The sequence below is a fragment of the Pseudomonas sp. CAU 1711 genome (genome assembly GCF_039888625.1).
GTDB lineage: Bacteria > Pseudomonadota > Gammaproteobacteria > Pseudomonadales > Pseudomonadaceae > Aquipseudomonas.
This window is the reverse complement of record NZ_JBDQQT010000003.1, coordinates 230687-286525: the sequence shown is the minus strand read 5'-3', so window position 1 is coordinate 286525 and position 55839 is coordinate 230687. Positions and strand designations below refer to the sequence as shown.

Annotated in this window: 55 protein-coding genes and 1 other RNA gene (2 of these 56 only partly in view); 10 read left to right on the top strand and 46 right to left on the bottom strand. The window is 66.3% G+C overall.

The window, feature by feature from the left end; translation table 11 throughout:
* The 14 genes from AAFN46_RS04970 to AAFN46_RS04905 all read right to left on the bottom strand — a co-directional run.
* On the bottom strand, positions 1–461 hold the start of the coding sequence (locus AAFN46_RS04970) for an aspartate aminotransferase family protein (RefSeq protein ID WP_347807583.1). The gene continues 760 nt to the left of window position 1, outside the view; the window shows 461 of its 1221 coding nt (coding positions 1–461); its start codon is at positions 459–461; its stop codon lies off the left edge, out of view.
* A gap of 218 nt (positions 462–679) precedes the next feature.
* A complete protein-coding gene (locus AAFN46_RS04965) occupies positions 680–1462 on the bottom strand; it encodes a TatD family hydrolase (RefSeq protein WP_347807582.1) in 783 nt (260 codons plus the stop codon).
* 87 nt (positions 1463–1549) lie between these two features.
* The gene (locus AAFN46_RS04960) at positions 1550–1906 is read right to left on the bottom strand and encodes a PilZ domain-containing protein (RefSeq protein ID WP_043310025.1); all 357 of its coding nucleotides are present in this window, start codon (positions 1904–1906) and stop codon (positions 1550–1552) included.
* A gap of 35 nt (positions 1907–1941) precedes the next feature.
* Positions 1942–2928, bottom strand: coding sequence for a DNA polymerase III subunit delta' (locus tag AAFN46_RS04955; RefSeq protein ID WP_347807581.1), 987 nt, complete (start codon positions 2926–2928; stop codon positions 1942–1944).
* A complete protein-coding gene (gene tmk / locus AAFN46_RS04950) occupies positions 2921–3553 on the bottom strand; it encodes a dTMP kinase (RefSeq protein WP_347807580.1) in 633 nt (210 codons plus the stop codon). The genes AAFN46_RS04955 and tmk overlap by 8 nt, the downstream gene beginning before the upstream one ends.
* Before the next feature lie 9 nt (positions 3554–3562).
* Complete coding sequence (gene mltG / locus AAFN46_RS04945) at positions 3563–4600, bottom strand: endolytic transglycosylase MltG (RefSeq protein ID WP_347807579.1); 1038 nt, start codon at positions 4598–4600, stop codon at positions 3563–3565.
* 3 nt (positions 4601–4603) lie between these two features.
* Positions 4604–5419 carry an aminodeoxychorismate lyase gene (pabC, locus tag AAFN46_RS04940; protein ID WP_347807578.1) on the bottom strand — a complete coding sequence of 272 codons (816 nt, stop codon included), beginning with the start codon at positions 5417–5419 and terminating at the stop codon, positions 4604–4606.
* Positions 5419–6663 carry a beta-ketoacyl-ACP synthase II gene (gene fabF / locus AAFN46_RS04935; RefSeq protein WP_347807577.1) on the bottom strand — a complete coding sequence of 415 codons (1245 nt, stop codon included), beginning with the start codon at positions 6661–6663 and terminating at the stop codon, positions 5419–5421. Before fabF ends, pabC begins: the two co-directional genes overlap by 1 nt.
* A 103-nt stretch (positions 6664–6766) precedes the next feature.
* Positions 6767–7000 carry an acyl carrier protein gene (acpP, locus tag AAFN46_RS04930; protein ID WP_043310031.1) on the bottom strand — a complete coding sequence of 78 codons (234 nt, stop codon included), beginning with the start codon at positions 6998–7000 and terminating at the stop codon, positions 6767–6769.
* Between the two features lie 179 nt (positions 7001–7179).
* Entirely contained in the window at positions 7180–7920 is a 741-nt protein-coding gene (gene fabG, locus AAFN46_RS04925) for a 3-oxoacyl-ACP reductase FabG (protein WP_347807576.1), read from the bottom strand.
* 18 nt (positions 7921–7938) lie between these two features.
* Entirely contained in the window at positions 7939–8877 is a 939-nt protein-coding gene (gene fabD, locus AAFN46_RS04920) for an ACP S-malonyltransferase (protein WP_347807575.1), read from the bottom strand.
* A 129-nt stretch (positions 8878–9006) separates the two neighbouring features.
* Positions 9007–10017, bottom strand: a complete 1011-nt coding sequence (plsX, locus tag AAFN46_RS04915; protein ID WP_347807574.1) for a phosphate acyltransferase PlsX — start codon at positions 10015–10017, stop codon at positions 9007–9009.
* A gap of 3 nt (positions 10018–10020) precedes the next feature.
* A complete protein-coding gene (rpmF, locus tag AAFN46_RS04910) occupies positions 10021–10203 on the bottom strand; it encodes a 50S ribosomal protein L32 (RefSeq protein WP_037043129.1) in 183 nt (60 codons plus the stop codon).
* Between the two features lie 13 nt (positions 10204–10216).
* Positions 10217–10744, bottom strand: a complete 528-nt coding sequence (locus AAFN46_RS04905; RefSeq protein WP_347807573.1) for a YceD family protein — start codon at positions 10742–10744, stop codon at positions 10217–10219.
* 105 nt (positions 10745–10849) lie between these two features.
* Between AAFN46_RS04905 and AAFN46_RS04900 the strand changes: the two genes are divergently transcribed.
* Complete coding sequence (locus AAFN46_RS04900; RefSeq protein WP_347807572.1) at positions 10850–11428, top strand: nucleoside triphosphate pyrophosphatase; 579 nt, start codon at positions 10850–10852, stop codon at positions 11426–11428.
* 18 nt (positions 11429–11446) lie between these two features.
* On the opposite strand, the gene sppA is transcribed toward AAFN46_RS04900, so the two are convergent.
* Genes sppA through rluC form a run of 3 tightly spaced genes read right to left on the bottom strand, consistent with a single transcriptional unit; the run spans position 11447 to position 14046 of the window.
* The gene (gene sppA, locus AAFN46_RS04895; RefSeq protein ID WP_347807571.1) at positions 11447–12415 is read right to left on the bottom strand and encodes a signal peptide peptidase SppA; all 969 of its coding nucleotides are present in this window, start codon (positions 12413–12415) and stop codon (positions 11447–11449) included.
* Positions 12405–13100, bottom strand: a complete 696-nt coding sequence (locus AAFN46_RS04890; protein ID WP_347807570.1) for an HAD-IA family hydrolase — start codon at positions 13098–13100, stop codon at positions 12405–12407. The genes sppA and AAFN46_RS04890 overlap by 11 nt, the downstream gene beginning before the upstream one ends.
* Positions 13093–14046, bottom strand: a complete 954-nt coding sequence (rluC, locus tag AAFN46_RS04885; protein ID WP_347807569.1) for a 23S rRNA pseudouridine(955/2504/2580) synthase RluC — start codon at positions 14044–14046, stop codon at positions 13093–13095. Before rluC ends, AAFN46_RS04890 begins: the two co-directional genes overlap by 8 nt.
* A 590-nt stretch (positions 14047–14636) precedes the next feature.
* On the opposite strand from rluC, the gene rne reads away from it, so the two are divergent.
* Positions 14637–17633 (top strand): ribonuclease E, encoded by a 2997-nt coding sequence (gene rne, locus AAFN46_RS04880; RefSeq protein WP_347807568.1) that lies wholly within the window; start codon positions 14637–14639, stop codon positions 17631–17633.
* Positions 17634–17726: 93 nt separating this feature from the next.
* Here the strand turns inward: rne and murB are convergent, their stop codons facing one another.
* The 8 genes from murB to AAFN46_RS04840 form a co-directional block, all read right to left on the bottom strand.
* The gene (gene murB / locus AAFN46_RS04875; RefSeq protein ID WP_347807567.1) at positions 17727–18746 is read right to left on the bottom strand and encodes a UDP-N-acetylmuramate dehydrogenase; all 1020 of its coding nucleotides are present in this window, start codon (positions 18744–18746) and stop codon (positions 17727–17729) included.
* Positions 18743–19207, bottom strand: a complete 465-nt coding sequence (locus tag AAFN46_RS04870) for a low molecular weight protein-tyrosine-phosphatase (protein WP_347807566.1) — start codon at positions 19205–19207, stop codon at positions 18743–18745. The genes murB and AAFN46_RS04870 overlap by 4 nt, the downstream gene beginning before the upstream one ends.
* Entirely contained in the window at positions 19207–19971 is a 765-nt protein-coding gene (gene kdsB / locus AAFN46_RS04865) for a 3-deoxy-manno-octulosonate cytidylyltransferase (protein ID WP_347807565.1), read from the bottom strand. Before kdsB ends, AAFN46_RS04870 begins: the two co-directional genes overlap by 1 nt.
* Positions 19972–20157 carry a Trm112 family protein gene (locus tag AAFN46_RS04860; protein ID WP_252271536.1) on the bottom strand — a complete coding sequence of 62 codons (186 nt, stop codon included), beginning with the start codon at positions 20155–20157 and terminating at the stop codon, positions 19972–19974.
* A 28-nt stretch (positions 20158–20185) separates the two neighbouring features.
* Positions 20186–21181 (bottom strand): tetraacyldisaccharide 4'-kinase, encoded by a 996-nt coding sequence (lpxK, locus tag AAFN46_RS04855; RefSeq protein ID WP_347807564.1) that lies wholly within the window; start codon positions 21179–21181, stop codon positions 20186–20188.
* Positions 21178–21606: a biopolymer transporter ExbD gene (locus AAFN46_RS04850; protein ID WP_347807563.1), complete on the bottom strand. Its 429-nt coding sequence runs from the start codon at positions 21604–21606 to the stop codon at positions 21178–21180. The genes lpxK and AAFN46_RS04850 overlap by 4 nt, the downstream gene beginning before the upstream one ends.
* Entirely contained in the window at positions 21603–22274 is a 672-nt protein-coding gene (locus tag AAFN46_RS04845; protein ID WP_347807562.1) for a MotA/TolQ/ExbB proton channel family protein, read from the bottom strand. Before AAFN46_RS04845 ends, AAFN46_RS04850 begins: the two co-directional genes overlap by 4 nt.
* A 72-nt stretch (positions 22275–22346) precedes the next feature.
* Entirely contained in the window at positions 22347–24569 is a 2223-nt protein-coding gene (locus AAFN46_RS04840) for a DNA internalization-related competence protein ComEC/Rec2 (protein WP_347807561.1), read from the bottom strand.
* 98 nt (positions 24570–24667) lie between these two features.
* Here AAFN46_RS04840 and AAFN46_RS04835 point away from each other — a divergent pair, with 98 nt between their 5' ends.
* Positions 24668–25204 (top strand): DUF2062 domain-containing protein, encoded by a 537-nt coding sequence (locus AAFN46_RS04835; protein ID WP_347807560.1) that lies wholly within the window; start codon positions 24668–24670, stop codon positions 25202–25204.
* 76 nt (positions 25205–25280) lie between these two features.
* Here the strand turns inward: AAFN46_RS04835 and AAFN46_RS04830 are convergent, their stop codons facing one another.
* The 3 genes from AAFN46_RS04830 to AAFN46_RS04820 are packed head-to-tail and all read right to left on the bottom strand — an operon-like array spanning position 25281 to position 28459.
* Positions 25281–26525 carry a lipoprotein-releasing ABC transporter permease subunit gene (locus AAFN46_RS04830; protein ID WP_347807559.1) on the bottom strand — a complete coding sequence of 415 codons (1245 nt, stop codon included), beginning with the start codon at positions 26523–26525 and terminating at the stop codon, positions 25281–25283.
* A gap of 1 nt (position 26526) precedes the next feature.
* On the bottom strand, positions 26527–27210 hold the full coding sequence (gene lolD, locus AAFN46_RS04825) for a lipoprotein-releasing ABC transporter ATP-binding protein LolD (protein WP_347807558.1): 684 nt from the start codon (positions 27208–27210) through the stop codon (positions 26527–26529).
* The gene (locus tag AAFN46_RS04820; protein ID WP_347807557.1) at positions 27203–28459 is read right to left on the bottom strand and encodes a lipoprotein-releasing ABC transporter permease subunit; all 1257 of its coding nucleotides are present in this window, start codon (positions 28457–28459) and stop codon (positions 27203–27205) included. Before AAFN46_RS04820 ends, lolD begins: the two co-directional genes overlap by 8 nt.
* A gap of 98 nt (positions 28460–28557) precedes the next feature.
* On the opposite strand from AAFN46_RS04820, the gene AAFN46_RS04815 reads away from it, so the two are divergent.
* Genes AAFN46_RS04815 through AAFN46_RS04805 form a run of 3 tightly spaced genes read left to right on the top strand, consistent with a single transcriptional unit; the run spans position 28558 to position 30145 of the window.
* A complete protein-coding gene (locus tag AAFN46_RS04815) occupies positions 28558–29133 on the top strand; it encodes a PilZ domain-containing protein (RefSeq protein ID WP_347807556.1) in 576 nt (191 codons plus the stop codon).
* Positions 29130–29429: a phosphodiesterase gene (locus AAFN46_RS04810; RefSeq protein WP_347807555.1), complete on the top strand. Its 300-nt coding sequence runs from the start codon at positions 29130–29132 to the stop codon at positions 29427–29429. The genes AAFN46_RS04815 and AAFN46_RS04810 overlap by 4 nt, the downstream gene beginning before the upstream one ends.
* The gene (locus AAFN46_RS04805) at positions 29426–30145 is read left to right on the top strand and encodes a glycerophosphodiester phosphodiesterase (RefSeq protein WP_347807554.1); all 720 of its coding nucleotides are present in this window, start codon (positions 29426–29428) and stop codon (positions 30143–30145) included. Before AAFN46_RS04810 ends, AAFN46_RS04805 begins: the two co-directional genes overlap by 4 nt.
* Before the next feature lie 257 nt (positions 30146–30402).
* Here the strand turns inward: AAFN46_RS04805 and sthA are convergent, their stop codons facing one another.
* The 10 genes from sthA to AAFN46_RS04755 form a co-directional block, all read right to left on the bottom strand.
* Complete coding sequence (sthA, locus tag AAFN46_RS04800; protein WP_347807553.1) at positions 30403–31797, bottom strand: Si-specific NAD(P)(+) transhydrogenase; 1395 nt, start codon at positions 31795–31797, stop codon at positions 30403–30405.
* Positions 31798–31892: 95 nt separating this feature from the next.
* Complete coding sequence (gene nqrM / locus AAFN46_RS04795; protein ID WP_347807552.1) at positions 31893–32126, bottom strand: (Na+)-NQR maturation NqrM; 234 nt, start codon at positions 32124–32126, stop codon at positions 31893–31895.
* Positions 32123–33046 carry an FAD:protein FMN transferase gene (locus AAFN46_RS04790; protein ID WP_347807551.1) on the bottom strand — a complete coding sequence of 308 codons (924 nt, stop codon included), beginning with the start codon at positions 33044–33046 and terminating at the stop codon, positions 32123–32125. Before AAFN46_RS04790 ends, nqrM begins: the two co-directional genes overlap by 4 nt.
* Positions 33047–33122: 76 nt before the next feature.
* Positions 33123–33208: non-coding RNA, sX9 sRNA (locus AAFN46_RS04785), on the bottom strand.
* Positions 33209–33269: 61 nt separating this feature from the next.
* Positions 33270–34496, bottom strand: coding sequence for an NADH:ubiquinone reductase (Na(+)-transporting) subunit F (nqrF, locus tag AAFN46_RS04780; RefSeq protein ID WP_347807624.1), 1227 nt, complete (start codon positions 34494–34496; stop codon positions 33270–33272).
* Positions 34497–34503: 7 nt separating this feature from the next.
* A complete protein-coding gene (nqrE, locus tag AAFN46_RS04775) occupies positions 34504–35112 on the bottom strand; it encodes an NADH:ubiquinone reductase (Na(+)-transporting) subunit E (RefSeq protein ID WP_347807550.1) in 609 nt (202 codons plus the stop codon).
* Positions 35112–35780: an NADH:ubiquinone reductase (Na(+)-transporting) subunit D gene (locus AAFN46_RS04770; RefSeq protein ID WP_347807549.1), complete on the bottom strand. Its 669-nt coding sequence runs from the start codon at positions 35778–35780 to the stop codon at positions 35112–35114. The genes nqrE and AAFN46_RS04770 overlap by 1 nt, the downstream gene beginning before the upstream one ends.
* Before the next feature lie 3 nt (positions 35781–35783).
* On the bottom strand, positions 35784–36569 hold the full coding sequence (locus AAFN46_RS04765; RefSeq protein ID WP_347807548.1) for a Na(+)-translocating NADH-quinone reductase subunit C: 786 nt from the start codon (positions 36567–36569) through the stop codon (positions 35784–35786).
* A complete protein-coding gene (locus AAFN46_RS04760; RefSeq protein WP_347807547.1) occupies positions 36562–37770 on the bottom strand; it encodes an NADH:ubiquinone reductase (Na(+)-transporting) subunit B in 1209 nt (402 codons plus the stop codon). The genes AAFN46_RS04765 and AAFN46_RS04760 overlap by 8 nt, the downstream gene beginning before the upstream one ends.
* A gap of 3 nt (positions 37771–37773) precedes the next feature.
* On the bottom strand, positions 37774–39111 hold the full coding sequence (locus AAFN46_RS04755; protein ID WP_347807546.1) for a Na(+)-translocating NADH-quinone reductase subunit A: 1338 nt from the start codon (positions 39109–39111) through the stop codon (positions 37774–37776).
* A 245-nt stretch (positions 39112–39356) separates the two neighbouring features.
* Here AAFN46_RS04755 and AAFN46_RS04750 point away from each other — a divergent pair, with 245 nt between their 5' ends.
* On the top strand, positions 39357–39911 hold the full coding sequence (locus tag AAFN46_RS04750) for a chalcone isomerase family protein (RefSeq protein ID WP_347807545.1): 555 nt from the start codon (positions 39357–39359) through the stop codon (positions 39909–39911).
* A 47-nt stretch (positions 39912–39958) separates the two neighbouring features.
* On the opposite strand, the gene AAFN46_RS04745 is transcribed toward AAFN46_RS04750, so the two are convergent.
* From AAFN46_RS04745 to AAFN46_RS04710, 8 genes are all read right to left on the bottom strand, one after another.
* A complete protein-coding gene (locus AAFN46_RS04745; RefSeq protein WP_347807544.1) occupies positions 39959–41425 on the bottom strand; it encodes a glyceraldehyde-3-phosphate dehydrogenase in 1467 nt (488 codons plus the stop codon).
* Positions 41426–41686: 261 nt separating this feature from the next.
* Entirely contained in the window at positions 41687–42772 is a 1086-nt protein-coding gene (locus AAFN46_RS04740) for an endonuclease NucS domain-containing protein (RefSeq protein ID WP_347807543.1), read from the bottom strand.
* Between the two features lie 17 nt (positions 42773–42789).
* The gene (locus tag AAFN46_RS04735) at positions 42790–44433 is read right to left on the bottom strand and encodes a restriction endonuclease subunit S (protein WP_347807542.1); all 1644 of its coding nucleotides are present in this window, start codon (positions 44431–44433) and stop codon (positions 42790–42792) included.
* On the bottom strand, positions 44430–45227 hold the full coding sequence (locus tag AAFN46_RS04730; protein WP_347807541.1) for an endonuclease domain-containing protein: 798 nt from the start codon (positions 45225–45227) through the stop codon (positions 44430–44432). The genes AAFN46_RS04735 and AAFN46_RS04730 overlap by 4 nt, the downstream gene beginning before the upstream one ends.
* A gap of 111 nt (positions 45228–45338) precedes the next feature.
* Positions 45339–46805 (bottom strand): class I SAM-dependent DNA methyltransferase, encoded by a 1467-nt coding sequence (locus tag AAFN46_RS04725; RefSeq protein WP_347807540.1) that lies wholly within the window; start codon positions 46803–46805, stop codon positions 45339–45341.
* A gap of 11 nt (positions 46806–46816) precedes the next feature.
* On the bottom strand, positions 46817–47542 hold the full coding sequence (locus AAFN46_RS04720) for a nucleotidyl transferase AbiEii/AbiGii toxin family protein (protein WP_347807539.1): 726 nt from the start codon (positions 47540–47542) through the stop codon (positions 46817–46819).
* Positions 47532–48092, bottom strand: a complete 561-nt coding sequence (locus AAFN46_RS04715; RefSeq protein ID WP_347807538.1) for a helix-turn-helix domain-containing protein — start codon at positions 48090–48092, stop codon at positions 47532–47534. The genes AAFN46_RS04720 and AAFN46_RS04715 overlap by 11 nt, the downstream gene beginning before the upstream one ends.
* Before the next feature lie 153 nt (positions 48093–48245).
* Positions 48246–50609 (bottom strand): DEAD/DEAH box helicase family protein, encoded by a 2364-nt coding sequence (locus AAFN46_RS04710; RefSeq protein WP_347807537.1) that lies wholly within the window; start codon positions 50607–50609, stop codon positions 48246–48248.
* A 254-nt stretch (positions 50610–50863) separates the two neighbouring features.
* Between AAFN46_RS04710 and mfd the strand changes: the two genes are divergently transcribed.
* The 3 genes in view from mfd to AAFN46_RS04695 are tightly spaced (at most 19 nt apart) and all read left to right on the top strand, a layout consistent with a single transcriptional unit that may run on beyond the window.
* Complete coding sequence (gene mfd / locus AAFN46_RS04705) at positions 50864–54295, top strand: transcription-repair coupling factor (protein ID WP_347807536.1); 3432 nt, start codon at positions 50864–50866, stop codon at positions 54293–54295.
* Positions 54296–54314: 19 nt separating this feature from the next.
* The gene (locus tag AAFN46_RS04700) at positions 54315–54839 is read left to right on the top strand and encodes a CsiV family protein (RefSeq protein ID WP_347807535.1); all 525 of its coding nucleotides are present in this window, start codon (positions 54315–54317) and stop codon (positions 54837–54839) included.
* A 1-nt stretch (position 54840) separates the two neighbouring features.
* On the top strand, positions 54841–55839 hold the start of the coding sequence (locus AAFN46_RS04695) for a DEAD/DEAH box helicase (RefSeq protein ID WP_347807534.1). Its footprint extends 2289 nt past the window's final position; the window shows 999 of its 3288 coding nt (coding positions 1–999); its start codon is at positions 54841–54843; its stop codon lies beyond the right edge, outside the window.

Below are 55839 nucleotides of genomic sequence, written 5' to 3'. Positions count from 1 at the left end.
TGACCGCCGACGCTGACGGTGAACAGGGTACGGCCGTGGAAACTGTTGATCGCGGCGATGATCTCGCACTTCTCGGGACCGAAACGGTCATGGGCGACGCGACGCGCCAGCTTGAACGCGGCCTCGTTGGCCTCGGCGCCGGAGTTGCAGAAGAACACGCGCTCGGCGAAGGTGGCGTCCACCAGCTTGTGGGCCAGACGCAGGGTCGGCTCGTTGGTGAACACGTTGGAGATGTGCCACAGGGTGTTGGCCTGCTCGGTCAGCGCCTTGACCAGCGCCGGATGGCAGTGACCGAGGGCGTTCACCGCAATGCCGCCGGCGAAGTCGATCAGCTCGCGACCACTCTGATCCCAGACTCGGGAGCCCTGGCCACGCACCGGAACGAAGGCGGCGGGAGCATAGTTGGGTACCAGATACTGGTCGAAATCGGCGCGTTGCACCGGCTCGTGCTGAACGGACATCGGGGCTCTCCTGAACAAGGAACACCGCACTAGATGTGCAGGTGATGGAAGGATTGTAGGGGCTGCCCACGGGCCCGCATTGTCGCCATGCGACAACTTCTTACAGCGGCAACCCGCGGTTTTCCTGGGCTTTCGCCAATGCGACAGAAAGCTCTGGAATTGCGCAGTTTAAACGCTGCGAGGGCAGCGCTACCCCATTTCCTTTTGTCCAGATCGCCTCAAGCAACCCGCGCCAGCGGAAACAGCCGCTTGAAATTGGCCGTGGTCTGCGCGGCCAGCGCCTCGAAGGACTCGCCACGGACCATGGCCAGGAACTCGGCCACCTCGCGCACGTATTGCGGCAGGTTGGGCTTGCCACGATGGGGGATGGGCGCGAGGTAGGGGGAATCGGTCTCCACCAGCAGGCGCTCGGCCGGCACCTTGCGCGCAACTTCGCGCAGGGCGTCGGCATTGCGGAAAGTCACGATGCCGGACAGCGAGATGTAGAAGCCGATATCCAGCGCCGCCTTGGCCATGTCCCAGTCCTCGGTGAAGCAGTGCAGCACGCCGGCCTGGGGCAAGGCGGCCTCGCGCAGCAGGGCCAGGGTATCGGCGCGCGCCTCGCGGGTATGCACGATGACCGGCTTGCCGGTGATCCGCGCGGCCTCCAGGTGCAGGCGGAAGGACTGCTGCTGCAGCTCGGCGGCCTCGGGCTCGTAGTGGTAGTCCAGGCCGGTCTCGCCGATGGCCACCACATGGGGGTGGTTGAGCTCGCCGAGCAGCCAGTCCAGCGCCGGCGCCTCGCCCTTCTCCAGGTCCAGCGGGTGCACGCCCACCGAGCAGTCGACATCGGCATAGCGTTCGGCCAGGGCCTTGACCGCGCCGGCGTTGGCGGCGCTGACACCGATGCACAGGAAATGCTGTACGCCGCGTTCGCGGGCGGCTTGCAGCGCGGCATCCAGGGAGCCGCCGTGCGCCTTGAGGTCGAGGCGATCGAGGTGGCAGTGGGAATCGACGAGCATGACTAAAGCCTCAAGCGGCAAGCCTCGGGTTAAAGCGAGCAGGCCAGCGCTTTCTTGTCGCTTGTGGCTTGCAGCTTGCCGCTGCTGTTACATGGTGTGGGTCGGCCGATCCGACTTCAGCGCGCCGGCCAGGTAGGTTTCGATCTTGTTGCGCGCGGTGTTGTCGCCATCGTTGAACTGCACGCCGACACCGGCCGCGCGGTTGCCCTGGGCGCCCTTGGGAGTGATCCACACCACCTTGCCGGCCACCGGGATCTTCTCCGGCTCGTCCATCAGGTTGAGCAGCATGAACACCTCGTCGCCGAGCTTGTAGCTCTTGGCGGTGGGGATGAACAGGCCGCCGTTCCTGATGAAGGGCATATAGGCGGCATACAGCACGGACTTGTCCTTGATGGTCAGGGACAGAATGCCGTTACGCGGCCCAAGGTTCGGTGGCAGACTCATGCGCTAATCCTGGCAACTTAATCCAATTTCCGATTCTAGCCCGGTCCGGTGAGGCTTGCCCACTGCACCAGCAAGGCTTCGAGAAGCAACGCACCGTTGAGGTTGGCCTTGCCCAGCACCTTCTGCCGCTGTTGCAGCAGCCAGTCCTGCATGGCCAGCAGCCTGGGCTGCGGCGTCTTGTCGGCCAGGTACTGCACCACCTTGCGCATATCGGCCAGGCCCAGGCCTTCCTCGTCGCGGCTCAGCTGGTAGCGCAGCATCAGCTGCGCCCAGTCGCAGAACCAGTCGAACAGCATCAGCGGCGGCAGGCTCTTCCAGGCCTCGGCCAGCTGGCTGGCGCTGGCCTGCTGCTTGAGCAGCTTCTTCACTCCCTCGACCACCAGGACGCGCTGCTCCAGCACGCCCTGGCCGTGCAGACGGCGCGCCGTCAGCGGCGAGCCGCCGGCCAGCGCCAGCAGCTCCTCGCGCTGCGCGGCCTCGCACTCGGGCAGCGCCTGGGCCAGCCAGGCCAGGCTCTGCTCGCGGGTCGGCTGCGGGCAGGCCTGCTGCACGCAGCGACTCTTCACGGTCGGCAGCAGACGGCTGGGCTGATGGCTGACCAGCAGCAGCACGGTGTTGCCGGAGGGCTCTTCGAGGCTCTTGAGCAGGGCGTTGGCGGCATTCAGGTTCATCGCCTCCACCGGTTCCAGCAGCACCACCTTGCGTCCGCCGAGCTGGGCGGTCTGCACCACGAAGCTCACCAGTTCGCGCACCTGGTCGACCTTGATCGCCTTGCCCTCCTCCTCCGGCTCCAGCACGAAGAGGTCCGGGTGGGTGCCGGCGGCCAGCAAATGACAGGCCTTGCACTGGCCACAGGCCTCCAGCCCGACCGGGGCCTGGCACAACAGGCGGGCGAGCAGGCGCTCGGCCAGCTCGCGCTTGCCGATGCCGGCTGGGCCGTGCAGCAGGTAGGCATGGGCATGCTGCGGGCGGCCGGCCAGCTGCGCCCAGAGCGTCGCCTGCCAGGGGTACAGATCAGCCACGGCAGCGCTCCAGGATGTCCGGCAGCAGCGCGGCGATGTCGCGCTGCACCGCCTCCAGCGGCTGCGCCGCGTCCAGCACGCGGTAACGCTCGGGGCTGGCGACGGCACGGCGCAGGTAGGTCTGGCGCACCGCCTCGAAGAAGGCCGAGCCTTCCTGCTCGAAGCGGTCCAGGCGACCGCGGGCGGCCGCGCGCGCCAGGCCGACCTCGATCGGCAGATCGAAGACCAGGCACAGATCCGGACGCAGCGGGCCCTGCACGAAGTCTTCCAGAATGGCGATGCGCACCTCGCCGAGGCCGCGACCGCCGCCCTGGTAAGCATAGGTGGCATCGGTGAAGCGGTCGCAGAGCACCACCGCGCCGCGTGCCAGTGCCGGGCGAATCACCCCGGTCAGATGCTGGGCGCGCGCGGCGAACATCAGCAGCAGTTCGGTGTCGCTGGCCATGCTCTCGTCGCTCGGGGTCAGCAGCAGCTCGCGGATGCGCTCGGCCAGCGGCGTGCCGCCCGGCTCGCGACTGAGCACCACCTCGATGCCCTGCTCGCGCAGGCGCGCGGCGAGGTATTCGCGATTGGTGCTCTTGCCGGCCCCTTCCGGGCCTTCCAGGGTGATGAACAGACCGCTCACGGGGTTTCCTTATCTGGGCGCGGGGCTGGAACGATAGTCGGCGCGGCGCTTGAGCTGATACTCGCGCACGGCCCGGTTGTGCTGTTCCAGGGTTTCCGAGAATACATGGCTGCCGTCGCCACGGGCGACGAAGTACAGGCTGCGCGCCGCCACCGGGTTGAGGGCGGCGTGGATCGCCTCGCGTCCGGCCAGGGCGATGGGCGTCGGCGGCATGCCGTCGATCACGTAGGTGTTGTAGGGCGTCGGCTCCTGCAGGTGGGCGCGGGTCAGGTTGCCGTTGTAGCGCTCGCCCAGGCCGAAGATCACCGTCGGGTCGGTCTGCAGGCGCATGCCGAGGCGCAGGCGGCGCACGAACACGCCGGCAATCTGCCCGCGCTCCTCGGCCACGCCGGTCTCCTTCTCCACCATGGAGGCCATGATCAGGGCGTCATAGGGCTTGCGATAGGGCAGCCCCTCGGCGCGCCGGACCCACTCCTCGTCCAGCACCTGATCCAGGCGCTGGCGGGCCAGCTTGAGCAGGTCGAAATCGCTCATGCCGCGCACATAGCGATAGGTATCGGGGAAGAAGCGCCCCTCGGGACTGACGCCGGGCAGGCCGAGGCGCTCCATCAGCGCCTTGTCGTCGAGCTCGCCCAGGGTCTGTGCCAGCGCCTCCTGGCGCGCCAGTGCGGCACGCACCTGACGGAAGCTCCAGCCCTCGACCAGGGTCAGGCTGTACTGCACCACCTCGCCGCGGCGCCACATATCGAGCAGATCGCGGGCGGTCTGCGTCGGCACCAGTCGATATTCACCGCTGTGCAACGGCTGGCTGGCGAAGTTGAAGCGCCAGTACAGGCGCAGCCACAAGGCGCCCTGCAGCACGCCCTCGCCCTGCAGGCGGTTGAGCAGGCCGCCGGGCGTGTCGCCGGGCACCACTTCGACCAGGCGCTCGGTCTGCAGCTGCAGCGGCTGGTCGAGGGCCGTCTGCAGGCGCCAGCCGGCCACGGCCAGCGCCAGCACGAGTGCCGCCAGACCCAGGGTCAGCAGCAGCAATAACTTGCGAATCACGAATCAGGAATCCAGAAGACTGCGAACAAGGGCCTGCAGTTTACGGGTCAGCGCTCCAGCCGGCCAGTCGCGGCCTTGCAACTGGCGTACCGGCCAGATGCCATAGAGGCCGTTGCACAGGAACACTTCGTCGGCGGCCAGCAGCTCGTCGTAGGCGATATCGCGCACCTGCAGCGCGATGCCCTCGCGCACGGCCAGTTCGAGGATCTGCGCGCGCATCACCCCGGCCACGCCACAGCGCGACAGCTCGGCGGTCAGCAGCACGCCGTCCTTGACCAGGAACAGGTTGCTGAATACCCCCTCGATCACCCGCCCCGACACATCGAGCATCAGGCCTTCGGCAAAAGCGCTGTCGCGCCACTCAGCGCGCGCCAGCACCTGTTCCAAGCGATTGAGGTGCTTGAGCCCGGCCAGCAGCGGCTGCTCGGCCAGGCGCGTGGTGCAGGGAAACAGGCGTATGCCATGTTCGGCGTTGTCGGCGGGATAGGCGGGCGCGGGACCACCCAGCAGGATACGCCGGGGGCTGGCCGACTCGGGCGGCGCATAGCCACGCAGGCCGTCGCCGCGGGTGACGATCAGCTTGGCCACACCCTCACCCAGCTCGGCGCAGAAGGCCTGCAGCTCGCCCTCCAGCGAGCCGAGATCGAGGGGCAACTGCAGGCGCCGGGCACCCTCGCCCAGCCTGGCCAGGTGCCGCGGCAGCAGCACGGCGCGCCCGCGGCGCACGGCGATGGTCTCGAACAGGCCGTCGCCGTAGGCCAGGCCACGGTCGCCCAGGGGCAGCTCCGTGGCCGGGCGACCGTCGATCCAGCTCGGCATCAGCCGTTGAAGCGGCGGAACACCAGCGAACCGTTGGTGCCGCCGAAGCCGAAGGAGTTGGACAGCACGGTGTCAATCGCCAGCGCCTTGGCCTGGTGCGGCACGAAGTCGAGGTCGCAGCCCTCGTCCGGCTCGTCCAGGTTAATGGTCGGCGGCGCTACCCGATCGCGCAGGGCCAGCACGCTGAAGATCGCCTCCACCGCGCCGGCGGCGCCGAGCAGGTGGCCGGTCATGGACTTGGTCGAACTGACGGCCAGCTTGTAGGCATGTTCGCCGAACACCTGCTTCACCGCGCTGGCCTCGGCCTTGTCACCGGCCGGGGTCGAGGTGCCGTGGGCATTGATGTAGTCGACCTGATCCGGGTTCAGGCCGGCGTCGCGCAGGGCATTGGCCATGCAGCGGGCGGCGCCGTCGCCGTCTTCCGGCGGCGAGGTCATGTGGAAGGCATCGCCGCTCATGCCGAAGCCGACCAGCTCGGCATGGATGATCGCGCCACGCGCCTTGGCGTGCTCCAGCTCTTCCAGCACCAGGGCGCCGGCGCCATCGGACAGCACGAAGCCGTCGCGACCCTTGTCCCAGGGCCGGCTGGCCTTCTCTGGCTCGTCATTGCGGGTGGACATGGCCCGAGCCGCGCCGAAACCGCCCATGCCCAGGCCGCAGGTGGCCATCTCGGCGCCGCCGGCGATCATCACGTCCGCCTCGCCATAGGCGATGTTGCGCGCGGCCATGCCGATGCAGTGGGTGCCGGTGGTGCAGGCGGTGGCGATGGCGTAGTTCGGCCCCTGCAGACCCAGGTGGATCGACAGGAAACCGGAAATCATGTTGATGATCGAGCCCGGCACGAAGAACGGCGAGATGCGCCGCGGGCCTTGCTCGAACAGGGTCTTGCAGGTGGCCTCGATGTTGGTCAGGCCGCCGATGCCGGAGCCCATGGCCACGCCGATGCGCTCGCGATTGGCGTCGGTGACTTCGAGGCCGGCATCGCGCATGGCCTGGAAGCTGGCCGCCAGGCCGTATTGGATGAACAGGTCGAGCTTGCGCGCTTCCTTGACCGACAGGTAGGGCTCGACGTCGAAACCCTTCACCGAACCGCCGATGCGGGTGGAGAAGGCCGACAGGTCCAGATGCTCGATCGGGCCGATGCCACTGCGACCAGCCAGGATGCCCTGCCAACTGCTGGCCACATCGACGCCCAAGGGCGACAGCATGCCCATACCGGTAACCACGACGCGTCTACGCGACACTGTTCAATCCTCTTGCTTGTTACTGACAGGCCCGATAAAGAAAAACCGCACGCCTTGAGGGCAGTGCGGCTTTTCTGGGCCGAAAACCGGCGATTACGAACGCTTAGGAATGCGCGTTGATGTAATCGATGGCTTCCTGAACGGTGGTGATCTTCTCAGCCTGCTCGTCCGGGATCTCGGTCTCGAATTCCTCTTCCAGAGCCATCACCAGCTCGACGGTGTCAAGGGAGTCGGCACCGAGGTCTTCGACGAAGGAGGCGCTGTTGGTCACTTCGTCTTCTTTGACGCCCAGTTGCTCGGCGACGATTTTCTTGACGCGTTCTTCGATGGTGCTCATGTCTTGTTTTCACTCCTGATGGAAAGATTCCGTGCAGCTGGGCTGCAGTGTATAGAAAGGGTTTTCAAACTTTCAAGCCGGTCGCCCGGGCCCTTCCGTACTGCCGTCTACCGCCGGTTGCACTTTTGTAACGGACTTTAGACGGCTTTTATGACATTTTCCCGAAGGGCCGAGTCACATCACATGTACATGCCGCCGTTGACCGGCACGGTAGCACCGGTGACGTAGGCCGCGCCGTCGGAGGCGAGGAAGCCGACCACCTTGGCGATCTCCTCGGCCTGGCCGAGGCGGCCCAGCGGAATCTGGGTCAGCATAGCCTCGCGCTGGGCGTCCGACAGTTCGCGAGTCATGTCGGTATCGATGAAGCCCGGCGCCACCGAGTTGACGGTGATGGAGCGCGAGCCCACTTCGCGCGCCAGGGCGCGGCTGAAACCTTCCAGGCCGGCCTTGGCCGCCGCGTAGTTGGTTTGCCCGGCGTTGCCCATGGCACCGACCACCGAGCCGATGCTGATGATGCGGCCCCAGCGCGCCTTGGTCATGCCACGCAGCACGGCCTTGGACAGACGGAACAGGCTGTTGAGGTTGGTGTTGATGACGTCGAACCACTCCTCGTCCTTCATCCGCAGCATCAGGTTGTCGCGGGTGATGCCGGCGTTGTTGACCAGGATGGCGACGGCGCCGAAATCCTTCTGGATCTGCTCCAGGACGGCGTTGACCGACTCGTCGCTGGCCACGTCGAGCATCAGGCCGGCGCCCTGGATGCCCTGCTCCTTGAGTGCCTCGCCGATGCGCGCGGCGCCCGCCTCGCTGGTGGCGGTGCCGATGACGACCGCGCCCTGGCGGCCCAGCTCGAACGCGATGGCCTGACCTATGCCACGGCTGGCGCCGGTGACCAGTGCGACCTTGCCTTGCAGACTCATGATGCTCTCCTTAACGAATCAGGCCAGCGCCGCGCGCACGGCGGCGAAGGCGTCCGGGGTTTCCAGATTGTGGGTGTTGATGCCCTTGGCACAGCGCTTGTTGAGACCGGCCAGGACCTTGCCGGGACCGCATTCGACCAGTTCGGTGACGCCCTGGGCGGCCAGGTAGGTCACGCTCTCCACCCAGCGCACCGGGCTGTACAGCTGGGCCAGCAGGTCGCGCTTGAGGCTGTCCAGGTCGGCCGGCACCGCGGCGCTGACATTCTGCACCAGGGCGATCTGCGGCGCCTGCCAGGCCAGGGCATTGACCGCCTCGGCGAACTTCTCGGCCGCCGGGCGCATCAGCGCGCAGTGCGACGGCACGCTGACCGGCAGCGGCATGGCGCGCTTGGCGCCACGCGCCTTGCACGCCTCGATGGCGCGGGCGACGGCGGCGGCACCACCGGCGATCACCACCTGGCCGGGTGCGTTGAAATTCACCGCGCTGACCACCTCGCCATTGGCGGCCTCTGCACAGGCGGCCAGCACGTCGGCATCTTCCAGGCCGAGGATGGCGGCCATGCCGCCCTGCCCGGCCGGCACCGCCTGCTGCATCAGTTGGCCACGCAGTTCGACCAGCTTGACCGCATCACGAAACTCGAGGGCACCGGCGGCCACCAGCGCGGAGTATTCGCCCAGGCTGTGGCCGGCGACGAAGACCGGACGCGCGTCGCCCTCGGCCAGCCACAGACGCCACAGGGCGATGGAAGCGGTGAGGATGGCCGGCTGGGTCTTGTCGGTCTCGTTCAGGCGCTCTTCCGGCCCCTGCTGGGTCAGGGCCCAGAGGTCATAACCGAGCGCGTCGGAGGCCTCGCCGAAGGTATCGCGGATCGAACCCTGCTGGGCGCCGATCTCGGCGAGCATGCCGAGCGACTGCGAGCCTTGGCCGGGGAAGACAAATGCGAGGGAGGCAGACATCGAAACTTTCCCTTATCTGGTCGGAGAAACGGCCTGGCGAAACAAGCCGGAAATTGCAGATTGGATGGAGCCGGAGCGGCTGCGGTCACAGCCGCAGCCAGCGCAGAGGGGAAAAGGAGCCGGCAGACGCTAGAGCAGCAGGTCCCCGAGGCGGCCATGCAGGCGCTGCGGCAGATTCTCGCGCACTTCGACCACAGCCCGACGAATGGCACTCTGAAAGGCCTCGACGCTGGCGCCGCCGTGGCTCTTCACCACGATCTCCTGCAAGCCGAGGAAGCTGGCGCCGTTGTGCTGGGCCGGTGCCAGCTCGTCCCGCAGACGCTTGAGCAGAGGCAGCGCCACTGCACCGGCGATCTTGGACACCAGGTTTTCGCTGAACAGCGCCTCGATACGCGCCGAGATCATCGACACCAGGCCCTCGCTGGACTTGAGCAGGATGTTGCCGACGAAACCGTCGCACACCACCACGTCGGCCTCGCCTCGGTACAGGCCATCGCCCTCGACGAAACCTATGTAGTTGAGCCCCGGCGCCTGTTGCAGCAGGCTGGCGGCCAACTTGACCTGCTGGTTGCCCTTGATGTTCTCGGTACCGACATTGAGCAGCGCCACCCGCGGCTCGCGCACGCCCTGCGCCTCTGCCGCCACCGCGCCCATCAGGGCGAACTGGTAGAGCTGCTCGGCGCTGCAATCGACATTGGCGCCCAGATCGAGCAGATGACAGACGCCCTTGGCAGTGGGCACGGCCGTGACCATCGCCGGCCGATCGATGCCGGGCAGTGTCTTGAGGATATACAGCGACAACGCCATCAGCGCGCCGGTGTTGCCGGCACTGACGCAGGCCTGGGCGCGACCGCTGCGCACCTGCTCCAGCATCACGCGCATGGAAGCATCGGGCTTGCCGCGCAGGGCATGGGTGGGCCGCTCATCCATGCCGATCACTTCGCTGGCATGCTCGACGAGCAGGCGCGAACGATCGACACCCGGATGTCGGGCGATCAACTCTTCGAGGAGGGGGGCTTGGCCGACTAGGACCAGGTGAAGCGAGGGGAACTCGGCCAGACTGGCGATGCAGGCCGGAACAATGCAGTGGGGACCGTAGTCCCCACCCATTGCATCAATCGCGATCAGCGGAGCGGACAAGGATTACTCGTCGGCGCCCTTGTCGACCACTTTGCGACCACGGTAGAAGCCGTCCGGAGACACGTGGTGACGCAGGTGAACTTCACCGGTGCTCTTCTCGACGGACAGGGCGTTGGCCTCGAGCGCGTCGTGGGAACGGCGCATGTCGCGGGCAGAGCGGGATTTTTTGTTCTGCTGAACAGCCATAACTCAATAACTCCTAAACGTTTGGGTCACGCTTTAACTGCGCCAAAACACTGAACGGGTTGGACCGCGATACCTCGTCCTGACTCGGCTCGGGCTCGTCGCCACCGGCCGGTTGCTGGCATTCCTCGGGTGCATGGGCCGGAACGATGGGCAGAGCGAGCAGCAGCTCATCTTCGACCAGCGTCAGCAGATCCAGAGGATCCTCACCCATTTCCAGCACGTCATAGCCCTTGGGCAGCGACTGGGTATCCGCTCCTTCCTTCACCACCGCGTAATGACATTCGCTGCGGATCGGCAGGGCGACCAGTTCCAGACAACGCTGGCAAATCATCTTGACCTCAACCTCGAGCTCACTGTGAATATTCACAGCACGACGCTCGTCACGCTCGAAGACCAGCTTCGCGCGCACCTTGCCGGAATTGTCTTCCAGCGAGTCGCACAGCCGCTCGAAACTGGCCAGCGGCATCTCTCCTTCGAGAGTGGCACCGCGATCGGCGAGTTTGCGCGGATCAACGTGAGGTGGAATCGGCCCATTCGACATAGGCGCGGCATTTTAGGGATGCACCCCGCCGCTGTCAAAGCATTTCCACCCTGTCCGTCTCCCGCCACGCCCGCTAGAATCGCGCGCCTCAACAGGAGATCGATCATGCCGCCTCTAGTCCTAGCCTCAAGCTCGCCCTACCGCCGCGAGCTGCTGACCCGCCTGCGTATTCCCTTCGCCTGGGCAGCGCCGGCCGTAGACGAAACGCCGCACCCCGAAGAGAGCGCCACCGCCCTGGCACGCCGCCTGGCCGAGAGCAAGGCTCGCGCCCTGCGCCAGCAATACCCCACCCACCTGATCATCGGCTCGGACCAGGTCGCCGTGCTGGGCGAGCAGATACTCGGCAAGCCCCATGACTTCGACCGCGCCCGTCAGCAGCTGCTGGCCGCCAGCGGCAGCAGTGTGACCTTTCTTACCGGCCTGGCTCTGCTCGACAGCGCCAGCGGCCGCTGCCAGGTGGATGCGGTGCCCTTCACCGTGCACTTCCGCGCACTCAGCGAGGAGCAGATCGACCGCTACCTGCGGGCCGAACAGCCCTACGACTGCGCCGGCAGCTTCAAGGCCGAGGGCCTCGGCGTAAGCCTGTTTCGCGCCACCGAAGGCGAGGACGGCACCAGCCTGATCGGCCTACCACTGATCCGCCTGGTGCAGATGCTGGACAGGGAAGGTATCGCCATTCCCTGACCCCTATATAAGGAGGGCTCAGCGCAGCGCCGGCCCCTGGAAGCCCATCCACAGCGCCAGGCGCTCGGCGACGCTGGCACCCAGCTTCTTGGTGAAGCGATCCAGCGGGCTCTCTTCCTTGGTGAAGTCGACTATGGTCTTGGCACCTATCACCTCGCGCGCCACATAGCTGCTGCTACCCAGGGCATCCACCAAGCCCAGTTGCAGCGCCTGCTCGCCGGACCAGATCAGGCCGGAGAACAGCTCGGGGTGTTCGTCGGCCTTGAGCCTGTCGCCACGCCCCTGCCGCACGCTGTCGATGAACTGCTGATGGGTGGTCTCCAGCACGCTCTTCCAGAACCGCGTCTCCTCCTCCTTCGGCGGCTGGAAGGGGTCGAGGAAGGCCTTGTGCTCGCCGGAGGTGTAGACCCGCCGATCCACGCCCAGCTTCTCCATGGCACCGACGAAGCCGAAGGTCGCCGCGGTCACACCAATGGAACCCACCAGACTGGCCTTGTCGGCATAGATATGATCGGCGGCACTGGCGATGTAGTAGGCGCCGGAAGCCCCCAGGTCACTGATCACCGCATAGACCTTGATATCCGGATACTCGCCGCGCAGGCGCTTGATCTCGTCGTAGATGTAACCGGACTGCACCGGGCTGCCACCGGGACTATTGACGCGCAGGATGATGCCCTTGGTCTTCTTGTTCTCGAAGGCCGCGCGCAGGCTGCTGACGATATTGTCGGCACTGGCCTGTTCGTCGGCCATGATCATGCCGCGCACCTCGATCAGCGCGGTATGGCTCTCCGCCACCGAGGCACCCTTGCCCAGCTTCAGCAGCGGAGAGAACAGCAGCAGGGTGCCGAACAGGTAAACGAACACCAGCAGCTTGAAGAAAATACCCCAGCGCCGCGCCCGCCGCTGCTCGATGACCGAGGCCTGCAGGGTCTTCTCCAGCAGCTGCCAGGCCCTTTCGTCGCCCGCGACCTTCAATTCATCCGACATATTCACCCACCTCATCAGTCCTAACGGCCGCGCCCTGCGCCAACCAGGCACGCAGCTCGGAAAAATCCTCTATCGCCAGGCGCGGCCCGAAGGCGCGCAAGGCCTCCAGCGGCTGCGCGCCGAAACCGACCGCCACCGCATCCACCCCGGCATTGTTCGCCATCTGCAGATCGAACGCCGAGTCGCCGACCATCAGCGCCCGCTCGGGCGCCACGCCACAATGCGCCAGGATCTCCTGCAGCATGCGCGGATGCGGCTTGCTCGCCGTCTCGTCGGCGCAACGCGTCACGTCGAAGTAATCCAGCCAGCCACGCCCCTGCAGCACCTTGTGCAGGCCGCGACGACTCTTGCCGGTGGCCACGGCCAGGCGATAGCCCTGCGCACGAAAGACCTCCAGCGACTCGGCGACCCCGGGAAACAGCGGCGACGGCTGATTCTCCAGCGCCAGGTAATGCTCACCATAGCCGAGCCGAAAACGCTCGATCAGGGCCGCCTCGCGCACCTGCGGATACAGGGCCTGGATCGCCTCGGGCAGACCGAGGCCGATGATGCCCTTGATCGCCTCGTCGCTGAGCCGCGGCAGTTCGCAGAATTCGGCGGCACGGTGCATGGACTCGACGATACGACCTATGGAGTCGACCAGCGTGCCGTCCCAGTCGAAGATCAGCAGCTGATAGTCAGTCACCGAGGCGCTCCAGGGTCTGCACCCACACGTCGTCGACCTCGGCCTGCAGCTCCAGGTGCTGGCCGTCCGGCAGCTCGATCTTCAGCCGGTAGGCGTGCAGGAACAGGCGCTTGCCACCCAGCTCGCGAATCTCGCGGGTGAACTCCTCGTCGCCATACTTGGCGTCGCCGGCAATCGAATGCCCGGCATGCTTGGCATGTACACGAATCTGGTGGGTACGCCCGGTGATCGGGCTGGCCTCGACCAGGGTGGCGAACTCGCCGAAGCGGCGCAGCACGCGGAACTCGGTGAGCGCCTCCTTGCCCTCGGGGTCGACCTCGACCATGCGCTCGCCGGAGCGCAGGTTGTTCTTCAGCAGCGGCGCGGCGACCTTCTTCTTCGAGGTCGGCCAGCTGCCACGCACCAGCGCCATGTAGCGCTTGTCCACGCCGTCGCCGCGCAGCGCCTCGTGCAAGTGGCGCAGCATGCTGCGCTTCTTGGCGATCATCAGCAGGCCGGAGGTGTCGCGATCCAGGCGGTGCACCAGCTCCAGATCCTTGGCGTCGGGACGCAGCTGGCGGAACGCCTCGATCACCCCGTAACTCAGGCCGCTGCCGCCATGCACGGCGATGCCGGCCGGCTTGTTGATCACCAGCAGCGCCTTGTCCTCGTAGACGATGGCCGCCTCCAGGCGCTCGAGCAGGCCCTGGGCCAGCGGCGCCGGCTCGTCGCGCTCGGCCAGGCGCAGCGGCGGCACACGCACCACATCGCCGGCCTGCAGCTTGTATTCGGGCTTGATCCGCCCCTTGTTCACCCGCACCTCGCCCTTGCGCAGGATGCGGTAGATAAGCGTCTTCGGCACGCCCTTGAGCTGGGTGCGGAGGAAATTGTCGATGCGCTGGCCGGCAAGCTCAGGCGCGACCTCGAGCAGCTGGACGCCGGAGGTCGGGGAGGCGGGAGTAGTCATTCGCGGATCATAACAATTTTTATGGAATTGAAGCACTTAATCATTGCTGATATAGTCGCGAACGCCGCCAAAAGCGGCCCGGTCAGCGGATGATCGACAACCTTGCCATCCCTGCCGAACGCAACCCTTTCAGGACGTGAGGCCGTCCGACGGTGTTCTCGCCGCACAGAGCGCGACGAATGCCGGAAACAACGCCTTGAGCCAAAGAGCCTGGAGCGCGGAATCGCGGCCAGTCTCCACAGACGCGCAGGCCCAGCCTGCGATAATGCAAACCCGCTGCGGATACAGCGCGCGGCACCCGATTTCAGCGATACGTGTAGGGTGGAGATGCACAACCGTCGGACAGCGTAGCTACAGGCATTACCCAGACGCTTCACCATCGTCCGCACCGACCGGTTGATTCCTCCCCTGACTGAGTGCTTCTGTCACCACAGCAAGCAGGAGCGTAGTCGCGGCACCGGCCCCCACTGGCCCGAGCCGCTGGACACTGGAGTGATTTACGACCACTCCCGAGCGCGCCCTGACACCGACCCTGAGAGTCGTGTGTGCCAACCGCCGTTTCCGGCAGCCCCGGAAACCATTGGTACAACATGAAAAGAATGCTGATCAACGCAACTCAACCCGAAGAGTTGCGTGTCGCCCTGGTAGACGGCCAGAAGCTCTACGACCTGGACATCGAGTCCGGCGCCCGCGAGCAGAAGAAGGCCAACATCTACAAGGGCCGCATCACCCGCGTCGAGCCCAGCCTCGAGGCGGCCTTCGTCGACTTCGGCGCCGAGCGCCACGGCTTCCTGCCGCTCAAGGAAATCTCCCGCGAATACTTCAGCAAGTCGCCCGAAGGCGGCCGCGTCAACATCAAGGAAGTACTGAAGGAAGGCCAGGAAGTCATCGTCCAGGTCGAGAAGGAAGAGCGCGGCAACAAGGGCGCCGCCCTCACCACCTTCATCAGCCTGGCCGGCCGCTACCTGGTGCTGATGCCCAATAACCCGCGCGCCGGCGGCATCTCCCGGCGCATCGAGGGCGACGAGCGCGCCGAACTGCGCGAGGCGCTGAACGGCCTCAACGCCCCCGCCGACATGGGCCTGATCGTGCGCACCGCCGGCCTGGGCCGCTCCAGCGAGGAGCTGCAGCTCGACCTGGACTACCTGATCCAGCTGTGGACCGCGATCAAGGACGCCTCCCAGGACCGCGCCGCGCCCTTCCTGATCTACCAGGAATCCAACGTCATCATCCGCGCCATTCGCGACTACCTGCGCCAGGACATCGGCGAGGTGCTGGTGGACAGCGTCGAAGCCCAGGAAGAAGCCCTGGCCTTCATCCAGCAGGTCATGCCGCAGTACGCCAGCAAGATCAAGCTGTACGAAGACAGCGTGCCGCTGTTCAACCGCTTCCAGATCGAAAGCCAGATCGAAACCGCCTTCCAGCGCGAAGTGAAGTTGCCGTCCGGCGGCTCCATCGTCATCGACCCGACCGAGGCCCTGGTATCCATCGACATCAACTCGGCGCGCGCCACCAAGGGCGGCGACATCGAGGAAACCGCCCTGCAGACCAACCTGGAAGCGGCCGAGGAAATCGCCCGCCAGCTGCGCCTGCGCGATATCGGCGGCCTGATCGTCATCGACTTCATCGACATGACCCCGGCGAAGAACCAGCGCGCCGTGGAAGAGAAGGTCCGCGAGGCCCTGGAGGCCGACCGCGCCCGCGTGCAGGTCGGCCGCATCTCGCGCTTCGGCCTGCTGGAGATGTCCCGCCAGCGCCTGCGTCCGTCGCTGGGCGAGACCAGCGGCATCGTCTGCCCGCGCTGCAACGGCCAGGGCATCATCCGTGACGTCGAGTCGCTGTCGCTGGCCATCCTGCGCCTGATCGAGGAAGAAGCCCTGAAGGACCGTACCGCCGAGGTTCGCGCCCAGGTGCCGATCCCGGTTGCCGCCTTCCTGCTCAACGAGAAGCGCAACAGCATCACCAAGATCGAGCTGCGCACCCGCGCACGCATCATCATCCTGCCGAACGACCATCTGGAAACCCCGCACTTCGAAGTCCAGCGCCTGCGCGACGACAGCCCGGAAGTGCTCAGCGGCCAGTCCAGCTACGAGATGGCCAAGGCCGAGACCGAGGAAGAGCCGGCCAGCGCCACCCGCACCCTGGTCCGCCAGGAAGCTGCGCTGAAGGCCACCCCGCCGCGCCCCGCCGCGCCGACCCCGGCCGCCCCGCTGACCCCGGCCGCGCCGACGCCGCAGCCGAGCCTGTTCAAGGGCCTGGTCAAGTCGCTGGTGAGCCTGTTCGCCGGCAAGGAAGAAGAGCAGCAGCCGGTCGCCGAAACCAAGCCCGCCGAGCGCAAGCCGCGTGGCGACGAGCGCCGCGGCGGCCGCCAGCAGAACCGTCGCGACGGTCGCGGCAACCGCGACCGCGGCGAACGTGGCGAACGTGGCGAACGTGGCGAGCGCGAAGAGCGCAAACCGCGTGAGGAGCGTCAACCGCGCGAAGCCCGCGAGGACCGCCAGCCCCGTGAAGAGCGCCAGGAGCGTCAGCCGCGCGAGGCCCGCGAGCCGCGTGAGCCGCGCGAAGGCCAGGAGAACCGTCGCGAGCGTGGCGAGCGCCCGCCGCGCGAAGGCCGCGAGCCGCGCGAAGAGCGCCGCCGCGAACTGCGCGAGCCGCTGGATGCCGCTACTGGCGAAGGCCAGGAGCAGCGTGCCGAGCGCAAGCCGCGCGAAGAGCGTCAGCCGCGCCCGCCGCGTGAGGAGCGTCAACCGCGCGCCGAGCAACTGACTGCCGAAGTCGCCGAAGAGGAAGTGCTGGACGGCGCCGAGCAGTTGGAAGATGGCCAGGAAGCCGGCGAAGGCGGCGAGCGTCCGCGTCGCCGCTCGCGTGGCCAGCGTCGCCGCAGCAACCGCCGCGAGCGCCTGCGCGATGCCGACGGCAACCCGATCGTCGAAGAAGGCGAAGAGGCCGCCGAGGGCGCCGATAGCAACGCAGTAGCCAGCACCGTCGAGGGCGCTGCCGTGGCCGCGACCAGCGTCGCCGCCACTGTGGCCAGCGAGGAGGCTCCGACCCAGGCGGAACCGGCCCCGGTCGCCGAGCAGCAGCCGCAGCCGAGCGAAGGCGAAGCCGTGGCCGAGGAACCCGCAGCTCCGGCCGCCGCCAGCGAGCCGGTCGAAGCGGTCGAGCCGGTCAGCGCGCCTGTCGAGCAGGCCCCCGCCGAGCCGGTGATCGAGGTCGAGGCTCCGGCCCCGGCTGCCAGCCCCGAGCCGGTCAGCGGCGGCCGCGCCGCCAACGACCCGCGCGAAGTGCGTCGCCGCCAACAGGAGGCCGCCCGCCGTGCCGCCGAGGCAGCCGCAGCCGCCGCAGCGCCTGCCGAAGAGCCCAGCGCGCCGGAGCAGAGCGTTGCCGCTCAGGTAGAGGGCCCGGCGGAATCGGCACCGAGCGAGGCCAGCGTCGAGGCGGCTGCCGAACCGGCTGTCGAGTCTGCGCCCGAGGCCGAGCAGGCTCAGCAACCCGCCGCGAGCGAGTCGGCTGGCGAGCAGCAGAGCGAAGCGCCTGCCGAGGACGCCCCCAAGGCGGCCGAGGAAGAGGCCAAGCCGCAGGTCTAAGAGCCGCGGTCAAGAAAAAGGGGATGCCTAGGCATCCCCTTTTTCGTTCTGGTCGATTGCTTTACCCGTCCCGCGAACAGCCGGGGAGCCGCTTCAGAGCACGTTGGGCTCTATCTCCAGCTCCACGGCGAAACGCTGGTGGATATCGGCCTGGATGCGCCGCGCCAGCTCCAGCAGCTGCGCCCCGGTCGCCGCGCCGTAGTTGACCAGCACCAGCGCCTGCAGGCGATGCACGCCGGCATCGCCCTGGCGATAGCCCTTCCACCCCGCCCGCTCGATCAGCCAGCCGGCCGCCAGCTTGACCTGGCCCTCGCCCGCCGGATAGCTGACCAGGTCGGCGTGCTCGGCGCGGATGCGCTCGGCCAGCGCGGCCGGCACCAGCGGATTCTTGAAGAAGCTGCCGGCATTGCCCAGCTCGGCCGGGTCCGGCAGCTTCTCGCTGCGGATGGCGCAGATGGCGCGGCTGACGTCTTGCGCCGTCGGCGCCTCGATGCCGTCCTGCTGCAGGCGCTGGCGTACCGGACCGTAGTCCAGATGCAGCGCGGCCTGGCGACTCAGGGCGAAACGCACGCGCAGGATCAGCCAGCGCCCCGGCTGGCGCTTGAACAGACTGTCGCGGTAGGCGAAGGCGCAGTCGTCCAGGGCGAACTCGTGCAGCTCGCCGCTGCGGCGATCCAGCGCGGTCAGGCCGACGAACAGATCCTTGATCTCGACGCCGTAGGCGCCGATGTTCTGCATGGGCGCGGCGCCGACGGTACCGGGAATCAGGCTGAGGTTCTCCAGCCCGGACAGCCCCTGCTCCAAACTCCAGAGCACGAAGGGATGCCAGGGCTCGCCGGCCTCGGCCTCCACCACCACCCGCTCGCCGTCGTCTTCGAGGATGTGCAGGCCGCGGCTGGCCATGCGCAGGACCAGGGCCTCGACATCGCCGGTCAGCAGCAGGTTGCTGCCGCCGCCGATCGGCAGCAACGACAGGCCGCGGCGCTCGGCCTCGACCAGCGCCAGCCGCACGTCTTCGTCGGTGCGCGCCTCGGCAAACAGCCGAGCGTGCACATCGACGCCGAAGGTATTGAAGGGCTTGAGGGAAACCGCCTCTCGCAGTTGCAGGCTCACAGGCGCCCCTTGATCTCGGCCAGCAGCGCGTCGCTGGCCTGCTCGATCAGATCCAGCACCTGTTCGAAGCCGTCGGCGCCGCCGTAATAGGGATCGGGCACCTCGTCCAGGGCCAGGTCGTAGCGCCGCAGGAACAGGTCCAGCTCGGCGCCGCCGCTAGCCGGGCGCAGCGCCTGCAGGCGGGCCAGGTTGTCCTGGTCCATGGCCAGGATCAGGTCGAAGTGCTGGAAGTCCTCGCGCTGCACCTGACGGGCGCGCAGGCTCGCCAGGTCATAGCCGCGCGCGGCGGCGGCGCGGATCGTACGGCCGTCCGGCGCCTTGCCCACGTGCCAGTCGCCGGTGCCGGCGGAATCCACCGTCACCCTGGCCTGCAGGCCTGCGGCGCTCAGGCGCTGGCGGAACACGCCCTCGGCCGTGGGCGAGCGGCAGATATTGCCCATGCAGACGAACAGGACGCGCATCAGGCCCCCAGCAGGCGGCGCACCCGCTCCAGGTCTTCCGGGGTATCCACGCCGGCCGGCGGCGCCTCCAGGGCATCGGCCACGTGGATACGCACGCCGTGCCACAGCGCACGCAGCTGCTCCAGGCACTCGGTGTCTTCCAGCCAGCACGGGCCCCAGGCGACGAAGTCATGCAGGAAGCCGGCGCGGTAGGCATAGATGCCGATATGGCGGCGATAGGGCACGCCTTCCGGCAGCACGTCGCGGCTCTTGGCGAAGGCGTCGCGCGCCCAGGCCAGCGGCGCCCGGCTGAAGGTCAGGGCCAGGCCGCTCTTGTCGGCGACCACCTTGACCACATTGGGGTTGAACAGCGCCTCTACCTCGCTGATCGGCTCGGCCAGGGTAGCGATACCGGCCTGCGCATGGGCGGCCAGGTTGGCGGCCACCTGATCGATGATGGCCGGAGGAATCAGCGGCTCGTCGCCCTGCACGTTGACCACGATCGCATCGTTCTCCAGGCCCAGCTGCGTGGCCACTTCGGCCAGGCGGTCGGTGCCGGAGTTGTGGTCGACGCGGGTCATCAGCACCTCGGCGCCGAAGCCGCGGCAGGCCGCCTCGATGCGCACATCGTCGGTGGCCACCACCACGCGGCTGGCGCCGCTCTTCTTCGCCTGCTCCCAGACATGCTGGACCATGGGCTTGCCGGCGATGTCCTGCAGCGGCTTGCCGGGCAGACGGCTGGAGGCGTAGCGGGCGGGAATCACAACGGTAAAGGCTTGGCTCATTTACTTGTCCAGACGCTCGTCGACGGTCAGGGTGCGCGCCTCGCTCTCCAGCATCACCGGGATGCCGTCGCGAATCGGGTAGGCCAGGCCGGCGCCCTTGCTGATCAGCTCGGTCTTGTCTTCGGAAAGCTGCAGCGGGCCCTTGCATACCGGGCAGGCCAGGATGTCGAGCAGTTTGGGATCCATGGGAGGAGCCTCCAGAGAGGTGGGAAAATCAGGGAAACAGGCGATCCAGCTCGCCATCCAGCCAGGCGACGAAGGCCGACGACGGCACCGCGTCCACCGTCAGGTACCACCAGTGCTCGGCGGCGAAGGGCCGGCATTTCACCGCATCCTTCTCGGTCATCAGCAGCGGCAGCTCGGGGGAGAAGTTCAGTGCCTCCGCAGAGAAGCTGGCATGGTCGGCGAAAGGATGCGCGACAGGCCGCCAGTTTAGCGCCTCGAGGGTATTGAAGAAACGCTGCGGATTGCCGATGCCGGCCACCGCGTGAACCTGCTGACCGGGCGCAAAGTGATCCAGGCCGACGCGCTCGCCGCTACGCAGATTGACCAGCGCGCTCGGGCGCAGCTGCAGACCGTAGCCCTGCGCGTCGTCCTCGGCGGCGCCGTTGCGCAGCACCGCATCCACCTCGGCCAGACGCTCGGCCGGCTCGCGCAGGGGGCCGGCCGGCAGGCAGCGGCCATTGCCCAGGCCGCGGGCGGCATCCACCAGCACCAGCTCGATATCGCGGGCCAGGCGGTAGTGCTGCAGACCGTCGTCGCAGAGGATCAGGTCGAGCTCCTCCTGCGCCAGCAGGGCCTGCACCGCGCGGCCGCGCTGCGGGTCGATCACCAGCGGCACGCCGCTGCGCTGGACGATCAGCAGCGGCTCGTCGCCGGCCTGCTGCGCCGGGTCGCTGGCACTCACCCGCCAGGGCAGCTGCGGCGGCGTGGCGCCATAGCCGCGACTGACCACGCCGACGCGCAGGCCGCGCGCGCGGCAGTGCTCGATCAGCCAGAGAATCGTGGGGGTCTTGCCGGTGCCGCCGACCGTGACATTGCCGACCACCAGCACCGGCACCGGGGCGCGGTAGATCTCGCCCTCGCCGGCCAGGAAGGCGCGCCGCCGACCCTGCACCACTCGCCGGTACAGCCACTCCAGCGGACGCAGCAGGACCAGGGCCGGATGGCCCTGGTACCAGGCGGCGGTGAGCCGGTCGGCCAGGCTCAAGGCTGGGCCTCGACCTCGACCGTGGTGATGCGCAGGTGGGCGAAGCCCAGCTTGCCGGCCGCATCCATGGCGGTGATCACCGCCTGATGGGGGGTCTTGGCGTCGGCGCTGATGATCAGCGGCAGGCTGTTGTCGCCGCCGGACTCCTTGCCCAGGGCGGCCATCAGGCCTTCCAGGTCGCTCTTCAGCAGCGCCTGGCCGTTCAGCGAGTAGCTGCCGTCGACGCCGATCAGCACCTCCAGCTGCTTGAGCTCGCTGGCTTCCGGCGGCGTACCGCTGGCGGCCTCGGGCAGGTCGACCTTGAGCTGGGTCTCGCGGGTGAAGGTGGTGGTGACCACGAAGAACAGCAGCAGGATGAAAACCACGTCGATCAGCGACGCCAGGTTGATCTCGACGTTCTCCCGCGGTTTGCGCCGGAACTTCACGCCTTCTTGCCCTCTTTGCGGGATGCCTTGGGCGCCGGCTCGGCGGCGCTGCCCAGGTCGACGTCGCGGTCGCCCTGCACCACTTCCACCAGTTTGATCGCCTCCTGTTCCATGCCCACTACCAGCTCGTCGACGCGGCGTTGCAGGAAGCGATGGAAGAACAGCGCCGGGATGGCCACCATCAGGCCGGCGGCGGTGGTGATCAGGGCCTTGGAGATACCACTGGCCAGCTGCGCGGCATTGGCCATGTTGGCGCCCATGAAGGCGCTGAAGATATCGATCATGCCCAGCACGGTACCGAGCAGGCCGAGCAGCGGCGCGATGCCGGCGATGGTGCCGAGGGCGTTGAGGTAGCGTTCCAGCTCATGGATGACGCGGGCGGCGGCCTCCTCGATGCACTCCTTCATGATCTCGCGACCATGCTTGGAGTTGGCCAGGCCGGCGGCCAGAATCTGCCCCAGCGGCGAGTGGGCGCGCAGCTCCTTGAGCCGCTCGTTGGTCAGTTTCTTGTCCTTGATCCACAGCCACACCTGCCCCAGCAGGTGGGACGGCGTGACCCTGGCGGGCCGCAGCGTCCACAGGCGCTCGGCGATGATGCCGGCGGCGGCGATGGAACACAGAATGATCGGCAGCATGATCCAGCCGCCCGCTTTGACCAGTTCCCACACGGTAGTGCATCCCCCTCGGAAAAGTGGCGCCACTCTAGCATAGGGTCGCGCGCCGGCAGACCATCTGGGTTCTCATTTTTCCCGCCAGAAGCGCGGCAACGAACGCCAGCCGCGCGCCTGCCCCTGGTCACCCAGCAGCAGGCGCACGGCGCCCTGCTCCGCGCTGTCGTACAGGGCGATACCGCGCCGCCGATAGCGCTCGACCACCCGCGGGTGAGGATGACCGAAGGGGTTGTGCCAGCCACGCGAGAGCAACGCCGCACGCGGCGCCACCGCATCGAGGAAGGCCGCGCTGGATGAACTGCGGCTGCCGTGATGCGGCACCTGCAGCCAGTCCGCGCGCAGGTCGCGCCCCTGCCCGAGCAACGCCCGCTCGGCAGGCTCGTCGATATCGCCGGTGAGCAGCAGACTCTCGCCCGCGGCCTCCACCTTGAGCAGGCAGGACGACGGGTTGCCCGCCTGCGCACCGGACCAGCGCCAGGTGCGGAAGCGCACGCCGTCCCACAGCCAGCTGGCGCCATCGCGGCACGGCTCGGCGCCCAGCCCGGCCAGCACCGGCGCCTCGCCACTGAGCACGCGTCGAACCGGCATGCCGCGCACCACCGCTTCGGCGCCACCGGCATGGTCGCTGTCGGCGTGGCTGAGCAGCAGCAGATCGAGGCGCGCCACGCCCAGCTGGCGCAGCGAGGGCAACACCACCCGCTCGCCCAGGTCGAAATCGCCGAAGCGCGGCCCGGCGTCGTACAGCAGCGCATGCTCGCGGGTGCGTACCAGCACGGCCAGGCCCTGGCCGACATCCAGCTGCCAGACCTGTGCCTGGCCTCGCGCGAGCCTCTCGCCCGGCGGCAGAAACAGCGCCAGCAACAGCACCGGCCCCAGGCCGCGCAACGGCACCCCGGCCGGCAACAGGCACAGCAGCACGCCCAGGCTGCCGAGCGCCCAGGCCCAGAATGGCAGCGCCGTCGGCAGCCAGGCCGGCAACCCGGCGGCGAGCCAGGCCAGCAGCTGGAACAACAGCTCCAGCAGGCCGCCGGCCAGCCACAGCAGCGCCTCGCCCAGCCAGGGTATGGGCAGCAACAGGGTGCCGAGCAGCGCCAGCGGCACCACCAGCAGGCTGACCCAGGGCACCGCCAGCAGGTTGGCCAGCGGCCCGCTGAGGCTGAGCGGCAGGCCCAGGGCGAAGAACAGCGGCAGCAGGCCGAGGGCGATGGTCCATTGCGCGCGCCACCAGACCCGCCACCAGGACCAGGCACCGAGCCGCCCGCCGAACACCCAGAGCAGCACCGCCACCGCGCCGAAGGACAACCAGAAGCCGGCCTGCAGCGAGGCCAGCGGCTCGACCAGCAGAACCACGACGAAGGCCAGCAGCAGCGGCCACCCGGGAGCGACATGGCGAAAGCGCAAGCGCCACAACAGCGCCAGGGCGACCATCGCGCAGGCGCGCCGCACCGGTACCTCGAAGCCGGCCAGCAGGCCATAGCCCAGGGCCCCGGCGAAGGCCAGCGCGCAGGCCCAGGGCAACCAGGGCAGCGCGCGCGGCCACAGCCCGAGCCGCGCCAGGCCGGCGACCAGGCCATAGAGCAGCGCCGCCAGCAGGGCCACGTGCTGCCCGGAAATCACCAGCAGATGCACGGTGCCGGTGTCCTGCAGCAGCCGCCAGTCGGCGCGACTCAGTCCGGAGTCGTCGCCCAGCACCAGGGCCGCCAGGCCGCCGGCACGGCCATGGGCCTCGACGCTCAGCAGGCGCTGGCGCAAGGCATCGCGCCAGGCCGCCGCCCCACTTGCGGCGCACACGCGCTGGCCCTGCTTGACCGTGCCGCTGGCGCCGATGCGCTGCGCCAGCAGCCAGGCCTCGTAGTCGAAGCCCTGCGGGTTGGCCAGCCCGCGCGGACGTTTGAGCCGGACCGCCAGGCGCCAGCGCTCGCCGGCCAGCAGCGTCGGCCCGTCGTACCAGGCCAGACGCAGACGTTTGGGCAACGCGTGCCGCAGGGCACTGGTCTCTTCCAGCTGGAAGCGCACCACGCCATCACCGACCTCGGGCAGGCCCACCACCCTGCCCTCCAGCCACAGGGTGCGTCCGTCCAGTTCGACCGGCAGCCGGTCGTCCAGCGCCGACTGCGCGCCGAGACAGGCCCAGACCAGGCCGAACAGAAAGAAGGAGAGCGGATAGCTGCGCCAGGGCAGCGCCATCAGCGCGACCGGCAGCAGGGCCAGCAGCAGCCAGGTCGGCGGCAGCTCCGGCAGCAGTGGCAGGCAGGCCAGGCCTGCGCCCAGCGCGAGCATTCCTTTGCGCATCCTTTCCCCATCCTGGGTCGTCCGCTGTCACAAAGCGGCCAAGCCGCTTTGTCAGCATCGGTGCATAATAGCCGTGCTTCTGCCTTTCGAGACTGCCCATGCCGCGTCGCCTGTTCAAACGCTACATGCCCGATCCGACCCTGGTTCGCGAGCACAAGTCCCTGCGCTTTCTCGGCGCCCTGTTGCACGACCCCAACCTCTGGCACCTGAATCGCCACTCGGTATCACGCGCCATGGCCGTGGGCCTGTTCGCCGCCTTCGTGCCGATTCCCATGCAGATGCTGCTGGCCGCCAGCCTGGCCATTCCGGCCCGCGCCAACCTGCCGATCTCGGTGGGCCTGGTCTGGCTGACCAACCCGATCACCATGCCGCCGATCTTCTACTGCACCTACAAGCTGGGCGCGCTGCTGCTGGGGGTGCCCCCGGTCGAGCTGCCCGAGGAGATGAGCTGGGAGTGGATCACCGGCGAGCTGAGCACTTTGTGGCAGCCCTTCCTGCTGGGCTCCCTGCTCACCGGCTGCGTGCTGGCGGCCAGCGCCTACGGCCTGACCATGGCTTACTGGCGCTGGTGGGTGGCGCACAACTGGCGCAAGCGCGTCGAGCGCCGCCGGGCCCGAAACAGCGCCGCCGAATAGCCGAGCCCGCTCCTACAAGGGCGCTCCCCTGGCCCAGAAACAAAGACGCCGCTGAATAGCGGCGTCTTTGTTTGCCTCACTCGTAGCGCAGCGCCTCGGCCGGCTGCGTGCGCGAGGCACGCCAGGAGGGATAGAGGGTGGCGAGGAAGCTCATGCTCAGCGCCGCGCCGCAGATCAGCAGCACATCCAGGCCGCGCAGGTCCGACGGCAGGCTGCTGATGAAATACACGTCCGAGCTGAAGATGTGCATGCCGGCGGCGCGCTCCAGCCAGGCCACCCAGGCGCTGACATTGAGCGCGACTATCACCCCCAGCACGCCGCCGACCAGGGTGCCGATGCAGCCGATCACCGTGCCCTGGACCATGAAGGTGGCCATGATCTGCCCGGGCGTGGCGCCCAGGGTGCGCAGGATGGCGATGTCGGCGCGCTTGTCGGCGACCACCATGATCAGGGTGGCGATGATGTTGAAGGCGGCCACCGCGATGATCAGCAGCAGCAGCAGGCCGATCATGGTCTTCTCCATCTGCATGGCGCTGAACAGGCTGCCCTGGGTCTGCTGCCAGGTCACCGCGCGATAGCCGTCGCCCAGTTGCGCGGCGATCCGCTGCGCGACCTGCGGCGCCTGGTACAGATCCTTCAGGGCGATGCGCACGCTCTGCACCTGGCCGTCGGCCAGGCGCTGGATGCTGGCGGCGTCGGCGATATGGATCAGCGCCAGGCTGCCATCCAGTTCGGCGCCCACCTTGAACACACCGACCACCGACAGGCGCAGCATGCGTGGGGTGATGCCGCCGGCGGCGTTGCTCGGCTCGGGCACGATCAGGGTCAGCTTGTCGCCGAGGCCGAGGCGGAAGCGACGCGCGCTGATCTCGCCGATCACCACGCCGAACTCGCCGGCCTTGAGGTCCTCCAGGCGGCCCTGGACCATGTGCTCGCCGATGATCGAGACCTTGCGCTCCTCGGCCGGGTCGATGCCGTTGACCTGCACCGGCTGCATGCTGCCCTTGTAGGAGAACATGCCCTCCAACTCGGCGAAGGGTGCCGCGCCGGTGACCTGCGGGTGTTGCATGGCGAGACCGGCCAGCGCCTGCCAGTCGTCCAGCGGCTTGTCGGCGCTGAGGGTGGCGTGCGGCACCATGCCGAGGATGCGCGAGCTCATTTCCTTCTGGAAGCCGTTCATCACCGACAGCACCACTATCATCGCCAGCACACCGAGGCCCAGGCCGATCATCGAGGTCAGCGAGATGAAGGAGATGTAGTGGTTGCGCCGCTTGGCCCGGGTGTAGCGGGTACCGACGAAGAGCGAAATGGGTCTGAACATATCAGGCGGCTACCAGTCGGCCCTCTTCCAGGCGCAGCACGCGATCCATCTGCGCCGCCAGTTGCGGGTCGTGGGTCACCACCAGGAAGGCGGTGCGCGAGTCACGGCTCAGTTCGCGCATCAGCTCCTGGATGCCATGCGCGGTGTGCTGGTCGAGGTTGCCGGTGGGCTCGTCGAGCAGCACCAGCGCCGGCTGGTTGATCAGGGCGCGGGCGATGGCCACGCGCTGGCGCTCGCCGCCGGACAGCTCGGCCGGTTTGTGCGACAGGCGATGGCCGAGACCGACGCGCTCAAGCAGCGCGGCAGCACGCCGGCGCGCCTCGGCGATCGGCGTCTTGCCGATCAGCAGCGGCATGCACACGTTCTCCAGCGCGGTGAACTCCGGCAGCAGGTGGTGGAACTGGTAGACGAAGCCCAGGGCGCGATTGCGCAGCAGGCCACGGGCCTTTTCGCCCAGCGCCGACAGCTCCTCGCCGGCCAGCCAGACGCTGCCCCTGCTCGGCGTGTCCAGGCCACCAAGCATGTTCAGCAATGTGCTCTTGCCCGAGCCGGAGGAGCCGATGATGGCCACCCGCTCGCCGGGCAGCAGCTCCAGCTCGACATTGGCCAGCACCTCGACCGTCTGCGGGCCCTCCTCGTAGCTCTTGCCCAGATTGCGGCAACTCAGGACCGACTTGTCACTCATAACGCAAAGCCTCCGCTGGCTGGGTGCGCGCCGCACGCCAGGCCGGGTAAAGGGTGGCGAGAAAACTCAGGACCAGGGCGGCGCCGCAGACCAGCGCCACGTCGGCGCCCTGCACCTGCGACGGCAGGTAGTCGATGAAGTACACCTCGGCATTGAGGAACTGGATGCCGAGCAGACTCTCCAGGCCCTTGATCGCCGCGCTGACGTTGAGCGCGGCCAGCACGCCGAGCACGCCGCCGAGCAGGGTGCCGACCACGCCGATTACCGAGCCCTGAACCATGAAGGTGGCCATGATCTGCCGCGGCGTGACGCCGAGGGTGCGCAGGATGGCGATATCGGCCTTCTTGTCGGTCACGACCATCACCAGGGTGGAGATGATGTTGAACGCCGCCACCGCGACGATCAGCAGCAGCAGCAGGCCGATCATGGTCTTCTCCATGCGGATGGCCTGGTACAGGTTGCCGTGGGTGCGGGTCCAGTCGCGGGCGTAGAAGTCCTGCTCGCGCAACAGGCCGGCCAGCTCCCAGGCCACCTGCGGCGCCTGGAACAGGTCGTGCAGCTTCAGGCGGATGCCCTGCACCGCGCCCGGCTTCAGGCGCAGCAGGCGAGCGGCGTCCTGCACATGGGTCATCACCACATGGCCGTCGATCTCGCCGGCGCCGACATGGAAGATGCCGACCACGGTGAAGCGTTTCATGCGCGGGAACATGCCGGCCGGGGTCACCGCCACCTCGGGGGCGACGAAGGTGACCTTGTCGCCGATGGCCAGGCCCAGCTTCTTCGCCGCCAGGTCGCCGATCAGGATGCCGAAGGCGCCGGCCTCAAGCGAAGCCAGCGAGCCACTGTCCTTGAGGAAGTTATCGCCGATGATCGACACCTTGCCCTCCTCGGCCGGGTCGATGGCGTTGACCAGCACCTTCTGCACCTGGCCATTGTGGGTCAGCAGGCCCTGCATCTGGGTGAAGGGCGCCACGGCGGCGACCTGCGGGTGGCGCAGCAGGCCCTCGCCTATGGTGCGCCAGTCCTGGATCGGCGTGGCGCTGTCGAGCGTGGCGTGCGGCACCATGCCCAGCACGCGGTCGCGCATCTCGCGGTCGAAGCCGTTCATCACCGACAGCACCACTATCATCACCAGCACGCCCAGGGCCAGGCCGATGATGGAAGTCAGGGAGATGAAGGAGACGAACAGGCTGCGACGTCGGGCGCGGGTGTAGCGCAAGCCGATGAAGAACGGCAGGGGTCTGAACATGAATGAGGGGTTCGCTGGCGAAAAGGGAGAAACGTCCTTGTGGCGGGGCCTGGCGCGCGGCTTTACACTCAGACCACCACTGCTGCCATGGGTTCGCCATGTCGAATCAAGACGTCGATGATCGCCGCGAATACTATCGTATCGACGATACGATCGCACTGGATTTCAGCCTGCTGTCCGGGCCCGAGGCCCACGCCAGTGAACCGCTGCACGACAATTCGCCGCTGTTCAACCTGCTCAGCGATCTGCACCTGATGGACTTCGAGTCGCAGCACCTGCTGCGCCATATCAGCGAGCGCGACCGTACCCTGGCCAACTACCTCAAGGTGGTGAACAAGCGCATCGACCTGCTCGGCCAGGCCGTGGCGCAGAGCCTGCTGCGCGATATCGGCGCGCCACGCAAAGTGTCCATCTCCGAGGGCGGCATCAGCTTCAACCACGGCCAGGCGCTGCCGCTCGGCAGCCATCTGGCGATCAAGATGGTGTTGATGCCCCAGGCCCTCGGCCTGCTGCTGCGGGCCGAGGTGGTGCACTGCCGGCCGCGCGACAACGGCCAGTTCGAGATCGGCACCGAGTTCGAGGCGCTAAGCGACGCCCAACGCCAACTGCTGGCCCGGCATATCCTGCAGAAGCAGGCGCTGGAGCGGCGCCTGGCCAAGGAACAGCAACGATGAGGCTGCTGCCTGCCCTGCTCTGCTGCCTGCCGCTGGCGCCTCTGGCCCAGGGCGAAACCCTCACGATTCCCGTCGGCCAGCAGGGTGAATCCGTCGCCGGCCTGCCACACAAGGGCGAATCCAGGCGCTCGGTGCTGGAGCGCTTCGGCCTGGCCGACGAGGAACACCCGCCGGTGGGCCAGCCGCCGATCAGCCGCTGGGACTACCGCAGTTTCAGCGTCTACTTCGAATACGACCATGTGATCAACAGCGTGCTGCACCACCAGCCACGCCACCCCATCAAGGAACAACAGTGACCCTGATCTACGGCCACCGCGGCGCCAAGGGCGAAGCGCCGGAAAACACCCTCGCCAGCTTCCAACGCTGCCTCGAACATGGCGTCACCCGCTGCGAGCTGGACCTGCACCTGTCGCGCGACGGCGAGCTGATGGTGATCCACGACCCGACCCTCAAGCGCACCACCGGCCGCCGCGGCAAGGTGGTGGAGCACGACGCCGAGGAACTGGTGACGCTGGATGCGCGCCAGGGCGGACCGGGCTGGAAGACGCCCTGCCCCGTCCCGAAACTGGAAACCCTGTTCGAGCGCTGCCCCTTCGAGCACTGGCAGCTGGAGGTGAAGAGCGCCTCGCGGGTGCGCGCCGCGCGCACCGTGCTGGCCATCCAGGCGCTGGCCGAGCGCTTCGGCATCAAGGATCGGGTCACCGTCACCAGCAGCTCACGCGAGGTGCTGCGCTCCCTGCGTCGCCTGGCGCCGGAGCTGTCGCGCGGCCTGGTAGCCGAATACAACTGGCTCGACCCACTCAAGGTCGCCGCTCACCACGGCTGCTCCATGCTCGCCCTGAACTGGACCCTGTGCACCCCGGAGCGCCTGCTCAAGGCGCAGAAAGCCGGCTTGCACGTGTCGGTGTGGACGGTCAACGAGCCGGCACTGATGCGCCGCCTGGCCGACTTCGGCGTGGACAGCATCATCACCGACTTCCCGGGGCTGGCGGTGGATACCCTCAAACGCTGAGCCAGCTCCCCCTGGGAGAGGGTTGGGGTGAGGGACGCGCAGGCAACTCCGAGCAGCCTGACACTCCCTCACCCCTACGCGGGCCGCCCCTCCCCTCTCCCAGAGGGAGAGGGGTGAAAGCAAAAACCGGCCCAAGGGCCGGTTTATTCTTGCAGCTGTCGCGCCTGGTCAGAAGCTCTCCCGGTTCGGCCAGCGCCAGTTGCGGGAGTCGCCGAGGGGCTCGCCCCCGACCGGTTCAGGCCACCGGTCGGAGCCGCTCAAAAAAGCCGGTTGAGCCCGTCGAACGCCGCCACCCGGTAGGCCTCGGCCATGGTCGGGTAGTTGAAGGTGGTGTTGACGAAGTACTTGATGCTGTTCGCCTCGCCCTTCTGGTTCATGATCGCCTGGCCGATATGGACGATCTCCGAGGCCTGGTAGCCGAAGCAGTGCACGCCGAGGATCTCCAGGGTCTCGCGGTGGAACAGGATCTTCAGCATGCCCACCGGCTCGTGGGAGATCTGCGCGCGGGCCATGCCCTTGAAGAAGGCCTTGCCCACTTCGTAGGGGATCTTGGCCTGGGTCAGCTCCTTCTCGTTCTTGCCGATCGAGCTGATCTCGGGAATGGTGTAGATGCCGGTCGGCACGTCGTCGACGAAGCGCCAGCTGTCGTTCTCCACCGCGCTGCCGGCGGCCGAGCGGCCCTGGTCATAGGCGGCGCTGGCCAGGCTCGGCCAGCCGATCACGTCGCCGGCGGCGAAGATGTTGCTGACCTCGGTGCGGTAGTGCTGGTCGACCTGGATCTGCCCACGGCTGTTGACCTTGATGCCGATGTTCTCCAGGCCCAGCTTGTCGGTGTTGCCGGTACGGCCGTTGCACCACAGCAGGCAGTCGGCCTTGATCTTCTTGCCCGACTTGAGGTGCAGGATCACGCCGTTCTCCAGGCCCTCGATGCGCTCGTACTCCTCGTTGTGGCGAATCAGCACGTTGTTGTTGCGCAGGTGGTAGCTCAGCGCATCGGAAATCTCGTCGTCGAGGAAGCTGAGCAGCTGGTCGCGGTTGTCGATCAGGTCGACCAGCACGCCCAGGCCGCTGAAGATCGAGGCGTACTCGGAGCCGATCACCCCGGCGCCGTAGATGATGATGCGACGCGGGGTGTGGGTCAGGCTGAGGATGGTGTCGCTGTCGTAGATGCGCGGGTGGTGGAAGTCGACGTCGGCCGGGCGATAGGGGCGCGAGCCGGTGGCGATGACGATCTGCTTGGCCACCAGCTTCTCCACCACACCGCTGGAGCAGACCACTTCCACGGTCTGCTCGTCGGCGAAGCTGGCGGTGCCGAAGAACACGTCGGTGCGGTTGCGCGCGTAGTAGGCGGTACGCGAGGCGACCTGCTTGGCGATCACCCGCTCGGCGCTCTTCAGCACATCGGGAAAGGAGAACCAGCGCGGCTCGCCGATCTGGCGGAACAGCGGGTTGGTGTTGTACTGCATGATCTGCCGCACCGAGTGGCGCAGGGCCTTGGACGGGATGGTGCCGAGATGGGTGCAGTTGCCACCGACCAGCGGGCGGTTGTCGACCACCGCCACCTTGCGTCCGGCCTTGGCCGCGTTCATCGCCGCGCCCTCGCCCGCCGGGCCCGAGCCCAGCACCACCACGTCGTAGTTGTAGACCGCCATGCTTACTCCTTTCAGAACTGCTCAGGGCGCCCATGGCGCCCTGCAGGTGCTTCTTGTCATCGCTCCAGCTTAGCCGGAGCCTTTGGCCCGGCACATTAGCGCTTGGTCGCGTCGTAGGCGAGCTTTGCCTGCACTACATCGCCACTCTTGTCGCGGTTGACCTCCTCGCACTTCTCGCGGCTGCCACCGCAGATCGAGCATTCCTTCTCGATGCCCAGATTGGCGATGCCGCCGCAGGAACCGGCGATGGGCTTGCGCCCGAAGATCACGCCGACGGCCATGCCCAGCACCACCAGCAACATCAAAGCGAAAACCAGGACCCAGGTCATGGGGTATCTCCTTCGCCGAAACGGCGAGTGAATGCGGGCGTCGCGCGCGTGGCGAAGCCCTGGTCGGTGCGGGTGACGAAGAAGGCGGCGACGTCCGCTTGCTCGGCGAAGGCATAGCCGCGCTCCGGCCCCAGCACCATCAATAGAGTAGACAGCCCGTCGGCGCGAAGGGTCGACGGATCGACCACCGTCACCGCGGCCAGGCGATGAGTGATGGGCGCGCCGGTCTGCGGGTCGAGGGTGTGCGAGTAGCGCCTGCCGTCCTTCTCGAAATAGTTGCGGTAGTCGCCCGAGGTGGACACGCCCAGGCCATCCAGCGCCAGCACCTTCTGCGCCACCTGGCGGTCGTCACGCGGCGCCTCGATGGCGATGCGCCAGGGCGAGCCATCCGGCTTGCGTCCGGCCGCACGCAGCTCGCCGGTGACATCCAGCAGGTAGCTCCGCACGCCCAGTTCGTCCAGGCGTCGGGCGATGCGGTCCACCGTGTAGCCGGCGGCGATGCTGTTGAGATCGAGCTGTACGGCGGCGTCCTTGCACAGGCGCTTCTCGCCGATCTGCAGATGCCGATGGCCCACGCGGGCGCGCGCCTCGGCGATCTGCTCGGCGCTGGGCACCTTCTCGCCACGCGACTGCGGACCGAAGCCCCACAGATCGAGCAGCGGCTGCAGGGTCAGGTCGAAGGCACCGGCGCTTTCGACGCTCAGCGCGTCGCCGGCACGCACCAGTTCCAGTACGGCAGCCGGCATGGCACGGCAGCTGTGTGCCGGCATGCGATTGAATTCGGATAGGTCGGAATCGCTGCGCCAGGTGGACATCTGCTTGTCCACTTCGGCCAGCAGGCCTTCGACTTCGGCCTGGAGGGCGGCGGGTTCGGGCGTGCCCTCGCCCGCCAGGTACTTCAGCGAGTAGTGGCTGCCCATGGTCGGGCCGCCGAACTCCTCGATCTTCTCGCCACAGCCGACCAGCAGAGCGCTGGTCAGTAGCAGGCATAAGGCGGGACAAACTTGGCTTGAGTGGCGTAGCGAGCGCAGCGTATTGGGTCGCAGCCAGCGCGCAGGAACCGCAGTGTACGAGTAGTACATGAGGATTCCGAGCACTGCCTGTGGCACAAGACGCAAGCGCAGTAGCCAATCAGGCCAAGTTTTAGCCACCAAAATCATCCAGCAGTATGTTCTCGCGCTCGACGCCCAGATCCAGCAGCATCTTGATCACGGCGGCGTTCATCATGGGCGGGCCACACATGTAGAACTCGCAATCTTCCGGCGCCGGATGATCCTTGAGGTACTGCTCGTACAGCACGTTGTGGATGAAGCCGGTCAGGCCGGTCCAGTTGTCTTCCGGCTGCGGGTCGGACAGCGCCAGGTGCCACTCGAAGTTGTCGTTCTCCGCGGCCAGCTGATCGTACTCCTCGGTGTAGAAGGCCTCGCGCAGCGAGCGCGCGCCGTACCAGAAGCTGATCTTGCGCTTGGAGCCCAGGCGCTTGAGCTGGTCGAAGATGTGCGAGCGCATCGGCGCCATACCGGCACCACCGCCGATAAAGACCATCTCGGCGTCGGTTTCCTTGGCGAAGAACTCGCCGAACGGACCGTACACCGTGACCTTGTCGCCGGGCTTCAAGTTGAACACCCAGGACGACATCTGGCCTGGCGGCAGATGGTCCTTACCCGGCGGCGGCGAGGCGATACGGATGTTGAATTTGACGATGCCCTTCTCGTCCGGGTAGTTGGCCATGGAGTAGGCGCGGATCACGGTCTCGTCGACCTTGGACACGTACTTCCACTGGTTGAACTTGTCCCAGTCGCCCCGGTACTCGGGCTGGATGTCGAAGTCCTTGTAGTGCACCACGTGCGGCGGGCACTCCAGCTGCACGTAGCCGCCGGCGCGGAAGTCCACGCTCTCGCCTTCCGGCAGGCGCAGGGTCAGCTCCTTGATGAAGGTGGCCACGTTGGGGTTGGACTCCACCGTGCATTCCCACTTCTTCACGCCGAACACCGACTCCTCGACCTCGATGTGCATGTCCTGCTTGACCGGGGTCTGGCAGGACAGGCGCCAGCCTTCGCGGGCCTCGCGCTTGGTGAAGTGCGATTCCTCGGTCGGCAGCATCTCGCCGCCGCCGCTTTCCACCACGCACTTGCACTGGGCGCAGGTGCCGCCGCCGCCGCAGGCGGAGGACAGGAACACGTTGTTCGCCGCCAGGGTCTGCAGCAGCTTGCCGCCGGCCGGTACGGTGAGGGTGCGTTCGCCGTTGATGACGATGTTGACGTCGCCGCTGGACACCAGCTTGGCGCGCGCCACCAGGATGATCACCACCAGCGCCAGGACGATGGCGGTGAACATGCCGATGGCCAGTACGATTTCAAATCCCATCAGGTGCTCCTTACAGCTGAATGCCGCCGAACGACATGAAGCCGAGCGACATCAGACCGATGGTGATGAAGGTGATGCCCAGGCCCTGCAGGCCGTCCGGCACATCGCTGTACTTGAGCTTCTCGCGGATGCCGGCCAGCAGCGCGATGGCCAGAGCCCAGGAGAAGCCGGAGCCGACGCCGTAGACCACGCTCTCGGAGAGGTTGTAGTCGCGCTCGACCATGAACAGGGTGCCACCCATGATGGCGCAGTTCACGGTGATCAGCGGCAGGAACACGCCGAGGGCGTTGTACAGGCTGGGCACGTACTTATCGAGCAGCATCTCGAGGATCTGCACGATGGCGGCGATCACCCCGATGTAGCTGAGCAGGCCGAGGAACGACAGGTCCACCTCGGGCAGACCGGCCCAGGCCAGCGCGCCGTCCTTGAGCAGGTAGGCGAAGATCAGGTTGTTGGCCGGCACGGTGATGGTCTGCACCACGATCACGGCGATGCCGAGGCCGATGGCGGTTTCCACCTTCTTCGAAATGGCGATGAAGGTGCACATGCCGAGGAAGAAGGCCAGTGCCATGTTCTCGATGAACACGGCCTTCACGAACAGACTGAGGTAGTGCTCCATCAGTAGGCCTCCTTGTTGGATACCTGAGGCGCCATCTTGAAGCTCGGCGCTTCCACCTGGTCCTTCTTCCAGCTACGCACGGCCCAAATGAACAGGCCGATCAGGAAGAACGCCGAGGGCGGCAGCAGCAGCATGCCGTTGGGCTGGTACCAGCCGCCGTCGTTGACGGTCGGCAGGATGGTGTAGCCGAGCAGCTTGCCGGCGCCGAACAGCTCGCGCACGAAGCCCAGGGCGATCAGCATGGCGCTGTAGCCCAGGCCGTTGCCGACCCCATCGAAGAACGACAGCAGCGGCGGGTTCTGCATGGCGAAAGCCTCGGCGCGGCCCATCACGATGCAGTTGGTGATGATCAGGCCGACGAACACCGACAGCTGCTTGGACAGCGAGTAGGCGAAGGCCTTGAGCACCTGGTCCACCACTATCACCAAGGAGGCAATGATCACCATCTGCACGATCATGCGGATCGAGCTGGGGATCTGGCTGCGGATCAGCGAGATGAACAGGTTGGAGAAGGCGGTGACCAGAGTCAGGGCCACCGACATCACCAGCGCGGTCTTCAGGTTGGAGGTCACCGCCAGGGCCGAGCAGATGCCGAGGATCTGCAGGCCGATGGGGTTGTTGTTGAAGATCGGGTTGAGCAGGACTTCTTTATAGGTCGGTTGCGACATCGCTTATGCCTCCCCTTTGCCCAGCTTGGCCAGGAACGGGCCGAAGCCGTTCTCGCCGAGCCAGAAATGCAGCAGATTGTTCACGCCCTTGCTGGTCAGCGTGGCGCCGGCCAGGCCGTCGACCTGGTGGTTCGCCTTGGCCGACTGCGGATCGACGCTGCCCTTGATGATTTCCACGGCCAGCGTGCCCTGCTCGTCGAACAGGGTCTTGCCGGTCCACAGGGCCTTCCACTTCGGATTGTCCACCTCGCCGCCGAGACCGGGAGTCTCGCCGTGCTGGTAGAAACCGAAGCCGACCACGGTGTTGAGGTCACCCTTGACCGCGATGAAACCGTACAGGGTCGACCACAGGCCGTAGCCGCGCACCGGCAGGATCAGGGTATCCAGCGCGCCATCCTGCTCCACCAGGTACACGGTGGTGAACTGCTCGCGACGCTTGATCGAGGCGATGTCCTGCTCGCCGCTCAGGGCCTGGGACAGTTGCGGGTCCTTGGCCGCCTTGAGCGGGTCGAAGCTGGCAGGGTCCTGGGCATCGCTGAAGGTGCCCTGCTGCAGATCCACGACCTTGGCCTGGATGCGCTCGCCGAACAGTTGCTTGACCTGCTTGGCGCTCATGCCCGCCTCGCCCAGACCGGCGATGGCCAGGATGCTGCGTTGCTTGTCCAGCTGGCGGTTCTCCGCCTGGGTCGGTTTCAGCGCCACGGCGGCACCGGCGACGAACACCGAGCACACCAGGCACACCAGCACCGCGACGGTCAGGGTGCGAACGGTGGATTCCTTGTTAGCCACGGGCGATCCTCCGCTTGATGTTGGCCTGCACCACGAAATGGTCGATCAGCGGTGCACAGAGATTGGCGAACAGGATCGCCAGCATCATGCCTTCCGGGAAGGCCGGGTTGACCACGCGGATCAGCACCACCATCACGCCGATCAGCGCGCCAAACAGCCACTTGCCGGTATTGGTCATGGACGCCGACACCGGGTCGGTGGCCATGAAGATCATGCCGAAGGCGAAGCCGCCGACCACCAGATGCCAGTACCAGGGCATGGCGAACATCGGGTTGGTCTCGGAGCCGATGGCGTTGAACAGGTAGCTCATGGCGACCATGCCCAGCATCACGCCGGCGACGATACGCCAGGAGGCGATCTTGGTCAGCAGCAGGAAGGCGCCGCCGATGAAGATGGCCAGGGTGCTGGTCTCGCCCATGGAGCCCTGCTCCAGGCCGACGAAGGCGTTCCACCAGCTCAGGCCACTGGCCGCGACCTGCTCCATGCCGCCGGAGGCGGCCACGGACAGCGCGGTGGCGCCGGCGAAACCGTCCACCGAGGTCCATACCGCGTCGCCGGACATCTGCGCCGGGTAGGCGAAGAACAGGAAGGCACGGCCGACCAGGGCCGGGTTGAGGAAGTTCTTGCCGGTGCCGCCGAACACCTCCTTGCCGATCACCACGCCGAAGCTGATGCCGAGGGCCACCTGCCACAGCGGGATGTCCGGCGGCAGGGTCAGGGCGAACAGCACGGAGGTGACGAAGAAGCCCTCGTTGACCTCGTGGCGGCGGATGGAGGCGAACAGCACCTCCCAGAAACCGCCGACGATGAAGGTGGTCAGGTACACCGGCAGGAAGAACGCCGCGCCTTGGATGAAGTTATCCCACACACTGCTCGGGTCGAAGCCCGCCAGCGCGCCGATCAGGCCGAAGCGCCAGCCTTCCTGGGCCGCCAGCAGCTCGGCGTTGCCGGCGAAGATGCTGTTGGCCTGGTAGCCGATGTTCCACATGCCGAAGAACATGGCCGGGAAGGTGCACGCCCACACGGTGATCATCATGCGCTTGAGGTCGATGCCATCGCGCACGTGGGCGGTGCTCTTGGTCACGCTGCCCGGGCGGTAGAAGAAGGTGTCGATCGCCTCGTACAGGGCGTACCACTTCTCGTATTTGCCGCCCTGCTCGAAGTTGTGCTCGATCTTGTCGAGGAATTTACGCAAGGACATGGATCAGCCCTCCTTCTCGATGCGAGTCAGGTTGTCCCGCAGGATGGGGCCGTACTCGTACTTGCCGGCGCACACGTAGGTGCACAGGGCCAGGTCTTCTTCGTCCAGCTCCAGGCAGCCGAGCTTCTGCGCCATGTCGGTATCGCCGACGATCAGGTAGCGCAGCAGCTGGGTGGCGAGGATGTCCAGCGGCATCACTTCCTCGTAGTTGCCCACCGGCACCATGGCGCGCGGGCTGCCGTTGGTGCTGGTGTCCATGGCCAGCTTCTTGTCGCCCAGCAGCCTGGACACGAAGATGTTCAACACCGAGTGCTTGTTCACCCCGGCGCGCAGGTAGTGCAGCAGCTCGCGTTCGCGCCCCTCGTGCAGGCAGGAGACCTGCACGTGGTAACGACCGAGGAAGGCGAAGGCGCCGCGCGAGCTGCGCCCGCCGAACACCGAGCCGGAGATCACCCGGTTGTGCCCGGGCTGCAGTTCGCCGGCGCTCAGTTCGTCCAGGCTGGCGCCCAGGCGGGTGCGCAGCAGGCGCGGCCTGTCGACCACCGGACCGGCCAGCGCGACGACGCGCTCGACGTCGAGCTTGCCGCTGGTGAACAACGCACCGATGGCGATCACGTCCTGATAGCCGATCTGCCACACGCTCTTGCTGGCGCTGACCGGGTCGAGGAAATGGATATGGGTACCCGGCAGGCCGGCCGGATGCGGGCCGGCAAACTCGGTCGCCTGCACGCCGGCCTGCGCCTCGCCGGCCAGCGCCACGCCCGGCGCCTTGCACAGATGCACCTTGGCCAGGCGCGCCAGCACGCTCAGGCCGTTGGCGAAATCGGTCGCGCGCTCGGCGATCACCACGGCCGGATCGGCGGCCAGCGGATGGGTGTCGATGGCAGTGACGAAGATCGAGCTGGGCACGGCATCGATGGCCGGCACCTTGCTGTACGGGCGGCTGCGCAGTGCGGTCCACAGACCTGACTGCTGCAGGTTGTCGCGCACCGCCTGGGGCTCGAGAGTGGCCAGCTGGCCGGCGTCGTAACGGGCGAATTCGATGGCCTCGTCACCGTCCAGGTCGATCACCACCGACTGCAGCACACGCTGCTCGCCGCGATGGATGGCAGCCACCACGCCGGCACCCGGCGCGGTGAAGTGCACCCCCGGGTTCTTCTTGTCGGAGAACAGGACCTGGCCGAGCTTGACCCGGTCGCCGACCTGCACGGTCATGGTCGGCTTCATCCCATGGTAATCGCAGCCCAACAGGGCCACGCTGCGCACCGCGCGCGCCGGCTCGATGCGCTGCTCGGGCGCGCCGGCAAGGGGCAGTTCCAGCCCGCGTTTTATCTTTATCATTAAATGTTCCAAACGTTGCCGCAGGGTTAGAACACTGCCGGAAAGCCGCAGACGAGGGGGCGCACAGACCCTCTCAGGCAACGGTTCCGGGGCGAAAAACCCCGGGATTATAAGGAGATATGCCAGGCATGCCCACCCATGGGTCGCAAGCTGAACCGCTCAGTCGTAACAACAAGCAACAGCCCCAAGCTTGACGGGTGAGTCAGCGGAGCGAAAAAAGAGCCATGACAATCCGGAGCCATGTCATGCGCTACCTGATCCTGCTGCCCTTCCTACTGCTGAGCCAGCCGGGCCTGGCCAGCGAGCGCCTGGCCGAAGCCGCCTTCGCCAGAGTCCACGAACAACAGGACATCAGCCTGGAGCGTAGAAACCAGGCGGTCCTGACCTATCTGTGGGCGGACGTCTATGCCGCCGCCTACTACCTGGAACCCGACGCCATGCCCGCACGCGCACTGGAACAGCCCGCACGGCAGCGCCTGGAGCTGTACTACTACCGCAACATCGCGCGCCAGGACCTGATCAAAGCCGCCTGGGCCACTCTCGAGCGCCAGCTGCCGGCGGCGCGCTTCGCCGCGCTGCGCGACGCCATCGACGGGCTGCACGCCAGTTTCCGCGACATACGCCCGGGCGATCGCTACGCCCTCAGCTACGCCCCCGAGCCCGGCCTGCGCCTGGAAATCAACGGCGCCACCGCCTTCCGCAGCAGCGACAGCGACCTGGCACGCGCCTACCTGGGCATCTGGCTGGCGCCCAAGGGGCTGTCCGACGAGTTGCGCGAAGAACTGCTGAGCGAGCGCTGAAACGAAAAACGGGAGCCGAAGCTCCCGTTTTCCTTAGCGCCCGGCGCTTAGCGCGGGAAGGCCGGCGGGTTGACCCCTGCCATGTCTTCCATCACGCGCACCACCTGGCAGCTGTAGCCGAACTCGTTGTCGTACCAGACGTAGAGCACGACACGATTGTCGTTGCAGATGGTGGCCTCGGCATCGACCACACCGGCGTGGCGCGAGCCGACGAAGTCGGAGGACACCACTTCCTGGGACTGCACGAAGTCGATCTGCTTCTGCAGGTCCGAGTGCATGGCCATCTGGCGCAGGTACTCGTTGATCTCTTCGCGAGTGGTGGCCTTCTCCAGGTTCAGGTTGAGGATGGCCATGGACACGTTCGGCGTCGGCACGCGAATGGCGTTGCCGGTCAGCTTGCCCTTCAGCACCGGCAGGGCCTTGGCGGCGGCGGTGGCGGCACCGGTCTCGGTGATCACCATGTTCAGCGCGGCGCTGCGGCCACGACGGCTACCCTTGTGGAAGTTGTCGATCAGGTTCTGGTCGTTGGTGTACGAGTGAACGGTCTCGACGTGGCCGTTGACGATGCCGTACTGATCGTTCACCGCCTTGAGCACCGGCACGATGGCGTTGGTGGTGCAGGACGCGGCGGAGATGATCTTGTCGTCGGCGCTGATCTCGGCATGGTTGATGCCGTGCACGATGTTCTTCAGCGCGCCCTTGCCCGGCGCGGTCAGCACCACGCGATCGATGCCCGGGCACTTCAGGTGCTGGCCCAGGCCTTCGGCGTCGCGCCACTTGCCGGTGTTGTCGACCAGCAGGGCCTTCTTGATGCCGTACTGGGTGTAGTCGATCGACGCCGGATCGTTGGAGTAGATGACTTGGATCAGATTGCCGTTGGCAGTGAGGGTGTTGTTTTCCTCGTCGATGGTGATGGTGCCATCGAACTTGCCATGCACCGAGTCGCGACGCAGCAGGCTGGCACGCTTGACCAGGTCATTCTCGGCACCCTTGCGCACGACGATGGCGCGCAGGCGCAGGCCGTCGCCGCCACCGGTCTTCTCGATCAGGATGCGCGCCAGCAGGCGGCCGATGCGACCGAAGCCGTACAGCACGACGTCGGTGCCTTCACGGGCCACGCCATTCTGCTTGCCGACCACGTCGGCCAGCTCGTCCTTGGTGAACTGCTCGATGCTGCGACCGGCGCCTTCGAGCTTGAACTTGCTGACCAGCTTGCCCAGGTCCACCGAGGCGGCGCCCAGCTTGAGCTCGCTCATGGTCTTGAGGATGGGGAAGGTGTCGTGTACCGACAGCTCGGTCTCGCCTTCGATGCGGTGACGGGCGAAGCGGTGAGCCTTGAGGATGTCGATCACCGAACGATTGATCAGGCCGCGGCCGTAGATCGAGGTCACCACGTTGTTGTTGCGATAGAGCTGGCCGATCAGCGGAATCATCGCTTCCGCGAGGGCTTCGCGATCAATCCATTCACCGAGACACTGGTCGGGCTTCTGAGTCACGGGCAGTACCTTCCACATGTAGGGGCTGAAAAAAGGGGCTACATTATGACGACGCCCGCGCCCCTGAGCAATGCGCGCCTGTCGCGCGCATGGGGCAGAAACCTATAGACCCATCGTGCTGTCGGTAACCCATCCCCGGAAATTGGCGTGACACTCCCAAAGCCGGCGCTCTGCTGCAGCCACAAAATGGATAGCTAAAGTGCGTCCACTCTCCCCTGCCCACAACCAACACTCATCGCCACTCTCAGTCGCCGGGCAGATGCATAGACAGCGCAAGCACTAGCCGGCGATGCCGAAGCGCTCCTTGAGCCGCTCCACCGTCCAGCGCCACTTGGGTGTGGTTGGGCGGCAGATGGTGTTCTGGTTGCCGAACAGGCCGACCTCCTTCACCGCTTCGTTCAGCGGCAGGCTATGCAGCCACTGTACCGGTACGAAATATTCGCAACGCTCGGGGTCGTCCGCCTGCTCGCGGTGGTAGCTGGCACCGCTGAGCAGCTCCAGCGCCGGCCACTCGCGGCCCTGGTGCAGCAGACTGAAGTCTGCAGCCGGAGTGGCATGGCCGGTGACCTTGGCCACGCCCACGTAACCGGCGCCGGGCACGTTGACCCAGATGCGGTCGCCAGGAGCGAGCATCTTCAGGCTATTGCTGTACCAGCTGCCGCCGCCGCCCGAGATAAAGCCGTATTGCCGCGCCTCCGCCCAGTTGCGATTGGCGGTATCGCCGAAGGAGCAGTAAAACTCGCCATTCCACGGCTCGCTCGGCGCGCCCGGCCTGGCGGCGGCGCTGGCCTGCGGCACTTCGCTGGGGTCGAGCAGCCAGGCACGGCTGATCAATTGCTGCTCGCCGAGTTGGAACACCTGGAAGCACAGCACGTTGATGGCGATATCGCGCTCGCTCAGGTAACCGACGATGCGCTCGCTGCTGGCATCCAGCTCGGCGGCGACTATGACGATCTGGTGGCTCTGGTTCAGCGCCTCGGCCTCCAGCGGCGCGCCGAAGCGCGCCTGGAAGTCCGCCGCCAGGTCGGCGCCGGGCTTGAAGCGCTGGTAGATGGCCTCGATATCGTTGGCCTGCAGCCGCTCGACCCACACGGCATAGTCCAGCGCCTGCGCCACCACCTCGCGTGGGGTGCGCTCGCGTTTGAGTTCGATCAGCACCAGCGAGGCATCCGGCGCCAGCGCCAGCAGGTCGATACGCCCGCCCTGGCCGGTGCTTTCCTGGCGGCCGATCAGCAGCCAGTCCTCGGAGAGCAGCGCCGGTGCGCTGACGATCATCTCTTCGAGAAACTGCTCGCTGGCCAGCACGGCGTTTTTCAGCGGCGCCGGCTGCGCGCCGACGGTCCAGATCTGGGTGCGAATGGGCATCCCTGCACTCCTGTTGCTTAGGCCACGGCCTGCTCGACCAGGGCATCGGCCAGCTGCTCATGCACCTGGCGGGCCTGGTTAAGGCGGGCTTTGAGTTGGTCGCACAGGGCCATCAGTTGATCGACTTTGGCGACGATGCGGTATTGTTCGGCGAGGGGGGGGATCGGCAGCACAAAGTTCGTCAGGCTTTCCTGATTGAGTTTGGGCATTTTGATTCGATTTTCTGCGACCCTGACCTGCTCAAGAAAAACCTCAGAGAGAATTTCTTTAAGTAGAAATTCCGAGCTGATGAATGCATCTATTGGGTACATGTCCGCGCTGCAAAGCCCGTCAAAATCAACTAAAACGGCTTTCGATAGAGAAGGGCGAATCTTCGAGTAAACAATTTGCCCAGCATAGAACCTACTGTTCGGACCTTTGACCCCGGATTCTTTCACCGTGCGACTCTCGGTAAGTCGCCCGGTACCCTTCTCAATGCAATCTGGCGCAACTTGGCGCAGATCGGGGAAGTCTTCTGGCCGAACCAACTCGCCTTGGATTGCGCAGATGTCACCAAATCGCGACCACACCCACCCTTTGGGCAAGTCGAACAGCTGTTCTTCTTCACCAACTTCGCTCAGCAGCTTCTGCTTCTTGAGCTTGCCTGCCGCCACCAACCGAGCCTTTTCCTCGGCAATCCGCTTCAGCAACTCACTGGCCGGTTCATCGCTGTGGTCTTGTGGCACCAGTTTGCCCATCACCGCCAGTTGCAGCAGGGTTTGCTTGAGAGCGTCGATGCTGGATTCGGTGGTGAACAGGGCGTGGAAGTGTTCGGCCAGGCGCTGCCAGCTTTGCGCAAAGTCGGCGGCATCGGTGGCCTGGGTCAGGCTGTCGAGCAGCGCCTGCACCAGTTGGGCGTGGGCGCTGTCGGCATCGGTCTGCCGGGCTTCCAGCCGGTCGCACAGGGCCATCAGCTTATCGACCTTGGCGACGATGCGGTGTTGCTCGGCAAGAGGAGGCACAGGGACTACCAGCTTTTCCATTTTCTCTTTGGTCATGTGAACCATGGAGACGCCATGCCCTGCGGCCTTGATCTCTTGCGTTTGTTCCAGCAAGAAGTTGTAAAGGTAATGCTTGTTGAGCTGACCTTGAGCGTAAAAATCTAACTTCCAGATGTGGTAGTGGTAAATCGAGCGATTACCCTGCCAGATAAAAGGCCCAAAGGAGGCAGACCAAGCAAATAGCAAATCGCCAGGATTGCAGTACTTATCCTCTTCAAGCGTCAGATTTGAGTAATACCAATGATTGGATGTGAACAAGTTACCAACCCGAAGAACAGGCGTGCCAGCATCGAGCAGCTCTTCTTTCTTGTACGCTCGACCATTAAGGATATTCACAACATCAGATAGTCGAGCCCATGCCCATCCTGCTGGCAGCTCAAATGCTGGATCTTCGTGATCTCTTCCAGTCAACGGCTTCTGCTTCTTGATCTTTCCCTCAGCCACCAACTTGGCCTTATCCGCGGCAATCCGCTTAAGCAACTCACTTGCCGGCTCATCACTCGGATCTTGCGGCACCAGCTTGCCGCGCACCGCCAGCTCCAGAATCAGCTCACGCAGCTTCTTGATGCCATTGGGCGCGCCGGCCAGCAGGGGGAGGTTGTCGGTCAGCAGGGCGGTCATGGGGTTTCACCTGAGTCAGGTGTGGAAGCTAAAGGCGAATCCCCCCCAGCCCCCCTTTTGCAAAGGGGGGAATTATGTTCTGCGTTGGTTTGGGGGGGCGTCGTACGAGCTTGCGAGCTGTGGACGTGCGCCAGGTTGCCAGGCTGTTTATAGGGTGCAGAGTCAGCCAGTTTGTCTCCCCCCTTTGCAAAAGGGGGGCTGGGGGGGATTGCTTTTGCTACTTCGGCAAAAATCACGCTCATCACATCTTCCAACTCAAGTAAAACCTGCCGATTGTCAAAACGGATTACCCGCAGTCCTAGCTGTTGCAGGGCAGCTGTTCGTTGTCGATCCCGCTCTTGTGCCGCTGTTTCGAGGTGTTGTGCCCCGTCCAGCTCTATCACCAGCTTGGCCGCTGCGCAGTAGAAATCGGCGATATACCCGGCCAGGGGCTTCTGGCGATAGAACTGCTGGTCCAATACTTGTTTGCGTCTGAGGCGATACCAAAGCCGCTGTTCGGCCTCGGTCATGTTGCTGCGCAGGTCGCGGGCTAAGGGTTTCAGGTTGCGGTTGTAGGGCAGCATGTAGCTCATCCTTGAGTAGATGCAGGCAGGTGCGGGTGCCCGGCGCGCTGGACTTGGCCCGATAGCGCCCGAGCGAATGCCAGTTGTTGCATTTTTCGCCACAACGGCATGGTGCTGGAGATCGTAGAAGAGCACCAATCTGTCGGAGCCGGCAATGTGCAGATTTTGCACATTGCCTTCGCGCTCCAGCTCGCCCTCGGCAAAGAGGTTGCGGATATGCCGGCCGATCACGGTACGGTCTCGGCCAATTGCTCCTGGCGCAACCAGACACTGTCGTGCTCGACGGTGACGGCAATCTGGCCGCTGGCGCTTTCGCTGTTCATGGTCTTCTTCCCTGAATCCCTATGAGCGGGTCAGCGCTTCATTCAGCACGGCCTTGAGCTGGTCGCGCAGCTCGCCGATCTCGCCTTGCAGTTGAGCGTAATTACGTAGCAGCTCGTCCGGGTCGTGGCTGACCTGCTCCCCCACGTGCGGGTTCTTGCAGTCCAGGTTCCAGTTGCGTGCCTGTAGCTCGTCGAGGCTGACCTTCCAGGCGAATTCGTTCTCCACCCGTGCGGCGAAGCCATCGGCCTCGTTGCCCCACCAGGCTTCCTCGACGGCGAATTCCTCGATGCGCATGGGCTTGGTCTTGGAGTAGCTCTTGTAGCCGGCCGGGTACTGGTGCTCGTAGAACCATACCTCTTTGGTCGGCGTGCCCTTGGTGAAGAACAGCAGGTTGGTCTTGATGCCGGTGTAGGGGTTGAACACGCCGTTGGGCAGGCGAACGATGGTGTGCAGGTTGCACTCGGTGAGCAGCTTTTCCTTGATACGGCTCTTGATGCCTTCGCCGAACAGGAAGCCGTCCGGCAGCACCACGGCGGCGCGGCCGCCGTCTTTGAGCAGGTGCATGATCAGCACCAAAAACAAATCGGCGGTCTCGCGGGTGCGGAAGGCGGCGGGGAAGTTGGTTTCGATGCCGTCTTCTTCCATGCCGCCGAACGGCGGGTTGGCGACGATGCAGTCGACCCGCTCGCCCGGACCCCAGCTGATCAGCGGGCGGCTCAGGGTGTTGTCGTGCTTGATCTGGCTGGGCACCTCGATGCCGTGCAGGATCATATTGGTGGTGGCCAGCAGGTGCGGCAGCGGCTTCTTCTCCACGCCGAAGATGCTGGCCTGCAGCGCGCGCTCGTCCTCGGCGGTGTTCACATAACGGCTGCGCTTGTGTTCGATGGAGCAGGTAAGGAAGCCGCCGGTACCACAGGCCGGATCCATGACCTTCTCGTGCAGCTTGGGGTCGACCATGCGCACCATAAATTCGGTGACCGGGCGCGGGGTGTAGAACTCGCCGGCGTTGCCGGCGCTCTGCAGGTCGCGCAGCAGCTGCTCGTACATGTCGCCGAAGGCGTGGCGCTCCTGGGCCTTGTTGAAGTCCACGCCTTCCTGAATCTTGTTGACCACCTGGCGCAGCAGCTGGCCGGACTTCATGTAGTTGTAGGCGTCCTCGAACACGCCGCGCACCACGAAGGCGGCCGGGGTGGTGCTGTATTCGTGGAGGTTCTGCAGCTGCGGGAACAGGTTGTTGTCGATGAAGTCCTTCAGCGTTTCGCCGGTCATGCCTTCCGGGTCGGCGGCCCAGGTGCGCCAGCGGCAGCTGTCGGGAATGGGCGACTTGTAGTGGTCGTCCATCAGTTCCCATTCCTGCTCGCGGTCGTCGAAGATCTTGAGGAATAGCATCCACACCAGCTGGCCGATGCGCTGCGCGTCGCCGTCGACACCGACGTCCTTGCGCATGATGTCCTGGATGGATTTGATGGTTGAGCTGATCGACATGGTGCTTTCCGTTACGGCTGGGCCGGAGGCACGGCTATGGCCTCCAGGCGCTGAAAAATAAGTTCTTCCCGCGCCTGCTGCTGGCGGGCGGCGGATTGCACGGCGTAGGCGAAGTCGCGGTGGGCGAGCAACGCAGTGATGGCCTGGGCGATGTAGTGGCGCAGGGCGGTTGGAGCCTGGGCCAGTTCGGCCTGCAGGCTGGCGCGGCCGTCCACCACGGCGAGGATGTCTTCGATATCGCGGCTGGCCAGTGGGTCGTTACGGCCACGGCCGCGATAGGCCTCCAGCTTGGTGGCGAGGAAGTAGCCGGGCGTGACGACGCGGATCAGGGTGCCGGACGGCAGGGCGTGATCGGCGGCGCTTTGCAGGGCATCGCGGTACCAGCGGTTGGTGAAGTTGAGAATGTCCTCGTCGTCGGGCATGAAGTCGACGATCAGCTCGCGGCCGGTCAGCGCGTTGGGCAGGCGCATGCGGCAGATCACCTCGTCATCGGGTGACTCCCTGAAACCGCGCTCGCGCAGCTCGGTGAGCAAGCGTTGCCACTTGCCGTAACCGAGCACATGGACGATCACGTCGACATCTTCGGTAAAACGCACCGCCTCGCGGGCGAAGGCATCGGTGAGCAGCAGCGCGGTGGTGCAGCCACCGACGAAGGCGACCTGACGCAGCAGCTCCGGCCCCAGAGCATCGGCCACGGTCTGCAGCATCTGCTCCTGCACGCGCCATTCAGCGGCCATCGGCTTCGCCTCGCAGCTGTTGCTCCAACAGCTCTCTGGCCAGGCTGGCCTCGCGCTCGTTGCCCAGGCGAATGGCATCGACCAGGGCGAGCATGGCGTAGAGGCCTTCGTCCTGACGGGCGGCGCTGGGCACGCTCTTGAATAGTGGTTCGACCGCCTGACCCATGTCGCTGCCCTGGGCATCTTCCCAGACCGGAATATGCTCACCGCCGGACAGCAGCTTGCCGGCCAGCACCGGCGCGGCATGGGCGGTGGCCAGGCCGCGCACTATGGGGCCGGGGCGCACCGGGAACACGTACTTCAGGCCGTGGCCGAGAAACTCGTTGAGGGCGCGGGTGTTGGTGCGCGGTATGCCGCTGCCCCGCTCCAGCTTGGCCAGCCCGGCGGCGATGCAGCGGTTGAGGGCATTGCTGACCTCGGACTTGCTGATGCCGGTGGACTGTTCCAGCGCGCGCATGGAGAAGTGCTCCGCCCTCTGCTCGGCGGCATGCTGCTGGTTTTCCAGGCTGGCGAGCTTGAGCAGCAGCAGGATGTCTTGGCCTTTCATCATGAAATGTCGTCTCCGTCCACTGTCTATGGACAAAGGACAGTTTGTCGAGCGGTTGGGTTGCCGTCAATGTTCGCGGGCCGGTGCTGTAGGGGGGATAACGCCGGATCGCCTGGTGGGCAAGGCTGCGCCGTTGCCCACCCTACGAAAAGCCTGTCAGCCGGCGTAGAGCTGCGCCTCCAGCTCGTGGACGGCTTGTTGGTAGCCGGGTTTGCCGCCGAACGCCTTGACCAGTTCGAGGGGCGCGCCGATCTGGCTGAAGGGGTCGATCTTGAGGATCTGCATGTCTTCGATGCTCTCGATGCCGGTGTCGGCGTACTTGTCGAGCAGCGCTTCCAGCACCTGGCGCACGGCGCCGGAGTACTTGGCGAAGTAGTTGCGCTTCTTCACTTGCTCGGCGCGCTCCTTGCGGGTGAGCGGCGGCTGATCGAAGGCGATATGGCAGATCAGGTCGAAGGGGTCGAGGGGCTGGCCGCGCTTGGCTGCAACCTCCTCGGCCAGGGCTTCCCACATCACGCCCTGGGCGGCCATTTCGTCGATGATGACCTTCTTCTGTTCGGCGTCGCTCCAGCGCCGCAGGAAGTCATCCAGCGAGGCGAACTGCTTGTGCACGCAGGCGCGGGTGTAGTCGTGCAGCGACTCGGTGATCAGCTTGCCGTCGGGGCCGTAGTACTGCACGCGCTCGGCGATGACATGGATCGGCAGGTCGCCGATCAGGTACTTGATGCGTTTCTTGCCGCCGGCCTGCTCTTCGGCTTCGTCTCCTTCGGGCAGCCAGTCGCTGCCGTCGACTATGCCATCCTCATCCTGCGGGCCTTCGGGCGGCACCGGGGATTGGTCGCCTTCGGGGGCATAGATCACCACGGGCTCGCCATCGAAAGCCGGGTCGGCGAACAGCTCGGTGGCCTTCTTGAAGTCCATGATGGTGAACCAGTACTTGCCGAAGTCCTCGTTGATGCGGGTGCCGCGGCCGATGATCTGCTTGAACTCGGTCATCGACTTGATGTGTTGGTCGAGCACGATCAGCTTGCAGGTCTGGGCATCGACGCCAGTGGTCATCAGCTTGCTGGTGGTGGCGATGACCGGGTAACGCGCCTCCGGGTTGATGAAGTTGTCCAGCTCGGCCTTGCCTTCCTGGTCGTCGCCGGTGATGCGCATGACGTACTTGCGATTCTCGGCCACGCGCTCGGGGTTGAGGTTGACCAGGGCCTGGCGCATGCGCTCGGCGTGGTCGATGTCGTCGCAGAAGACGATGGTCTTCTGGTAGGGATCGGTGGCCTTGAGGAACTCGCTGACTTTCTGCGCCACCAGTTGGGTGCGCGCCTCGATCACCAGATTGCGATCCATGTCCTTGAGGTTGTAGATGCGGTCTTCGATCAGCTCGCCGTTCTTGTCGAGCATGCCCTTGGGCGGGCGCCAGCCTTGCAGGTCCTTGTCGAAGTCGATGCGTACCACCTTGTAGGGCGCGAGGAAGCCGTCTTCGATGCCCTGCTTGAGGGTGTAGCTGTACACCGGCTCGCCGAAGTAGGTGATGCTGGACACCTCCCTGGTCTCCTTCGGTGTGGCGGTAAGGCCGACGTGGGTGGCGTTGGCGAAGTAGTCGAGAATCTCGCGCCAGGCGGAATCCTCGGCGGCGCTGCCGCGGTGGCATTCGTCGATCACGATCAGGTCGAAGAAATCGGGGGAGAACTGCTTGTAGACGTTCTTCTCTTCTTCGGCGCCGGTCACGGCCTGGTAGAGCGACAGGTAGATCTCGTAGGAGGTGTCGATCTGCCGTTTGGCGATCTTGGCCATCGCCTGGCCGAAGGGCTTGAAGTCGTTGTTCTTGGTCTGGTCGACCAGGATGTTGCGGTCGGCGAGGAAGAGGATGCGTTTCTTCTGCTTCGACTTCCACAGCCGCCAGATGATCTGGAAGGCGGTGTAGGTCTTGCCGGTGCCGGTGGCCATGACCAGCAGCACGCGATCCTGCCCGCGGGCTACCGCCTCGACGGTGCGGTTGATGGCATTCATCTGGTAGTAGCGCGGCATGCGGCCGGAGCCGTCGTCGTAGTAAGGCGCTTCGATGCGTTGCTGGGCTTGATCGTCCAGGCCTTTCCACTGGCAGTAGCGCTGCCAGAGTTCTTCGGGGCTGGGGAACTGGTCGAGGCTGAGTTCGGTTTCCACCTGCGCGCCAGTGCCGGTACGGTCGTGGAACAGGAAGCCATCGCCGTTGCTGGAGAAGACGAAGGGCACATCCAGTGCGTCCGCGTAGCCGAGCGCCTGCTGCATGCCGGAGCCGAGGGAGTGCTTGTTGTCCTTCGCCTCGATCACGGCGATGGGCAGGTTCTTCTGGTAGCTGAGGAGGTAGTCGGCGCGTTTGCGTTCGCCGCGGCTGTGCAGCTTGCCGCGCACCATGATGCGCCCGGCGGTAAAGCCGAACTCCTCCAGCACCTGCTTGTGCATGTCCCAACCCGCCCGCCGGATCGCCGGGGCGATGTACTTACTGCAGATATCTCGTTCGGAGAGCGACTTCTTATCCATGTGTCCGTTCTCAATGACGCCGACCTGGTCGTTTCATGCCAGCCCTGCAGATGTGCTTGTCCGGCGTAAATGTACCCCGTTTGCCATCCATCTGCCGCTGGCACGCTACCTGACTGCCTCGCCCCCTGAACAAGCCAGAACTGGCAGGCCGCAACGTCGACAGCCTCATACGCGCCAAAAAGCACATAGGTTCGCCACCTTTAGCAAGCCTCGCTACAATCGTCGACTTTCTTTCGACTGGGGCCGCGACACCCGTGTCCGTACTGCAACTGCCGAAACTGCCGGGCGCCGCCGGCAAACAGCACTGGGGCAACCTGCCCGGTGCCGCCCTCTCCCTGGCCATCGCCGAGGCCGCCAGCGCGGCACGCCGCTTCACCCTGCTGCTGACCGCCGACAGCCAGAGCGCCGAGCGCCTGCAGGAGGAACTGGCGTTCTTCGCCCCGGACCTGCCGGTGCTGCATTTCCCCGACTGGGAAACGCTGCCGTACGATGTGTTCTCGCCGCACCAGGACATCATTTCCCAGCGCATCGCCACCCTCTACCGCCTGCCGGAGATCAAGCACGGCGTGCTGGTGGTGCCGATCGCCACCGCCCTGCACCGCCTGGCGCCGACCCGATTCCTGCTCGGCTCCGGCCTGCTGCTGGACGTCGGCCAGAAGCTCGACGTGGAGGAGATGCGCGCACGCCTGGAGGCCGCCGGCTACCGCTGCGTGGACACCGTCTACGAACACGGCGAGTTCGCCGTGCGCGGCGCGCTGATCGATCTGTTCCCCATGGGCAGCGACTCGCCCTACCGCATCGACCTGTTCGACGACGAGATCGAGACCCTGCGCACCTTCGACCCGGAGACCCAGCGCTCGGTGGACAAGGTGGAGTCGATCCGCCTGCTGCCGGCCCGCGAGTTCCCCCTGGAGAAGAAGGCCGTCAGCGATTTCCGCGGGCGCTTCCGCGAACGCTTCGACGTCGACTTCCGTCGCTGCCCGATCTACCAGGACCTCGCCTCCGGCATCACCCCGTCCGGCATCGAGTACTACCTGCCGCTGTTCTTCGAGCAGACCGGCACCCTGTTCGACTACCTGCCGGCGGACACCCAGGTGTTCTCCCTGCCGGGCATCGAGCAGGCCGCCGAACAGTTCTGGCTTGATGCGCGCAACCGCTACGAGGATCGCAGGGTCGACCCGGAGCGCCCGCTGCTGCCGCCGGCCGATATCTTCCTGCCGGTGGACGAGTGCTTCGCCCGCCTGAAGAACTGGCCGCGCGTGGTGGTCAGCCAGGAGGACGTGGAAACCGGCGTCGGCCGCGAGCGCTTCGACGCCCGCGCCCTGCCGGACCTGGCCATCCAGGCCAAGGCCAGCGAACCGCTGGCGGCGCTGCGCCGCTTTATCGAGGAGTTCGACGGCAGAGTGCTGTTCAGCGCCGAGTCCGCCGGCCGCCGCGAAGTGCTGCTGGAGCTGCTGGCGCGGCTCAAGCTCAAGCCGGTGGAAGTGGCCGGCTGGAAGGAATTCGCCGAGAGCCGCGAGCGCCTGGCCATCTGCATCGCGCCGCTGGACGAGGGCCTGCTGCTCGACGACATCGCCCTGGTCGCCGAGAGCCCGCTGTTCGGCCAGCGGGTGATGCAGCGCCGCCGCCGCGAGAAATCGCGTGACGGCGGCGACAACCTGATCAAGAACCTCACCGAGCTGCGCGAAGGCGCGCCGGTGGTGCATATCGATCATGGCGTGGGCCGCTACCTGGGCCTGGTGACCATGGAGTTCGACGGCCAGGCCGCCGAGTTCCTCGCCCTGATGTACGCCGAGGAAGCCAAACTCTACGTGCCGGTGGCCAGCCTGCACCTGATCGCCCGCTACACCGGCAGCGACGACGCCCTGGCCCCGCTGCACCGCCTCGGTTCGGAGACCTGGCAGAAGGCCAAGCGCAAGGCCGCCGAGCAGGTGCGCGACGTCGCCGCCGAGCTGCTGGATATCTACGCCCGCCGCGCCGCCCGCGAGGGCTATGCGTTCAAGGACCCGGCCGCCGACTACGCCACCTTCAGCGCCGGCTTCCCCTTCGAGGAGACCCCGGACCAGCAGAACGCCATCGATGCGGTGCGCGAGGACATGCTGGCGGCCAAGCCGATGGACCGCCTGGTGTGCGGCGACGTCGGCTTCGGCAAGACCGAGGTGGCCATGCGTGCCGCCTTCATCGCCGTGCACAGCGGCCGCCAGGTCGCCGTGCTGGTGCCGACCACATTGCTCGCCCAGCAGCACTACAACAGCTTCCGCGACCGCTTCGCCGACTGGCCGGTGACGGTCGAGGTGATGAGCCGCTTCAAGACCGCCAAGGAGGTCAACGAGGCGGTAGCCAAGCTGGCCGAAGGCAAGATCGATATCGTCATCGGCACCCACAAGCTGCTGCAAGACGACGTCAAGTTCCAGAACCTCGGCCTGGTGATCATCGACGAGGAGCACCGTTTCGGCGTGCGCCAGAAGGAACAGCTCAAGGCCCTGCGCAGCGAGGTGGATATCCTCACCCTGACCGCCACGCCGATTCCGCGCACCCTGAACATGGCGGTGTCGGGCATGCGCGACCTGTCGATCATCGCCACCCCGCCGGCGCGCCGGCTGTCGGTACGCACCTTCGTCATGGAGCAGCACGATTCGGTGATCAAGGAGGCGCTGCTGCGCGAACTGTTGCGCGGCGGCCAGGTGTACTACCTGCACAACGATGTGAAGACCATCGAGAAGTGCGCCGCCGACCTCGCCGCCCTGGTGCCCGAGGCGCGCATCGCCGTCGGCCACGGGCAGATGCACGAGCGCGATCTGGAACGGGTGATGAGCGACTTCTACCACAAGCGCTTCAACGTGCTGGTGGCCTCGACCATCATCGAGACCGGCATCGACGTGCCCAGCGCCAACACCATCCTCATCGAGCGCGCCGACAAGTTCGGCCTGGCCCAGCTGCACCAGCTGCGCGGCCGGGTCGGCCGCAGCCACCACCAGGCCTACGCCTACCTGCTGACGCCGCCACGCAAGGGCATGACCGACGACGCGCAGAAGCGCCTGGAGGCCATCGCCAATGCCCAGGATCTGGGCGCCGGTTTCGTCCTCGCCACCCACGACCTGGAAATCCGCGGCGCCGGCGAGCTGCTCGGCGACGGTCAGAGCGGGCAGATCCAGGCGGTCGGCTTCACCCTCTATATGGAGATGCTGGAGCGCGCGGTCAAAGCCATCCGCAAGGGCGAGCAGCCCAACCTGGAGCAACCGCTGGGCGGCGGCGCCGAGATCAACCTGCGAGTACCGGCGCTGATCCCCGACGACTACCTGCCGGACGTGCACAGCCGGCTGATCCTCTACAAGCGCATCGCCAGCGCCGCCGACGAGGACGGCCTGAAGGAGCTGCAGGTGGAGATGATCGACCGCTTCGGCCTGCTGCCGGAGCCGACCAAGAACCTGATGCGCCTGACCCTGCTCAAGCTTCAGGCCGAGAAGCTCGGCATCAGGAAGATCGACGCCGGCCCGCAGGGTGGGCGCGTCGAGTTCGCCGCCGACACCTGCGTCGACCCGCTGGTGCTGATCAAGCTGATCCAGAGCCAACCGAACCGCTACAAGTTCGAAGGCGCCACCCTGTTCAAGTTCCAGGTGCCGATGGAGCGCCCGGAAGAACGCTTCAATACCCTGGAGGCGCTGCTCGAGCGCCTCGCTCCCTGATATCTGAAAGGACTGCCCCATGCACGCGTTTCGCCCCCTGCTCCTGCTGTTCTGCCTGATCGCCCCGCAGGTCTTCGCCGAAGGCCTGTACCAGATCGAGCTGATCGTCTTCCGCCAGGCCGGCGAGGCGCTCTCCACCAGCCTGCCGGCCCCGGACGACTGGGCCGTGGGCGCATCCCCCATCGCCGGCAGCGAGCGCGGCACCGCGCTGAACGACGAGGCCGCCAAGCTCAATCCGGGCAACGGCTACCAGGTGCTGCTGCACCAGGCCTGGGCGCAGCAGCTTTCCGCCGTGCCGAGCAAGGCCGCGCTGAGCACCGGCAGCGAGCAGTTCGGCCACTTTCCGGTCGAGGGTGTGGTGACCCTCAGCGAAGAGCAGCGCCTGATCGACCTGGAGGCCGACTTCTGGGTCAACCGCTTCGACGCCGACGGCCTGCTCAGCGGCAGCGAGCGCGTACGCCAGCGCACCCGCCTCAAGCTCGGCGAGCTGACCTACCTGGACAACGGCAGCCTCGGCCTGCTGGTCAAGGCCACCCAGCCCTGATATGCACGACTTGCAGGAACTTCTTCGCCACGCCGACTGGCAGCAGGCCTTCGATAGCGGCAGCCTGCGCCGTGGCCGCCAATACGCCAGCGAGCAACGGGTCGGCATCGACTCCTGCGCCGAGTTGCTGATCAGGGCCCACTGCCGCGGCTCGGCCGGCAACCACTACGAGCAGCAGATCCTCCTCGGCACCCGCAACGCCCCGGTGATAGGGCGCTGCAGCTGCCCGGTCGGTTACAACTGCAAGCACTGCGCCGCCGTGCTGTTTCATCTCGGCAGCAGCGCCGCTCAGCCCGAGCGAGGACTCTCCGGCCCGTTGCGCCATTGGCTGGAGCAGCTGCCGAGCGCCCTGCGCGACGCGGACCAGTACCCCGAGGGCGAGCTGTCGCGCCTGCACTACCAACTGATCCCCGACCTCGAAATCCAAGTGTTCAAGGTACGCCTGCGCAAGGATGGCCGCATCGCCGAGCGCAAGCCCTACCACGCCTTCCGCGAGGCACCGCTGCGCCAGCCGCGCTTCGCCCTGCCGCTGGACCTGCGCATCGCCCGCCTGGCCTACACCGGCAACCGTGGCTACTACCAGAGCAACCGCTTCGAACCGTGCGGCGCCGAAGGCGGCGAACTGCTCGCCCTGCTGCTCAGCAGCGGCCGGCTGTATCTCGACGATCTCGATCTCGTCCCGCTGCGCGCCGGCCCCGCCCGCCAGGCCCGCTTGAGCTGGCAGCAGACCCGCGAGGGTGCCTACCTGCCCCACTGGAAAAGCCTGCAGGGCGAGCACTGCGACGTGCTCAGCGCCGTGCAACCGCTGCACTACCTCGACTTCGACAGCGGCGAGATAGGCCCGCTGGAGCATGGCCTACCGGACCGCCTGGCCAGCCACCTGAGCCAGCTACCCGCCATAGCGCCAGCCGAAGCGGATCTGTTCGGCCTGGCCCTGCACGAACTGGCGCCCGAGGTCCCGCTACCCACCCAACCCAGCGAGCGCCGGATCGACGACCTG

Excerpts from the sequence above, each read along its gene's own strand:
- AAFN46_RS04770 (WP_347807549.1), bottom strand. The coding sequence starts at position 35,780 with ATGTCGCAACCGACCTATAAAGAAGTCCTGCTCAACCCGATCTTCAAC.
- nqrE (WP_347807550.1), bottom strand. The coding sequence starts at position 35,112 with ATGGAGCACTACCTCAGTCTGTTCGTGAAGGCCGTGTTCATCGAGAAC.
- AAFN46_RS04835 (WP_347807560.1), top strand. The coding sequence starts at position 24,668 with ATGCCGCGTCGCCTGTTCAAACGCTACATGCCCGATCCGACCCTGGTT.
- AAFN46_RS04720 (WP_347807539.1), bottom strand. The coding sequence starts at position 47,542 with ATGGCCGCTGAATGGCGCGTGCAGGAGCAGATGCTGCAGACCGTGGCC.
- pabC (WP_347807578.1), bottom strand. The coding sequence starts at position 5,419 with ATGCCGAGCTGGATCGACGGTCGCCCGGCCACGGAGCTGCCCCTGGGC.
- AAFN46_RS04740 (WP_347807543.1), bottom strand. The coding sequence starts at position 42,772 with ATGCCCATTCGCACCCAGATCTGGACCGTCGGCGCGCAGCCGGCGCCG.
- AAFN46_RS04965 (WP_347807582.1), bottom strand. The coding sequence starts at position 1,462 with ATGCTCGTCGATTCCCACTGCCACCTCGATCGCCTCGACCTCAAGGCG.
- AAFN46_RS04715 (WP_347807538.1), bottom strand. The coding sequence starts at position 48,092 with ATGATGAAAGGCCAAGACATCCTGCTGCTGCTCAAGCTCGCCAGCCTG.
- AAFN46_RS04860 (WP_252271536.1), bottom strand. The coding sequence starts at position 20,157 with ATGGATCCCAAACTGCTCGACATCCTGGCCTGCCCGGTATGCAAGGGC.
- AAFN46_RS04810 (WP_347807555.1), top strand. The coding sequence starts at position 29,130 with ATGAGGCTGCTGCCTGCCCTGCTCTGCTGCCTGCCGCTGGCGCCTCTG.
- AAFN46_RS04790 (WP_347807551.1), bottom strand. The coding sequence starts at position 33,046 with ATGGGCAGCCACTACTCGCTGAAGTACCTGGCGGGCGAGGGCACGCCC.
- AAFN46_RS04905 (WP_347807573.1), bottom strand. The coding sequence starts at position 10,744 with ATGTCGAATGGGCCGATTCCACCTCACGTTGATCCGCGCAAACTCGCC.
- nqrM (WP_347807552.1), bottom strand. The coding sequence starts at position 32,126 with ATGACCTGGGTCCTGGTTTTCGCTTTGATGTTGCTGGTGGTGCTGGGC.
- AAFN46_RS04815 (WP_347807556.1), top strand. The coding sequence starts at position 28,558 with ATGTCGAATCAAGACGTCGATGATCGCCGCGAATACTATCGTATCGAC.
- AAFN46_RS04760 (WP_347807547.1), bottom strand. The coding sequence starts at position 37,770 with ATGTCCTTGCGTAAATTCCTCGACAAGATCGAGCACAACTTCGAGCAG.
- AAFN46_RS04745 (WP_347807544.1), bottom strand. The coding sequence starts at position 41,425 with ATGTGGAAGGTACTGCCCGTGACTCAGAAGCCCGACCAGTGTCTCGGT.
- AAFN46_RS04700 (WP_347807535.1), top strand. The coding sequence starts at position 54,315 with ATGCACGCGTTTCGCCCCCTGCTCCTGCTGTTCTGCCTGATCGCCCCG.
- AAFN46_RS04830 (WP_347807559.1), bottom strand. The coding sequence starts at position 26,525 with ATGTTCAGACCCATTTCGCTCTTCGTCGGTACCCGCTACACCCGGGCC.
- fabG (WP_347807576.1), bottom strand. The coding sequence starts at position 7,920 with ATGAGTCTGCAAGGCAAGGTCGCACTGGTCACCGGCGCCAGCCGTGGC.
- acpP (WP_043310031.1), bottom strand. The coding sequence starts at position 7,000 with ATGAGCACCATCGAAGAACGCGTCAAGAAAATCGTCGCCGAGCAACTG.
- AAFN46_RS04725 (WP_347807540.1), bottom strand. The coding sequence starts at position 46,805 with ATGTCGATCAGCTCAACCATCAAATCCATCCAGGACATCATGCGCAAG.
- kdsB (WP_347807565.1), bottom strand. The coding sequence starts at position 19,971 with ATGAGCCAAGCCTTTACCGTTGTGATTCCCGCCCGCTACGCCTCCAGC.
- rpmF (WP_037043129.1), bottom strand. The coding sequence starts at position 10,203 with ATGGCTGTTCAGCAGAACAAAAAATCCCGCTCTGCCCGCGACATGCGC.
- AAFN46_RS04960 (WP_043310025.1), bottom strand. The coding sequence starts at position 1,906 with ATGAGTCTGCCACCGAACCTTGGGCCGCGTAACGGCATTCTGTCCCTG.
- sthA (WP_347807553.1), bottom strand. The coding sequence starts at position 31,797 with ATGGCGGTCTACAACTACGACGTGGTGGTGCTGGGCTCGGGCCCGGCG.
- AAFN46_RS04755 (WP_347807546.1), bottom strand. The coding sequence starts at position 39,111 with ATGATAAAGATAAAACGCGGGCTGGAACTGCCCCTTGCCGGCGCGCCC.
- lolD (WP_347807558.1), bottom strand. The coding sequence starts at position 27,210 with ATGAGTGACAAGTCGGTCCTGAGTTGCCGCAATCTGGGCAAGAGCTAC.
- fabD (WP_347807575.1), bottom strand. The coding sequence starts at position 8,877 with ATGTCTGCCTCCCTCGCATTTGTCTTCCCCGGCCAAGGCTCGCAGTCG.
- AAFN46_RS04750 (WP_347807545.1), top strand. The coding sequence starts at position 39,357 with ATGCGCTACCTGATCCTGCTGCCCTTCCTACTGCTGAGCCAGCCGGGC.
- AAFN46_RS04840 (WP_347807561.1), bottom strand. The coding sequence starts at position 24,569 with ATGCGCAAAGGAATGCTCGCGCTGGGCGCAGGCCTGGCCTGCCTGCCA.
- AAFN46_RS04870 (WP_347807566.1), bottom strand. The coding sequence starts at position 19,207 with ATGCGCGTCCTGTTCGTCTGCATGGGCAATATCTGCCGCTCGCCCACG.
- AAFN46_RS04820 (WP_347807557.1), bottom strand. The coding sequence starts at position 28,459 with ATGTTCAGACCCCTGCCGTTCTTCATCGGCTTGCGCTACACCCGCGCC.
- AAFN46_RS04710 (WP_347807537.1), bottom strand. The coding sequence starts at position 50,609 with ATGGATAAGAAGTCGCTCTCCGAACGAGATATCTGCAGTAAGTACATC.
- rluC (WP_347807569.1), bottom strand. The coding sequence starts at position 14,046 with ATGACTACTCCCGCCTCCCCGACCTCCGGCGTCCAGCTGCTCGAGGTC.
- sppA (WP_347807571.1), bottom strand. The coding sequence starts at position 12,415 with ATGTCGGATGAATTGAAGGTCGCGGGCGACGAAAGGGCCTGGCAGCTG.
- AAFN46_RS04900 (WP_347807572.1), top strand. The coding sequence starts at position 10,850 with ATGCCGCCTCTAGTCCTAGCCTCAAGCTCGCCCTACCGCCGCGAGCTG.
- AAFN46_RS04735 (WP_347807542.1), bottom strand. The coding sequence starts at position 44,433 with ATGACCGCCCTGCTGACCGACAACCTCCCCCTGCTGGCCGGCGCGCCC.
- rne (WP_347807568.1), top strand. The coding sequence starts at position 14,637 with ATGAAAAGAATGCTGATCAACGCAACTCAACCCGAAGAGTTGCGTGTC.